Source organism: Nonomuraea rosea (genome assembly GCF_039539705.1).
GTDB classification, from domain to species: domain Bacteria; phylum Actinomycetota; class Actinomycetes; order Streptosporangiales; family Streptosporangiaceae; genus Nonomuraea; species Nonomuraea rosea.
Window position 1 is genome coordinate 53235 of sequence record NZ_BAABDQ010000033.1, and the last position, 56761, is coordinate 109995.

A 56761-nucleotide genomic window follows, 5' to 3' on the forward strand; every position below is an offset into this window, starting at 1 on the left:
TGCGCATGGGCCATCCGCAGTGCCGATCGTGTCGACCGATTCTCGAATCCCCTGCCGAGCTCGACGGCTATGGTCGCAGGAGCCTACGGTGATGCCATGGGACTGCGTATCGGAGCCTTGGTCGTCGATTCCCACGATCCCGGACGGCTGGCCAGGTTCTGGGCGGAGGCGTTGGGTTGGGTGATCAGCCGCGACGAAGATCCTGAGTGGGTCGTCGAGCCGGCCGAAGGCAGTCGCGAAGATTGCGTGGTGGCCGACCTGTTGTTCATCAAGGTGCCTGAGCCCAAGGCGGGAAAGAATCGCCTGCATTTCGACCTGCGACCCGAGCACCAGTCCGCAGAGGTCGCCCGCCTGGAAGGGCTGGGAGCTACCCGCGTCGACGTCGGCCAAGGCGACGAGCAGGCCTGGGTCGTGATGGCCGACCCGGAAGGCAACGAGTTCTGCGTACAAGATGCTCATTCGCCGCAGGTCCGAGCAGAGTGGCTACGGCGGTACGGGGCCTACGAGCCGGTTTTTCCTGGTCATGCGAAGCCGGGCGATCGCGTCGCCGCTCAACCAGGGCGAAGCCCGTTTCAGCGGCAGCGCCGTTCTGTTCAGTCGTCGGTGTTCGACGGATTAAGGGTCGACGACCTGTGTTCGTAGCTTGCCGCGTGCACGAAGGGCTTGGTTGACGGGCAGTATTTCGTCGAAGTATTGGTCGCGTACACCCAAGGGCCGTAGTAGCGGGTCATGGACGTCGCGTTACCGGATATCTTGCAGCTGACGACGACCCGATGCTGCCAGCCGGTGAGGCACCGTGCCCAACCCTTGTCAGGCTTGGTGGTGCGGTCATATCCCGTCGTGCAAATCGGGGCCGCGTTGGCAGCGCCAGAACTGATCAGAAACGTACCCGCCGCTGACAGGCCGAGCGTGGTGACAAGGGCGAGCGTCGCTGAAAGCCTACGCATGTGTTCTCCGTCCAGAAGCATTCGACTTCGATTTGCTTCGAGTCATCATCAGAACACATCTCGGTATATCGCGAGTATGGCGCATTCTCTCGTGAAGAACTGTCGCCGTCTCAAGTCGTTGCTTTCGGCCCCCGGCATGGAGGCGGGTTGCGCGCTTCCGGGTTGAAGGGATATCTGATCCCGCTCCTAGACTGCGACGCATGGACGAGTTGCGGGGAAAGACGGCGATGTGGCGCTTCGACGAGGAGAAGGTCGTCATCCAGTACGACACCAGGTGGCGCACCCATGCGCTGCTGAAGGTCCTCACCCGTTGTGAGGTTCCCCTGGCTGCCGTCGCGGCGGTGGAGTTCGCCTCCGCGGGGAAGAAGGGCTGGCAGCTCCGGCTCCGGTTGCGCGAGCACGCCGACCCCTACGCCGCCGTTGGATCGCTGCTGGCCGAGAAGGGGCAGCCGTTCCTGCTGACCGGCGGGCCCGATACGGAGCTCGTCGCCGAGTACCACGCCGACCAGCTCCGTCTCGCCGCCGACGCCGGCCGGCTCGGCGACGGCCGGCGCCCGCCGGGGGAGTACGCCCTCGGACTCGTCCCGCCCGTGCCGCTGCACATCCGGACGTCAGAGGGGTCGGCGAGGTTCGACGGGCAGACGCTCCGGCTGGAGTGGTCCGGCGACGCGAGCTCCCGCAAGAGCAAGAAGCGCCGGATGGAGTACGCGCTGAGCGACATCCGCCGCATCGAGTGGTTCCCGCAGAAGTCGATGGACGAGGGCTACCTGCGCATCGTGACGGGGGAGGAGGACGCCGAGACGAAGCCGGCCAAGCCGGGCAAGGACTTCGCCTGCCTGCTCACCGAGGACAGCGCCAAGCAGGACGCCTGGACGCTGGTCATGGCCGCGACCGTCACGGCGCACCTGTGGGCAGGAGCAGCCGGGCGGGGCGAGAGCGCACAGCTCACCGCCGACCCCCGCAGCGTCTACGACCGCATCCGCGAACTCAGGCGACTGCACGAGGAGGGCCTGCTCACGGACGAGGAGTTCACCTCGAAGAAGGCAGATCTCCTCGATCGCCTCTGACCTGGGGTATGCCCGTCCTCTTCGGCGGCACCATGATCGGCCGCCATCGTCGATCGGCTCACCTACGCCGGGTCATCAGGGTCGTCGCCTGATCCGCCCTCATCGTTCGTTCGCGCGAGGTTCGGCGGCGGGAGCCCGACCCTCTAGCATGCGGAAGGATGAAATCGGGATCATCGGCCTGACTGAGGAGCGGCGGGATGTTTGAGAAGTTGACCGACCGGGCGCGGCGCGTTGTCGTCCTGTCCCAGGACGAGGCCAGAATGCTCAACCACGACTACATCGGTCCCGAGCACATCCTGCTCGGTTTGATCCGTGAAGATGAGGCCGTGGCCGCCACGGTTCTGAAGAACCTGGGCCTGAGCCTTGAAGGCGTGCGCCGGCAGGTCGAGGAGAGTCAGGGCCGAGGCCAGTCGGCCGCGTCGGGGCACCTCCCGTTCACCCCGTCGGCCAGCGAGGTCCTCCAGGCGTCGAACCAGGAGTCCGCGCAGCGCGGCCTCGACTACATCGGCACCGAGCACCTCCTGCTCGGGCTCACCCGCGACGGTACGAGTGTCGCGGCCCAGGTGCTGGTCAAGCTCGGAGCCGACCTCGACCGCGTCCGGCGGGCCACGGACGAGCTCGTCCAGCAGTACACGGCCAAATAGGCGCTCGGGAGTGTCAGGGCCCGAGGTCCGGGTCCCACCATCAGGCGATCGAGGGTGGCCGGGGACGGGAATCGGCGGGGGAGTCCGCCCAGCGGACCTGCAGCGGCTGGCCGTTGACGTGGGTAGCGCGGGGAGGTCAGGCCCCGGTCGAGATTGCCGCGTACGACGCCTGCTCAGCTCGGACAGGGCCACAAGATAGGGATCGCTGCTCCACGGCACATCCCCTGGAGCCCCAGCATCCGGACCAACCGCCCCGCGAGCTCGGCGAGCTCGGCCGGGCGTACGCACCAGGAGACCTCACGCCCGGCCGAGGTGCTCGTGCAATCGGCGGGCCGCGCGCACGAGCCCGCTCGACGCGTCACGCGCGGCGATGCCGGCGACCTCAGGGATCGCGCCGCGCGCCCCGGCCCAGCCGGCCACCTCGGTGGCGAACTCCAGCGCCCGGGTGTGGGTGGCGTTGCCCCGTTCGCCCGGCCGCGGCAGGAAGACCGGTAACAGGCCGCTCATGATCTGCCAGACCTCCTGGTGGGCGCCCTGCCGTGCGCACTCGTCCAGCGCCCGCAGCACAAGGCCGGGCTTGACGTCGAGCAGACGCAAGCACTGCCCCAGCTGCCGTCCGCACTCCGCGGCGGGCAGAGCCTTCGTGGCGATCGCCCGCAGCAGCAGCTCCCGGCAGTGCCCGCCGGTCCAGCCGCGCTCATTGAGCAGCACGCCCAGCAGCAGCGCCATCCCCTCGCCCGCGGGCCCGTCCTGGTGACAGAGCCGGGTCATGTGCGGGTGCAGGCGGCTCGGCCCCTGCCAGTCGCCGTACAGGTGCGGGATGAGGTGCATGGCCACGACCTCCCGGTCGGAGGGGAGCACGAGCCACCACGACGAGTCGTAGGAGCCGTGGTGGCCCGGCCGGTGGCGGGGCGGGTCGGACAACAGCGCGTCCACGAACGCGATCCCGGCCGGCTCCATCCGGATGCGCGGGCGCGGGTGGCCGCCGGGCGAGGCAGGCCATTCGACGCTCGTCACGGGCTCGGGACGTTCTTTCAGCCAGCGCACCAGCGTGGCGCCCGCCTCGGAGGTCAGCCGTCCGGCGCGGGCCACCACGTCGGGATCCGCCTCGCGCGGCAGCCGCAGCAGCGCCTGCCCCAGGTCGGCGGGCAGGGGCCGGACACCGTCCCGCTCGTAGCCCGCCAGCCTGACGACCAGCTCGGCGGGGTCGATGTGGCCGGAGGTGAGGGTGGGCGTGGCCAGCAGGTACGGCGGCAGCGTCCCCTCCTTCAGCGCGCCGTGGATCTCGGCGCAACGCCACAGCATGGTCCTGTCCAGCGGTGGGATCAGCGCCGGGCCGGGCAGCCGGTTCGCGGGTTCGAGGGCGGCCGGCTCTGATCGCGGGTCGGTGGCCTCGCGTAACAGCGCCTCGGTCCACTGTTCGAGGTGCGGCCACTCGCGCAGCCGGTAGAGATCCGTCATGTCCGCCGGAGGCCGCCTCGCGCCGGGGTGGCGGACGAAGCCGTCGAGCCAGCCTTCGAAGGCGAACTCGTGGTGCAACTGGCGGAAGGTGGCGGCGAGGTTGTCCATCGCCGGGCGGACCGGATGACGGCCGGGCGCCTGGAACGCCGGCAGCGTACCCGGCACGAAGGCGTCGGCCGGCGCGGCGTGCGTCTCGACCTGGCCGTAAGCCGGGGCCAGGCGGGCCGCCAGGTCCGGGGGCAGGACGGTCGCCGCCTCGCGCACCGTCTCCGCGCCCACGGGCGAGAACCGCCGCGCGTGCTTGCCGGCCCAGCGCACCGAGCGCTCCCTGACCTCGTACGACTCGCACAGGAATGCCGAGGCGAGCGCGGGCGCCAGGTGGTCGAGGTCGTCGCCGGCGTGGCGGGCGGCCCGGTCGAGCAGGGTCAGTCCGGCACGTACGAGCTTGCTCTCGGGACGGTACAGCAGCGCCGCCACCGCCTCGTTGACCTCATCGCCGCTCAACGCGACGCCGGGGCCGCGCAGCCTCCGCAGGGCCAGCTCGGCGACCGGCCCGGGGGCGGCGGGCAGCAGCCGCAGGTAGTCACGGACGCGCTCCGGACTGGGAGCCGGATCGAGCAGGTCGTGCAGGCGTACGAAGAAGCGCAGGTCGGTGGCGCTGCCGCCGCGCAGGAACCGGCGGAGGCACCCTTCCACCAGCAGCTCGTGGTCCACCGGCGCCGACTCGGTGAGCGCGCGCAGCCAGGACCGGCCGGACGGTGCGTCGATCCGGTCGTCGCGCAGCGCCCGGCCCACGCCCTCGGCCTCGAACAGCCGCGGGAGCAGGTGCCGGGCCAGCGGGTCGTGGGCGAGGTCGGGTGGCGTGGACGCCCAGGCGACGACGAGCGGCTCGTGGCCGGGCGGCTCGGCGCCGGTGCGGCGCAGCAGCTCCAGCGTCAGGGCGACGGTGCCGTTCTCGAGCTGCGTGGGGCGCAGCCGTGCGCTCAGGTGCGCGGCGAGGTCGGCCTGCCACTGCGCCGGCCGCGTGGCGATGACCCGCAGCAGCGGATCGACCGGCATGATCTGGCGCCACTCGGAGAAGTCACGCCGGAGAAGCCAGTCGGCGACCGCGGCCGCGCCACCCAGCGTGCCCGCGCCGGCAACGCGGAGGGGCCCGATCCAATCGTTCTGCATCCCCCAGTCGATGTGGTGCCGGTGGTCGTAGTAGGGCCCCTCCCACCACGACCTCTGCGCCGTCTTCTCGGACATGCCGTGGGCCATCCGTTCCTGGACGAACTCCCGCATGGCCTCCTGCTCCTCGGTTTCCGCCTGCTGCCGCGCCTCGTGGAATCGCGTGTGCGCGGCCTCCCGCGCCTCACGGATGTACGGGCGCAGCCGGCGGGCGACCTCGCGGCGCTCCTCCGCGCCGAGCCGCAGCACCTCGTCGGCCACCAGGGAAGCGTCGGCGGCGCCGACCGCCCGCTGGATGTTCTCCCAGCCGCTCACGCGCGCGCCTCCCCGTCATCGAGGCGGTGTGCGGAGATCTTCCCGGGGGATGGGCAGGCGCGGTCATGCGCCCGCACGGCAGTCGTCATGGGCCGAACAGTAGGGATCACCACCGACAAACGCGTAGATCAGCAGCTGTCTTCGACAGCCTGGACAAGCACGTGGTGTGCGCTTGCCGGCCGAGGTGGAGGCGAGCGGCGAGATTGTCGGTGGGGTGCCCTACTGTCGCGGCATGATCAATGCCTGGGAAGCGGTTCGTGCGGCCGTCGACGCCGGGGACGCCGCGGCGATCGCCGCGCTGACCAGCGGGTTCGACGACGGCCGGCGGCGCGAGGTGGCGCGCGAGCTGCCCCGGTATCTCCCGGTGGCGCGCCAAGCCGGTGAACGCAGGGACATCGAGCGCAATGAGGACCACCAGGCCCGGTGGCAGACGCTGGTCGCCCACGCGGAGCACACGGGCCGGAGCGTATGGGAGCTGCCCGAGGCGACCGCGATGTGGGGCCACGGACAGGTGGGCAGCCGCTGGATCGAGGCCATGCGGGTGGCGGGAGCCGGCGTCATCGCCGGTGCCGCGGCCGTCGCCGGCTGGCTCAACAAGCGCGATCTCGAACGCGTGCGCGCTCCCGCCGACATCGACGACATCCCGCTGATCCTCCAGGTCGTCGCGGCGAGGCCGGTCGCCTGGCAGGAGGATCTCGCCGTACGCCTGGCGCTGAGCCTGCGCGGTGCGCGTCCACAGCCGGGCGACAGGCGGGCCCAGCTGGCACTCGCGTTGCTGCGCGAGACCGGGGCCGAGCCTCCCGGGCACGACCCGCTCACCCTGGCCTGGGTCGCCGCCGCGTCCGCCGCCGCCGCCGGCGAGCTGGCCGCGGATCCGTTGCTCGACGCGATGGCACCGAGGATCTTCGAGGCCGAGGGTGCAGGCCGGCTGCTGCGGCAGGATCGGTGGCTGGCTCGCGCGCTGAGCACGCTGGCCGCCGACGGCCGGATCAAGCGCGCGGCGCTGCTCGACGGCTGCCGCACCCGGTTCCTGCGCGGTGGCCAGGCCGCCGACCTGCGCTTCTTCGTGGCCCTCCACGATCTGCTCGACCCGGCGGCCGAGGAGCTCGCGCCGCATGCGCGCGACTACGCGGCCATGCTCTCCCTCTCCGCGGCCAATGTGGCGGATCTGGCGTTACGGCAGCTCCGCCGGGCGGGGGTCACGCCTCCGGCGGAGGCCGTCGAGAGCCTGCTGTTCCGCACCGAGGGCAGGCTCGTACGCGCTGGGCTGAGCCTGCTCGATCGCGTGCTCAAGGAGCCGGCCGAAGACGTAGACGCCTACGCGCCCGCGTTGACCGCCGCGCTGATGTGCGAGTCGGCCGAGGCCCGGGAGCGGGCGGTGAAACTGGCCGTCAAGCACGCCGGGCGGTTCGGCCCGGAGGCGACCGGGACGATCAGGGACACGGTGGCGATGCTGCCTCCTGGGCCGGGTGCGGCGCTGGCCGGGGTCTTCGGCGGTGCGGCGGCGGTCGAGCCGGCGCGGCCCCGCTTCCATCCCGGGCCGCTGCCCTCCGTGCCCGAGCCTGAGCTGATGCCGCCGCTGATCACGAACGCCAAGGCGCTGGCTCGCCTTGGGCTGTCCGAGTACGGCTGGTTGGGGTCCGAGCGGTGGCTGGACGGGTTCGTCCGGCTGGCGGCAGGCGAGCAGCGGGACGAGCTGATCGCCGAGCTGGCTCCGCTCGCCGCGCGCGGCGGCGATCAGCTGTACCAATGGGTGCCGTGGTGGCAGACCTCCGAATGGGCACAGGCCATGGCCAGGGAACTGGCCGAGCCGGGCGCCGAGCGCAGAGCCATGCCGGACGGGCGGGCCGACCCGGCGCGGCGCGTACCCGAGACGGCGCACGGCGCCGTGTGGCGGCTCATGCCGCTGGCCCGCTTCGCCGAGGTCTACGAGGCGCAGCTCGACGGCCGGATCCCGCCCTGCCTGCTGGCCACGCCCACACGCGCCAACGGGCTCCTGGACCCGGAAGCGCTGATCGAGCGGCTGGAGGGCTACGAGCGCGACGGCGTGAACGCGCTGCCGCTGGACCTGCGGCAGGCGCTGTTGCGGATGAGGCGCACCGTGACCGGCGAAGTGGTAAGCCGGGCGGCGCGGCTGACCGGGCCGGCCGGGCGTCAGGTGCACAAGTGGCTCACCGACCGGCCCGCCGACCCCGAGGTGGTGCTGCGGTGGACGACGCACGAGGGCGACCCGCGCATCCCCGCCGAGTTCGCCTTCGGGCCGGAATACGCGGAGGTGCTCGGGGATCTGCTCGTGCCGCGCTGGCACGACGAGCCCTGTGAGCAGCTGCTGGCCGTGTTCGCCGGGCACCGGGAGCTGGCGGCGGCGCGAGCGGTCTACGCGCTGAAGTCGTCCTGGCCGCTGAGCAAGCCCAAGGCATGTGACCTCGACCGCCTGGCGTCCGCCGACGGCCCCGGCGGTCCTGGGCTGGCGCTGCTGCTGGCCCACTACCTGCTGGAGGGCACTGACGGCGTACGGCCGCTGCTGCGCCTGGCCGCCTCCGGCGACCTGCCCGGCGCCGAGCTGGGCAGGCAACTGGCCGTGCTGCTGGAACGCGGGGAGAGCCGTCCGGCCGACGCCATCGCCGCGCTCGGGGAGGCCGCCAGGCTGGGGGCGCATCGGGAGGTGTGGCAGGTGATGACCGGGCTGCTGCCCGCCTACCTGCCGGGGCCGGGCCAGGGGGCGACGAGCGTGCACACGCGGCTGATGAGATGCGCGGCCGAGGTCGCCGAATGGGCCGATGCCCGCGGCCGGCTCGCGGTGGTCGCCGAGCTGGCCGGCCGGCGGCGCACCAGCGAGCTGGTCCGCCAGGCCCGCCGCGTGCACGCCCTGCTCGCCCGAGGCTCGCCCGAGGCTCGCCCGAGGCTCGCCCGAGGCTCGCCCGAGGCTCGCCCGAGGCTCGCCCGAGGCTCGCCCGAGGCTCGCCCGAGGCTCGCCCGAGGCTCGCCCGAGGCTCGCCCGAGCTGAGACCGCCGTCGAGATGACCTCCCGTAAGGGCGCTGCGGAGACCGGTTCCCGGTAGGCGTCAGCAAAAGGAGCAGAACCCTCGTGGGGGCAGATGCCACGTCTACGGTGAAAGGGCAAGGGCCCAGGAAGTGATCTCTAGGACTTGTGGGGGATGGTTCCGCGATGGTCTCAACAGTGGTGGCGTACGGCTTCGTGATCGCGATCGTGGGCGTTCTCGTGTGGATGTTGTGGTCGATGCTTGTCGGCCGCCCCTCTGTCCGGAGAGGCTCCGGCAACCCCGGCATCCCGTACAACAGCCATACGGGGATGCCTGGCGACAACGGCTGCTACGGCGGAAGCGACGGGGGCGGCGGCGGTGACGGGGGCGGCGGTGGCGGCAACTGACGACCGGTCGGTCCGCGGGCACGGGGGCCGCGGACCGTCCGCTTCGGTCATCCCGGTTCGGGGAAGTTGACGGGTAGGCCGAGCGGAGGGTCGTTGGCCAGGTCGAACGCGGCGGCGAGAATGGTGAGGACCTGAATCATGGCCTGGGGCGCCAGCTCGTACTCGCCGCGCCGCCGTTGTGTGATCAGCCTGGCGCTCTGTAGCGCGCGCAGGTGGTGATAGAGCTGGCCGCTGGTGGTGGTCTGCTCGCCGTCTCCGCCGAGGGACTCCTGGAGGTCGGTGGTGGTGCACCGGCCCTGTCGTACGAGGGTGGCGAGCAGGGCCAGCCGGGGCTGGCTGCCCAGGGACTCCAGGATGTCGGCCACCGGCGTCCAATCGGCCGACAGCAACTCGGCGAGAGAGACCTGCCTGTCCCAGAGACTCTCACCCGCGGTCAGCCGTGCGGCTCCGGCGTAGCCCACCGTCCCGAGTTTGTCGTCCTTCTTCGCTTTGTGAAGCATGCCCGTGGCGGCCGCGGTGAGGGACGGCGGCTCCGCGGGCCGGGGCGGGCCGGCGGTGTCGACCCGGCTCTCCAGGCGGGCGATCCGGCGTTCGAGTTCGGCGAGTCTGTCCTCGCTCATCGCGCTCTCCTATGTAATTCCATAATTACGAAGTAGCGTAGATGGCTGGGGCCGGCGTCGCAATACGGAAGCGCCGATCAGGCCTGGGCAGTGCCAATCACTAGGCTCTCCCTTGAGCGCCCGAACGAGTTATTGAGGAACGAAGTGACCTTCACCCAAGCCGAACTCGACTACCTGGCCACCCAGAAGATCGGGCGGCTGGCCACCGTATCGCCCGACGGTCAGGTGCAGAACAACCCGGCCAATTTCTTCGTCGACGCCGCCACCGGCACGATCGTCATCGGCGGGGGCGCGCTGGGCCGGACGAAGAAGTTCCGGAACGTCCAGCAGGGCAGCACGGTCGCGTTCGTCGTGGACGACCTGGCGACGGTCGACCCATGGGCGCCCCGCGGCATCGAGATCCGGGGCAAGGCGGCGGCGCTGACCGACCAGGAGCCGCCCCTGCCCGGCTTGTCGCGAGAGATCATCAGGATCACTCCCACCAAGATCATCTCGTGGGGGCTGGACGGGCCGCGAGTGAGCCGTACGGTCTGAAGGCGCGCACATCCTGGGCGCAGTGCACATGCTGCTCGAGAAGCTGCCTGGAGCTCCCCGCCGACCGTCTGCTCATCACCTTCCACACCGGGGGCATCCGGTCTGCCGGTGCGGTGAACCTGCTGGTGGAGTACGGCTTCGACGCGGTCAGCATGAGCCGCGCCCTCGTCGGCCGGCGCGCCGCCGCAAGCCCGCTCACCCCCCGATGAAAGTTTCATGACGCATTGACAACGGGGAAAGCGCTTTCCTACGGTGTCGGATGTCCGCCAATACGGACGTGTCCACTGATGTGAGCGGTGCGCACTCGCCTTCCCTGACGAGCCCGATGCCGCGACCCGGCGGCAGCGACCGCGCGCGAAGAACGCACCCGGCATTCGACGACGAAGGTGAGACGAGCATGAGACGAGCAGTCGCGTTGCGACTTCAGGCGGCGCTGGCCGCGGTGGCCGCCACGGCCGCGGTCGGTGTGGCCTTACCGGCGCTCCAGGCGTCGGCGGCGGCCGGCAGCGCCACCGGCTACGCGACCGGCAACGGCGGGACCACCGGCGGCGCGGGCGGGCAGACCGTGCGGGCCACCACCGGGACCGCGATCCATGCGGCCCTGTGCGGCCGGGCCAGCAGCAGCACCCCGATCACCATCGAGGTCGAGGGGACCATCAATCACGGCAACACCACCAAGGTGTCGGGCGCGAGCTGCAACACCGCCGCCGGTGTGATCGAGCTCAAGCAGATCAGCAACGTCACCATCATCGGGGTCGGCAACGGTGCCGTCTTCGACCAGCTGGGCATCCACATCCGCGAGGCCGGCAACATCATCATCCAGAACGTGACCGTCCGTAACGTCAAGAAGTCGGGCTCGCCCACGTCCAACGGCGGCGACGCCATCGGCATGGAGAGCGGCGTCCGCAACGTCTGGGTCGATCACGCCACCCTGGAGGCCTCGGGCGGGGAGGCGGAGGGCTTCGACGGCCTCTTCGACATGAAGGACGACACCCAGTACGTGACCCTGTCCTACAGCACCCTGCGTAACTCCGGCCGCGGCGGGCTCATCGGGTCCAGCGAGAGCGATCGCTCGAACGGCTTCGTCACCTTCCACCACAATCTGTACGAGAACATCGACTCCCGCACGCCCCTGCTGCGCGGCGGCATCGCCCACCTCTACAACAACCACTACCTGAACCTGCACGAGTCCGGCATCAACTCCCGGGCCGGTGGCCGCGCCAAGGTGGACAACAACTACTTCGAGGACTCCAAGGACGTTCTCGGCACCTTCTACACCAGCGAGGCCGGCTTCTGGCAGGTCGGCGGCAACATCTTCGACAACGTGACCTGGTCCGCCCCCGGCAGCGACAACGCACCCGCCGGGCCCAACCCGCAGTCCAACACCACCGTCAGCATCCCGTACCCCTACAGCCTGGACGGGGCGAGCTGCGTGCCGGCCATCGTCCGCCAGACGGCGGGCGCCAACAAGGGGCTGCAGGTGTCGAACGGCAGCTGCACGCCCCAGACGCCGACGGCCACTCCGACGGTGACCCCGACCCCGACGGTGACGCCGACCGTCAGCCCCACCCCGTCGCCCGGCGGGCCCAACCTCAGCATCGGGGCCGGCTCCGACGGCTCCAGCAAGGCCGACGGGACGAGCTACGGCAACGTGCGGGACGGCAACGTGAGCACCTACTGGTCGCCGGCCGGTTCGACCGGTGACATCTCGATCAAGTGGGGCTCCGCCACGACGGTCTCCAGGGTCGTCATCCGCGAGGCGGCCGGCTCCGCGGGCGGCGTCGGAGCCTGGCAGCTCCTCAACGGCGGCACCGGCGCCGTGCTGAAGTCCGGCAGCGGGGCGGGCGACATCACCTTCGCCTCGACCGCACTGAGCAAGATCACCTTCAGGATCACCGGCTCGACCGGCGTTCCGAAGGTCGCCGAGTTCGAGACCTACGCCGGATAGCCGCAAAGGGCGGCGGGCTGGTGGCGGTCACCAGTCCGCTTCCCGCGGCTGGCTGCGATCTTCGGTGGCGACCAGGACGTCGAGCAGCAGCTCCTGCAGCTCGACCCGGGTCGCCGCGTGGGCCGGGTCGTCCCACAGGTTGTCCAGCTCGTCCGGGTCGGTCTCCAGGTCGTACAGCTCGCCGGTGCGCGCTCGCGTCGTGGACGGCGCGCCATGGTAGACCACGATCTTCCAGCGGTCGTGCCTGAGCATCGTGGTGTGCACGGGCTCCTCGTACGGGTGGCCGCTGTTGCGGTATTCGCACAGCGCCCAGTCCCTGACCGGCGCGTCCTGCTCGCCGCGGGCCAGCGGCAGGAGGCTCAGCCCCTGCCCGCGGGGGAGCGGCGGTGCGCCCGCGGCCGCGAGGAACGTCGTGGCCAGGTCGATCCACTGGACCAGCTCGGCCCGCCGCTGGCCGGCGGGCAGCCCGGCCGGCCAGCGCATGACGAGCGGGACCCGGACGGCGCAGTCGTACATCATCGGGCCCTTCAGCATGAGCTGGTGGTCACCGAGCATCTCGCCGTGGTCGCTGGTGAAGACGACCAGCGTGTCCTCGGCCAGGCCCGCCTCGTCGAGCGCGGCGAGAATCCGGCCGACCTCGTCGTCGACGAAACTCACCATCGCGTAGTAGCTGACCCTGACGTCGTGGAGCTCGGCCTCGGTGTACTCCGTGTAGCCGCGGGCGTGGCCGGCGTAGGAGCGGTGCGAGGCCTCGGTCAGCACGGGCGGCTTGCCGGCGAGCTCCTGGTCCCGGGTGATCGGAGGCCGCAGGGGCTTGCCGCGGTAGCGATCGACGTACTCCTCCGGCGCGCCGAACCCGTGGTGCGGGTCGAAGAAGTTCGCCACGAAGAAGAATGGCTTGTCCGCTTCGCGCGAGTGGCGCACGTAGTCGATGGTCTCGTTGCCGATCCACCGGCTGTAGTGGAACTCCGTCGGAAGGGTGTCGAAGGTGCCGAGCTCGTACAGGTCCGGCCGTACGGCCTGCAGCCACCGGTGGTAGGCGTTCTCGGACGAGCCGGGATAAGGGTCGTGCGCCCAGCGGAACACGCGGAAGCCGTCGTCGAGCCGGGGTTCGAGCCGGCCGCCGAAGCACGCCCCGCCGACGTGGAACTTTCCGGCCAGGCCGCAGTCGTAGCCGTGGTCGGCCAGGGTGCGCGAGAACAACTGCTCGTGGGCGGGCAGCCCGACGCCGTTCGCCCAGGCGCCGTGCGCGTGGACGTAGCGGCCGGACATCAGGCTGGCGCGGGAGGGGCCGCAGACCGGCGCCTGCACGTAGCAGTTGTCGAACAGCACACCCTGCTCCGCCAGCCGGTCGAGGTTGGGCGTGTCGATCTCGTCGTTGCCGTAGGCGCCCATCGCGTTGAAGCGTTGCTGGTCGGTGCAGATGAGCAGGATGTTCGGTCGGTTCATTTCTCTCAATCGTGGTTGGGCGCGTCAGGACTTCACGGCCCCGGCGATGCCTTCGACGAAGTAGCGCTGGAGCACGAGGAAGACGATGAGCAGCGGAAGCAGGGAGATGGTGCCCGCGGCGGCGAGGCCGGACCAGTCGGTGGAGTTGGTGCCGCGGAAGGCGAGCATGCCCACCGAGAGCGTGCGCAGGTCCGGGCGGCTGAAGGTGAACACCAGCGGCAGGAAGAAGTTGTTCCAGGCCGCCAGGAAGGTCATGACGCCCACCGTCGCGGTGACCGGCCCGGCGAGCGGCAGCATGACCCGGAAGAACGTCCGCAGGAAGCCCGCGCCGTCCATGATCGCCGCTTCTTCGAGCTCGCGCGGGATGCGGCTGAAGTAGCCGGCGTAGAGCAGGACGGCGGCGACATGGCCGCTGCCCGCGAGGGCGAGGACGATGCCGGTGCGCGAGTTGAGCAGCCCGACGAGGTCGCTGAGCTCGATCACCGGGATGACGGTGAGCCCGTGCGGCGCGAACAGCGTCGCGACGAGCACCGCGACCACGGTGCGCTTGCCGATGAAGCTCCGGCGGGCGATGACGTAGCCGGCCAGGGCGCAGCGCAGGACGACCAGCGCCACCGTGCCCAGGGTGACGACCACGCTGTTCACGGTGTACAGCCCGAAGTTGGCGTCCCGCCAGGCGCGCACGTAGTTCTCGAAGTGCAGCGACTCGGGGATCAGCCCGAGCCCTCCGGAGAAGACCCCCAGGGAGTCCTTCAGCGAAGCCGAGAAGATCCACAGCAGCGGATAGATCCACACCAGGCAGATGACGGCGAGCACGATCACCTGGGCCCAGATCCCGAGACGGCGGCGACGGGCGGCGGCGCTCATGAGCTGCTCCTGGCACGGTTGGCGTAGCGGATCCCGATGGCCTGGAGCCCGGCGAGAACGAGCGTGAGGAGCCCGAACAGCACGCCGAGCGCCGCGCCGTAGCCGAGCCGGGGCGTGGAGCTGGCGAAGGCCTGCTGGTAGATGTAGACCTCCGTGGCGAGAGTGGAGAAGAACGGCCCGCCGTTGGTCATCGTCAGGACCAGGTCGAAGATCTGCATGGTCTCGATGGCCGTGAGGAGCAGAATGATGATCAGGAACGGCTTGAGCATCGGCAGCGTCACGTGGCGCAGCGCCGCCCAGCTGCCCGCGCCGTCCGTCTTGGCGGCCTCGTACACCGTGGCCGGGATCGTCTGGAGCGCGGCGAGCCAGTAGACGAGGGTGATGCCGAGCCACTTCCACATGTGGACGCCCATCACGGTCCACAGGGCGGACGACGGATCGCCCAGGAAGTCGACCGGCTGGTCGACGATCCCGAGATCGAGCAGCAGCTCGTTCACCGGGCCGCCGGCCGGGTCGAAGATGAACCCCATGACCACGCCGATGATCGCGGTCGTGGTCACAGCCGGCACGAACAGCGCGGTCCTGAACAGCTTGGCGAGCGGCAGCCTCGGGTTGTTCAGGACGAGCGCGATCAGCAGGCTCAGCCCGACCCGCAGCGGCACGGTCACCGCGATGACCGTCAGCGTGATCCCGAGCGACTTCCAGAACAGCGGGTCGCCGAACGCCTCGGTGTAGTTGGCCAGGCCGATGAACGCCCGATCGGAGCCGAGCCCGTTCCAGTCGAGCATCGAGTAGTACAGGCTGGAGATGATCGGCCAGACCGTGTACGCACCGAACAACAGCAGCGTGGGCAGCAGGAAGGCGTATGCCCACCGCTCCGACCAGATCCTGGTGGCGACCCCGCGGCGACGGGCAGGGAGCGCCGGGCCGCCCTCTCGCGACACTCTGCTCGTCACTGCTGGTACATCTCCGCCGTGTAGTCCTCGCCCGGCTGCCAGTTCGCGAACTTCCAGTCGTCCAGGCTCACCTTCACGCCCTTCCCGGACACGACCCGCGTGGCGCGCTCCCGCTCGGCGGTGAGCTTTCCGGTGAACTCGCGCAGCGCCTTCCGGACGTCGGTGATCTCACCGCTGAGGATGCCCTGGGTGATCTCGCCGAGCGTGGGTCTCGGCTCCTTCATCTCGCTCAGCACCTGCGCGATGGCGGGGTTGCGGGCGACGGGGCTGGGCGCGAGCCGTACGGTCGTGCCGAACAGCTCGACCGCGCGCTTGTACGTCGGGTGCACGTTCGCCGTCGCCACGGCCTCCAGGTCGAGGGGCACCTGGTCCATGAACGTGGCGAGCTCCTTGGAGTAGCCGGGGCCGGTGAACCGGGCGAGCAGCTGGGAGGCCTGCTCCACGTGCTTGGACTGGCTGGACACGAACAGCTGGCCCGAGGCGGGGGCGCCGTAGAGGACCGGCTTGCCGTCCGGCGACGGGACGGGACCGACGCCGACCTTGTCGACGAACCGCTTGAACTGCCCGTTGACGACGCCGATGTTCCACGACCCGTCGAAGAACATGCCCGCCACCCCGGTCGCCCACCTGGCTCGCGCGGTCCTGGCGTCCAGCGAGGTCGACGAGGGGAACACGACCTTGTCGCGGACCAGGGATAGCAGGAACTCCAGCGCCTGCACGAACGGGTCGCCCTCGAAGGCGTACTCGCCGGTCCGCGGGTTCACCAGGCCCATCGTGTTCAGGCCGCCCGCCGCCATGGCGAATTGGGCGCCGGCCGACATCGCCAGCTCGATCACGTGGACCTGCATCCGCTCCTGGAATTGCAGGCCCTGGATCCAGCCGTACGCCCGCCCGCCGCCGTCCTTGGTGATCCGCGCGGCGAGAGAGCGGAACTCGTCCCAGGTCGCCGGGCCCTTGTCCGGATCGCCACCGCCCTTCTCGACCAGCTCGCGGTTGAACCAGTTGAGCGTGGAGTACTGCCGGGGGCTGAAGAGGGGGAAGGTGTAGAGCTTGCCGTCGAAGACGTGCAGCCCTTCGAGCAGGCTGTCGGCGGGGAGCTTCGCGCGGATCGCGTCCTGTCCCGCCAGCGGCGCGAGCCAGCCGTCCGCGACCAGGGCCGCCTCGGACAAGCCGAGCCCGGCGACCGAGTGCACGTCGGCGATCTGGTTGCTCTTGAACGCGAGCTGGAGCGCCTGGCCCATCTCGTTCGGGTTGTACACCTCGTGCTCCACCCGGACGCCCGGGTTGGCCTTGCCGAACTCGGCGAAGATGCGCTCGTTCAGCGGTTTCAGCGGCTGGAAGTGATCCCACCAGCGGATCACGTCGCCGCCGGCCGCGGTGGCGGCCTCCTGCTTCGAGGTGCGGGCGCACCCGGCGACGCCGAAGGCGCCCGCGAGAGCGGCGCCGGACAGCCCGAGGAATTGCCGACGGCCGAACGTCGTCATGGAGGTCCTCTCCCTCCCGCCGGGATGATGCGCGGGGACTGAGACGGGGGATGGTCAAGACTCCGGACCTGGGACAAGAGCGGCCAAATCCGAAGGCGAACGTTCGCCTATGCTGGGCTACCCCACGTGACTCCGTCAACCCCTGGGAGTGACGGCGGTGAGGAGCTGTTTTCCCTCTGGTAACGTGGCGGAAGCGCGCTGTATGGTAGTGAAGCGTCGCCGCCCATGCGAACGTTCGCCCTCCGGAGGTAACACCGTGGCCAGTGTCTCGCTCAGGGACGTCGCCGCGCGCGCCAATGTGAGCTTCCAGACGGTGAGCAAAGTGCTCAACGGCAAGGGCGCCGTCACCCCGGCCACCCGCCAGCGCATCATCGAGGCGGCGGAAGAGATCGGCTACATCCCCAACGCGCTGGCCCGCAGCCTGCAGTCACGCAGCTCCCTGACCCTTGGCGTGATCACCGTCGACTTCAGCAACTCGACGCCGGCGCTGACCCTCGTCGGCATCGAGCGCGAAGCGCGGCAGCACGGCCTCAGCGTGATCCTCAGCAGCCTTGAGCCGGACGGCTCGGACTGCGCGCGCTATCTGCGCGTGCTGATGGAGCGCCGGGTCGACGGGATCATCATGAACGCCCCGGTGGCCGAGGAGGACGAGGAGGTCGGGCGGTTGCTGCGGGCCGGGCCGCCCTCCGTCAGCCTGCACGACATCGCCGGCGGCGGCGTCCCGGCCGTCACCACCGAGTCCGAGGGCACCGCGGCGCTCCCGATCCGCCACCTGCTCGCGCTCGGCCATCGCCGGATCGCCATGGTGACCGGCCTGCAGCAGCGTCACAGCGCGCAGCAGCGCACCGCCGCCTACCGCGAGGTGCTGGCCGAACACGGCCTGCCCTACGACCCCCTCCTCGTCGAGGACGGCGCATGGGAGGTCGAGGGCGGGTACGCCGCCGCCCACCGCCTGCTCGACCGGGCCCCCGGCATCACCGCGATCTACGTGCAGAACGACCTCATGGCGGTCGGCGTGCTCAACGCGCTGCACGAGCGGGGCCGCCGGGTCCCCGATGACTGCTCGGTCGTCGGCTGCGACGACCACCCGGTCGTCGCCAGGACCATCCCGCCGCTGACGACCGTCCGCATCCCGTTCTTCGACGCGGGAGCGGCCGCCGTCCGGCTCCTCCTCGATCGCATCGCGTCCAGGAGCACGTCGCCGGAGGGCGTCCTTCTCCCCGTGACCATGGTCTACCGCGCCTCCACCGCCGCCGCCCCGATCTGAGGCGGATGACGCTCCCGCGGCTACTTCAGGTCGGCGAGCAGGTCGTCGAGCGCCTTGCCGAGCGCCGCGGAGTTGGCCGGGCCGAACCAGGTGGTGCGGATGCGTTCGTTGCTTCCGTTCGGGGTCTCGTGGTCGGCGGCGAGCTGGTGCAGGGAGCGGGTCCCGTCACTCAGGGAGCGGCCGATGCCCTGGAAGAGCCCGCGGACGTAGCGGTCGGCGACGGCGGAGTCGATGCCCTGGCCGGCGGCCCACGACGCGAGCGTGGCGAGATACCAGTATTGGGTGGTCAGCGTCCCCGTCAGCGCGGAGAAGACGTTGAAGGCCGCCTCGTCCGCGACCGGCTGCGTCCCGCCCAGCCGCTCGAACAGCGCGTCCGCCACCGGGTGGGACGGAAACGTCACGGTGATGCAGGAGCGTTCGCGTACGGAGGGCAGGGGGATCGCCCGCACCACGGCGGCGTCGGTGGCGAGCATCCGGCGCAGCTCGTCGTTGCCGACGCCGGCCATCAGGCTGATCACCGTCTTGCCGCCGTCCACCCGCAGGCCGGCCAGCGCCTCGTGCCGGTCGGGCACGCGGACGGCGATGATCACCACGTCGGAGCGGTCCACCACCTCCTGGTTGCCGGCGCAGACCTGGACGCCCTCGTAGCGCGCGGACAGCTCGGCGGCCGCCCGGGCCCCGCGAGGGGAGAGGAACACCTCCGGCGACTCGCCGCCCCCGTCGCACAGGCCCGCCACGATGGCCCGGCCGATCTCGCCCACTCCGATGATGCCGATGCGCTGCACTATGTCGTCCTCCATGTCGCGTGGTGGTCGTGACCTATGCTGGCTCAGATCGTCGCCGCCACAGCAGTGTGACCGCCAGAAGGGCCATCAGGCACGGCCCAGCCCAGCATCGGCGGCAGGCCGGTGTCGCCGGAGGTGTCGTCTCACGCGGTGAGCGAGGCTCGGAGGAACGCGAGGATCTCCGCCCGCGCGGCCCCGGCCTGCGGCGCCACACCCGGCATGCTGAGGAACGCGTGCCCCGCCCCGTGGTATTCGGTGAGCCGCGCGGGCGTCCCGGCCGCGCGCAGGCGTTCGGCGTAGCGGCGGCCGTGATCGGCCACCGGGTCGTGGGTCGGCACCACGACGAGCGCGGGGGCCAGCCCGTTCAGGTTCCCGGCATGCAGCGGCGAGAGCGGGCGGGGGTCGGTCCCCGGCGGAAGGGCGAGCCGCCGGAACAGCTGCAGCTGCGGTACGGCGAGGGTCGGGGTGCGGGCGTGCTCGGTGACCGAGGCGTGTTCGAGCATCGTCTCGGTCATGTCGACGGCGGGGTTGACCAGCACCTGCGCCTGAAGGTGCAGGCCGGCGTCCCTGGCCCGGATCGCCGCCAGGGCGCTGATCAGCCCGCCGCAGCTCTCGCCGAAGACGGCGGCCCGCGCCGGGTCGACGCCCCACTGCGCGGCATGCCGCACCACGTGCCGGAGCGTGTCCCAGCCGTCGGCGACGGCGGCCGGCAGCGGATTGTCCTGGTCGAGCAGGCGGTGCTCGACCGAGACGACGAGCGCGGGCAGCTGGGCGGCCAGGTGACTGTTGACCCAGTCGCTCTGCACCGCCGTGCCCACGAACGCTCCGCCATGCACATGAACCACGAGGGGCAGTGCGGTCCCGCTCGACGGCCGGTACACCCGGACCGGGAGCTCGCGGCCGGGCAGCGCCACCGTCTCCCAGTGAATGGCGGCGCCCGGATCCGGCTCCCCGGTGATCGCCCGCGCCGCGGCGGACGCCCGGAGGCGGTTCTCCGCGTCGCGGTAGGCGACCAGCTCCGCGGCCGTCATCGCCAGCCAGTCCGGCTCCGGCGGCCGCTCCATCGCGGTGGTCTCGCTCATGTCTTCTCCTTGCGCAGAGTTTCGCGACCTGAGGTATCGATACCCAAGGTAGCGGAAACCGGTATCGTGTGGATATGACATCGACCACACCCGCCAGATCGCCCGGTCGTCCGCGCGCCGGCGTCAACGCCGTGGTCTTCGCCGCCACGCTGAGCACGGTCCACGAGCTCGGCTACGCGCGCGCCACCGTCGAGCGCATCGCCGCCGCCGCCGGCGTCGCGAAGTCGACGGTCTATCGGCGCTGGCCGTCGAAGGGCGAGCTGATCGTGGACTGCCTCCTGGACGCGTTCGGCCCGGCGCCGCTGGAAGGCTCCGGGCGGGCCGAGCTCATGTCCGCGGCCATCCGCTGGATCGCGGCGAAGATCGGCGAGCGCGGGGTGGGCGACGCGTTCGCCGGCGTGTTCAGCGACGCCGTCAGCGACCCGGCGCTGCGAAAGATCCTGTCCACGCGGTTGCAGGACCCGTACCGGCTCGCGCTCCAGGACGCGTTCGGCGAGCCGGAGCACCGGGTGCTGTTCTTCATCGACGTCGTCGTCGGAGTCCTGCTCCACCGGATGGGCATGACCGGCGAGCCGATGGCCGACGCCGACGTGGACGCCCTGGTCGAGATGGTCCTGCGGCACTTCGCCGACGGCTCCCGCCCGGCTTAGCCGACGCCCCAGTCCCAGCTGGTGATCGTGGTGCGCATCAGGCGGGCGGCGGGCGACAGGTGGCTGCCGGCGCCCCAGTGCAGGGTGACCTCGCGACGGCAGTCGGGGTTGTCGACGGCGACCCAGGTGATCGGGGTACGCGTGGCGCTGCGGCGGGCGAAGCCGGGGACCAGACCGATGCCGAGCCCCGCGTGGATCAGCTCCGGGATGGCGGCCTGCTCGTCGCTCTCGCAGACGATCTTCGGTGCGCGGCCCTGCGCGGCGAAGAGCCGGTCGAGCAGCCGGCGCAGCCAGTGTCCCCTGCGAGCGGTGATGAAGGCCTGCTCGGCGAGGTCGTCCATGCTCACGGACGCGCGGCCCGCGAGCGGATGATCGAGAGGCATGCCCACCCCCACCACATCGCCGAACAGCCGCGCCGACTCCAGGCCCTCGGCGTGGATCGGCTGCGAGGCGACACACAGATCGATGTCCTGAGCCCGCAAACGGCGGGCCATGTCCTCGGCCAGCGACCAGTGGAGCTCGATCTCGATGGCGGGATGGGCCTGCTTGAAGGCCGCCAGCGGCCCGGTGAGGGTGAGGAAGGTCTCCGACGCCAGTCGCACGGTGCCCAGGCCCGCGCTGGTGGCCTCGGCGACGGCGCGTTGTCCGGCGTCGAGCTCGCCGAGGGCGCGTTCGACGTGATCGCGGAAGAGCCTGCCCGTGTCGTTCAGGCGGAGCCGGCCGCTCCGGTCGAACAGCGGCGTGCCCAGCTCACTCTCCAGCCGGGCGATGGAACGGCTCAGCGACGGCTGGGCGACGCGCAGCTCTTCCGCCGCCCGGCTGAGGTGCTCCAGCCGGGCCACCACCAGGAACTGCTTGAGCGTGTTCAGATCCATCATGACGTCCAATGCATAACAGCATAGCAATATTGATCTTAGACAAGATAACTCAACAGCCATAGTGTCTGGGTCGTTCTTCGAATTCAGGAAGGAGCGATCCCTATGGTCACCGTGGCCGCGTCCCGGACGACACCCATGGGATGGACGCTGCGGGCCGTCGTCAGCGCGCACGCGGTGGCGATCGCCGGGCAGCCGGTGTTCGCCGGGGTGTATCTGACCGGCGACTACGACGGCCTGAGCCTGCACACGGCCGGCGCGAACGTCGTCACCTCCATCGGATACCTGCAGCTGATCGTCGCGATCGCGGTCTGGGTCCGGCTGCGTCAGGTCTGGCCCTTCGCCGCCACGGCGGCGGTGGTGGCGGCCGAGACGGTGCAGTATTTCGCCGGGCTGGACGGGGCGCTGTGGCTGCACCTCCCGCTGGGGGTGATGACCGTCGTCGCCGTCGTGCTGCAGTTCATCGACGTATGGCGGCGGCCTCTCGTACGCAAGGGGGCCGAGCATGCCTAGCAGCCGGGGCGTGACCAGGCGGCGGGCGCTGGGCATCGGCGGGTCGCTCGGGCTGATGGCCGTCACCGGGCTGACGAGCGCGGCCGCGCTGGCCCGCCGCCCGGCGGCCACCGGCGCCGAGTTGCGCAGCGCCGTGCCGTTGCCGCCGCCGTTCCAGGTGCCGCTGCCGATCCCCGCCGTGCTGAAGCCGGCCGGGACCTCCGGCGGCGCCGACCGTTACGCGATCACCCAGCGCGAAGCGAGCGCGGAGATCCTGCCCGGTGTCACGACGCCGCTGTGGACGTACGACGGGACCTTCCCCGGGCCGACGATCGAGTCGCGCCGCGGCCGGCCGGTCATCGTGTCGCACCGCAACGAGCTGCCCGTCCCGACGGTCGTGCACCTGCACGGCGGCCGGACCCCGGCGGCCTCCGACGGCTACCCGACCGACCTGGTCCTGCCTCCGGGCTGGCAGGACCACTCCATGCACACGGGGCACGGCATGCACGACCCGAGGGCCGTGGTGACCGAGCTGACGCGGGACTACACCTTCCCGCTGGACCAGCGGCCGGCGCTGCTGTGGTACCACGACCACCGGATGGACTTCACCGCCCCCGCGATCTGGCGCGGCCTGGCCGGGCTGCACCTCGTGCGCGACGACGCCGAGGAGGCTCTCGGCCTGCCCGCCGGGCCGCGCGAGCTGCCTCTCATGATCGCCGACCGGGCGTTCGCCGCCGACGGCGGTTTCGCCTACCCCGCCCTCGACCCCACCCTGCGCGTACGCCCCGGCGTCCGCGAGCCGTACCTCGCCGGGGTCCTCGGCGACGTCATCCTGGTCAACGGCGCGCCGTGGCCGGTGCACGAGGCCGACGCGGCCCGCTACCGGCTGCGCATCCTCAACGCCTCCAACGCCCGCCACTACGAGCTCGAAGCGGTCACCGACGACGGGCGCCGCCTCGACCTCGTCCAGATCGGCGCCGACCAAGGACTACTCGCCGCCCCGGTCACGCACAAGCTGCTGCCGATCGCGCCCGCGGAGCGCTACGACGTGGTCGTCGACTTCTCCGGCGTCCCGATCGGCGGCCTCGTCAGGGTGGTCAACCGGGCCGGCTCCGGACGTACCCGCGACGTGCTGGCCTTCCGGGTCGTGCGCAAGGCCGCCGACGACAGCCGCGTCCCCGGCACCCTGTCTGCCGACCTGCCGGCCTGGCGGCGGTCCGAAGCCGTCAGGGTGCGTGACTTCTCCTTCCGCGCCGGGCGGATGCGCGGCGATCACGGCTGGGTGATCGGCGGATTGCCCTTCGACCCCGCCCGCGCCGACGTCACCACCCGGCTCGGCGACGTCGAGGTCTGGCGGCTCATCGCCGACGTCCACCATCCCGTTCACCTGCACCTGGCCGGATTCCGGGTGCTCTCGCGCCGCGGCGGGCCGCCGCTGGCCCACGACGCGGGGCTCAAGGACACCGTCTCGCTACGGCCCGGCGAGGCTGTGGAGATCATCACCCGGTTCGACGGCTATCGCGGCCGATACCTCTTCCACTGCCACAACGCCGAACACGAGGACATGGGGATGATGGCCAACCTTGAGATCATCTAGGGGTTCGAGACGCCCAGGCCGAAGTCCGCCGCACGATGGGCCACCCATTGGGCATAGGTGAAAGGCGCTCGCCCGGTCACTTCCTCGACCGCCGGCAGCACCGGGTCGGTCTTCCCCACCCTCGCCGCCAGCCCGTCCATGAGCTCGGCGATCACGGGCGCGGGCATTCCGTGGCCGAGCATCTGCTCCTGGAACAGCTCCCGGGGCACCTCCTCGAACCGCAGCGGCCGCCCGATCGTCTCCGCGATGATCCGTACGCGCTCGATCTGGGTCAGCGACTGCGGCCCGGTCAGGACGTACGACTCGCCGGCCCGCTCGTCGAGCAGGGCGCGGGCGGAGACCGCGGCGATGTCGCGCGGATCGACCGGAGCCAGCGCGGCGCCGCCGTACACCCCGCGCACGACCCCGCTCGCGATCTGCGGCGCCCAGGTCAGGTCGTTGGTCATGAACGCGCCGGGCCGCACGAAGGTCCACGGCAACCCGGACGATTCGACGGCCCGTTCCAGCCGCAGATGTTGTTCGCCGACCCACCCGGGCGTGTCGAACGTGACGGTCTGGGAGGACAGCAGCACGACATGCCGCAGCCCGGCTTCGCGGGCCGCGCCGAGGAAGTCGTCCACGCCGCTGAAGACCGGGAACAGGAACGCCCGCTCGACACCGGACAGCGCCTCCGGCAGGGTCTCCGCCCGTGTCAGGTCGCCGGGCACGACCTCGACGCCGCCGGGAAAGGAACGGCCGCCGGGGTCGCGGGTCAGGACGCGTACCTTCTCACCCGCGTCGAGCAGCCGGCGGACGACATGGGCGCCGACGTTACCGGTGCCGCCGGTTACCAGAATCACAGTGATGATCTCCTACTCTTGGTCGAAATCGGGCCTGCGAGCCTGGTTCGTCTCACGGACGACCTCGAAGGCGTCCGCCACCGGGCCCAGGTGCCGCAGCTTGTCGGGGTTGATCACGGCGCGGATGGTCTGGATCTGCCCGTCCAGGATGTCGAGCGTCAGCGTGTTGACGACCTTGCCGTCCCGGTCGCGGAAGATCGCGCCCGGCTGGCCGTTCACCTCGTGCGGCTCCACGACGCCACCGATCCGGATGAACGGCGCGAGGAACGCGGCCAGCATCCGGGCCGTGTTCTCCGCGCCGAAGACGCCCTTGCCCCACAGCGGAGCCTTGCCCCCGCTGTCGCCGACCATCTTCACGTCGGCGGCCAGCAGCGTGCGCAGCCCGGCGACGTCCCCTTCGCGGAAGGCGTCGAAGAAGCGCCCGGCGAGCTCCTCCCGCTCCCGGCGGTCGGCGTCGAACCGCGCACGTCCCGCGTCCATGTGGCGGCGGGCCCGCACCGCGAGCTGGCGGCAGGCCGCCTCCGACCGTCCCACCGCCGAGGCGACCTCGCCGAAGCCGAACCCGAACACCTCCCGCAGCACGAAGACCGCGCGTTCGAGCGGGCTGAGCCGCTCCAGCAGCAGCAGGGCCGCCATCAACACCGAGTCGGCCAGCTCCGCCGACCGCTCCGGGTCCTCATAGGGGTCGGTGAGCAGCGGCTCGGGGAACCACTGCCCGGCGTACTCCTCGCGCCGCACCCGCGCCGAGCGCAGCACGTCGATCGCGATGCGGGACACCATGGCCGACAGGAACGCCTTGGCCGAGGCGGGCCGGGTCGGGCAGGCCTCGTAGCGCAGCCAGGTCTCCTGGACCGCGTCCTCGGCCTCGCTCACACTGCCCAGGATCCGGTACGCGATGGAGAACAACAGTGGCCGCAGCTCTTCGAACTCCCCGGCCGGCCGCACATCGGCCACGAACTCCCGCATGCCCCCACCCTTCCGACGTCGATGTCTTTCGCTACGTGAGACGAGACAGCCCTGCCGATCTGTGACATCGCCGGCCAAGACGGCCGCGATGTCACAGAATCGCCGGGCTGTCTCGTCCCGGGGAGAGACAGGCTGCTCAGCCTTCTGACGAACGACTCGGACGAACCAAGGAAGGACAGCGGTCATGCGTATCGCAGTCTTCGGAGCCAACGGTCCCACCGGCCGTCTGCTCACCGGCCAGGCCCTCGCCGCCGGACACCAGGTCGCCGCGATCACCCGGCAGCCGGCCGCGTTCCCCCTGCGCCATGATCGGCTTGAGGTGGTCGGCGCCGATGTGCTCGATCCGGCGGCCGTGGACGCCGCCGTGGCGGAGCGGGACGCGGTGCTGTCGACGCTCGGGGTGCCCGCCGGGAAGGAACCGATCACCACCTATTCGCAGGGCGTGGCCAACATCGTCGCCGCGATGACACGGCATCGGGTGCGCCGGCTCGCCGTGGTGAGCTCGAGCGGGGTCGATCCGCACCCGTACTCCGACGGCGGGTTCCTGTTCAACCGGGTCGTGCTGCCCTACGTGACGCGGGTGCTGGGGAAGACGATGTACGACGACATGCGGCGGATGGAGGAGGTGGTCCGCGCCAGCGACCTCGACTGGACGATCCTGCGCCCGAGCGGGCTCTACCACCTGCCGTCGGTCACCGACTACACCGTCGTCGAGGGCCACGCCGACGGCAGGTTCACCTCACGTAACGACCTGGCCGCGAGCATGCTGGCACTCCTGGACGACGACCGTTACGTCCGCACCGCCGTCGGCGTCATCACCACCGCCGGCAACCCCACCCTGCTCCAATGGATCCGCCGCGAAGCACTCGCCAAGAGCTGAGCCGGCGGGCTCAGTAGTCCGCGACCTCGCGTACGGCGCCCTTGTCGGCGGACTGGGCCGAGGCGGCGTAGGCGCGCAGCGCCGTGGAAAGGGGCCGGACGCGGTCACGGGGCCGGTAGCCGCCGCCCTGCTCCGGCCCGGCGCGCCGGGCCGCGAGCTCCGCCTCGCCGACCTGGAGATGGAGCAGCCGGGCCGCGATGTCGACGGTGATGGTGTCGCCGTCCTCGACCAGGGCCAACGGGCCGCCGGCGGCCGCCTCGGGCGAGACGTGGCCGACTGACAGGCCGGAGCTGCCGCCGGAGAACCGGCCGTCGGTGACCACCGCACACGAGCCGGCTACACGCCGCTGCCCTCGGCCGCCGAACCGGTCGACCAGGTGGCGCCCGGTCACGTGCAGCGGCTGCTGGACGCGCTCGACGGCTTCCCGGCCTACGCCATCGCCCCCGACTGGACGATCACCGGCTGGAACACCGCCTACGCCGCTCTCTACCCGAACGTGGCCACCGTCGCCCCTTCCGAGCGCAACCTGCTGTGGCTGGTGTTCACCGACCCCTACGTCCGCGACCTGCTGCCCGACTGGGAGACCACCAGCCGCGGCTTCCTCGCCGAATTCCGCGCCGAGGCCGGGCCCCGGCTCGGCGACCTGGCCCGTTCCCCGATCATCCAGCGCCTCCTCCGGACGAGCGAGCCGTTCCGCACCGCCTGGCAGGACCACCACATCGAGGGCTTCGCCTCCCGGCTGCGCGTCTTCCACCACCCCGGCCAAGGCGTCCTGCGCTACGAACACCACCGCCTGGCCCCCGCCGACCACCCTGACCTGCATGTGGTGATCTACACCCCTGCCGGGCTCCCACCTGGGTGAAACACGCGTTGGGACGGACGGTTACACGGTCTTACGGATAGTGGTGCTGACACGTATGGTGTCAGGAACCGACCGAAACGATCGTCAAGGACCACTGCCATGGCCCAGACCAGTCCCCCCAGTCCTCCCGTAGCCGACGGCAACGACCCGCCCGCCCTGAAGCAGGTGATGGGCCCTGGTCTGCTGCTGCTGTTCATCATCGGTGACATCCTCGGAACCGGAATCTACGCGCTGACCGGCCAGGTCGCCGGTGAGGTGGGTGGCGCCGCGTGGCTGCCCTTCGCCGTCGCCTTCATCGTCGCGTTGATCACGGCGTGCTCCTACCTGGAGCTGGTCACCAAATATCCGCAGGCCGCGGGCGCCGCCCTCTACGTCCACAAGGCCTTCGGCAAACACATCCTGACCTTCCTGGTGTGCTTCGCCGTGATGTGCTCGGGCATCACGTCGGCCTCGGCGGCGTCGCGGGCGTTCGCCGCGAACCTCGCCACCGGGTTCGGCCTCGACGTCGGCAACGGCGTCATCCTGATGATCGCGCTCGGCTTCATGCTCCTCGTCCTGGCCGTCAACCTGCGCGGCGTGGGCGAGAGCGTCAAGATCAACGTCGTGCTCACGGCGGTCGAGCTCTCGGGCCTGCTGCTCGTCATCGTGATCAGCGCGTACTTCATCGCCGGCGGGAACGCGGACTTCTCCCGCGTCGTCGCGTTCGAGACCCCGTCCGACAAGAGCGTGTTCCTGGCGGTCAGCGCGGCGACGTCGCTGGCCTTCTTCGCCATGGTCGGGTTCGAGGACTCGGTCAACATGGCGGAAGAGACCAAGGATCCGGCGCGGATCTTCCCCCGCATGATGTTCACCGGGCTCGGGATCACGGGGGTGATCTACGTCCTCGTGTCCATCTGCGCCGTCGCCGTGGTCCCCGTCGGGGTGCTCGCCGCCAGCGAGACTCCGCTGTCCACGGTGGTGCAGACGGCGGCGCCCGGGTTCCCGATCGCGGACCTGCTGCCGTTCATCTCGATGTTCGCGGTCGCGAACTCCGCGCTGATCAACATGCTCATGGCCAGCCGGCTGCTCTACGGGATGGGCAAGCAGGGTGTGCTGCCGCCGTTCCTGTCGCGGGTGCACGCCACCCGGCGCACGCCGCACGCGGCGATCGTGTTCACCACCCTGCTCGCCGGCTGCCTCATCACCTACGTCTCACTCGACCCCGAGAGCCCGGTCGTGTCGCTGCTGGGCGGGACGACGTCGCTGCTCCTGCTCGCGGTCTTCGCCCTCGTCAACCTGTCGGTGCTCGTTCTGCGCAAGGACAAGACGGTGGTACGGCACTTCCACGCCGGCCGCGTCCTGCCCGTGCTGGGGACGATCACGTGCCTGTACCTGGTGCTGCCCTGGTCCTCGGGACGTCCGGCGGGCCAGTACGAGATCGCCGGGGTGCTGCTGGCGATCGGCCTGGTCCTGTGGGGGGTCACCTGGTTCACCCACCAGCGCGGCCGCTCCTGACCCCGCGGTCGAGGCGGCTCACACTTCAGCGCGCTGCGTCGTCGGACTACTGAAACGCCGGCAGCCGCGGCCAGATGAGCTGGTCGCGGGCCGAATTCAGTAGCGGAGGAAGCGATGACTTCGAACGATTCCGAGGTGCGGGCGCTCTTGGACGGCCGGGTCGATGCCTGCCAGACCAAGGACATCGATCGGCTCATGTCCCATTACTCGTCCGACATCGTCTACTACGACGTCGTTCCCCCTCTCCAGTTCACGGGAGCCGAAGAAGTCCGCCGCAATTTCGTGCGGTGGTTCGATGAGTACGACGGGCCCATCGGCCTGGAAACGCACGATCTGTCCCTGGCGGTCAGTGGAGACGTCGCGTTCGCGCACATGCTTCACCGGGACAGCGGAAGGCAGAAGAACGGGCTCCAGAGGACGATCTGGGTGCGATCGAGCGTTTGCTGCCGGCGGCTGAACGGCACGTGGTCGATCACGCACGAGCACATCTCGGTGCCGTTCAACCCGGAAAACCTTCAGGCCTGGTTCCCGCCGGAGAAGTGAGCCTTCCGCACGTGGGTGGTGTCGGCGCCGAGGAGGGAGCCGTCGGCGCCGGCCGGCGCGATCTCCGGCACGCGGGTGCCGTGCAGGTCGACCAGGGTGGAGTGGGCCTCGCCGGGGGCGAAGGCGTGGCGTTCGCCCCACTGCCGCAAGGTGAGGATGACGGCGAAGAGGTCGCGGCCGGCGTCGGTGAGGACGTATTCCTGACGGCGGCCCGATGACGCGGTGCGCTGGGCGAGGAGCCCGTGAGCGGTGAGCTTGCGGAGGCGGTCGGTGAGGATGTTGCGGGCGATGCCGGTGCGCCGCTGGAACTCGGTGAACGATCGCGCCCCGTCCATCGCGTCACGGACGACGAGCAGGCTCCACTTGTCGCCGACGAGGTCGAGCGTGCGGGCGACCGGGCACTCGGGGTCGGTCCAGGCGGGGTCCGGGGCGAGCACGATCGTGAACACCTCCCAATGAGTTGCAGATTGAAACCATTATGCCGTACGGTCAAATTGGTTGCAATCTGCTACTTATTGGGATGGAGTGCGATGGACGTGTGGCGCCGATTGCTGCTCGCGGTGGTGTGCGGTGTCGCTGTGGCGAGCATCTATGCCGCGCAGCCGGTTCTGGAGCCGATGGGACGCGATCTCGGCGTGCCGGCGGAGCTCACCGGGTGGATCGTCGCGATCGGCCAGTTCGGCTATCTGGCAGGGCTGGTGCTGCTGGTTCCGCTGGGCGACGTGGCCGACCGGCGCCGGCTCATCGCCGCGCACCTGGTGCTCACCGCGGCGGGCCTGATCCTGACGGCCTCGGCGCCGGCCGCATGGGTGGCGTTCGCGGGGCTCGCGGTGGCCGGGGTGTTCGCGGTCGTGGTGCAGACCACGGTCGCCTACGCCGCGTCGGTCTCGCCGCCTGCCGAACGCGGACGGAACATCGGGGTCGTGACCTCGGGCGTCGTGGCCGGCATCCTGGGCGCGCGGGTCGTCGCCGGCGCGCTCGCCGAGGTGTGGGGCTGGCGCGGCGTCTACGCCGTGCTCGCGGTGCTGTCGCTCGGGCTCGCGGCCCTCGTCCTCGTCGTGCTGCCGTCAGAGCAACGCCCTGACCGGCCCGCGGGGTACGGGCGGGCCGTCGTCTCACTCGCCGGACTGTTCAGGCAGCGTGCCTTCCTGACGCGCGGGCTCATCGCGTTCTTCTTGTTCGCCTCGTTCGGAAGCCTGTGGAGCGGGCTGTCCCTGCCGCTGGCGGGCATGCCGTGGCAGCTGAGCGAGAGCCAGATCGGGCTGTTCGGCATCGCCGGGCTCGCCGGCGCACTCGGCGCGGCCCGCGCGGGGCGGTGGGCGGACGCGGGACGGGCGATCCCGGTCACCGGTCTCGCGCTCGCCCTGCTCATCCTCTCGTGGGCGGCGATCGCGCAGCTGCCGTGGTCACTGTGGGTCCTCCTCGCCGGAATCGTGGTGCTCGACTTCGCCGTCCAGGCCGTACACGTGAGCAACCAGCACCTGCTCACCGCCGCGCATCCGGACCGCACCAGCGGCGTCATCGGCGGCTACATGGTCTTCTACTCGCTCGGCTCCGCCCTCGGCGCGGCCGCGACCACCGCCGTCTTCGCCGCCTGCGGCTGGGCGGGCTCCAGTCTCCTCGGGGCCGGATTCGCGGCCTGCGCGCTGGCCGTCTGGGCGACCGGCAGGCGGCTGCCCCATGGTGTGGCGGAGCGGCCGGCCGATCGGGAACGGTCGGCGGCGGGCGGCCGGGCCGGGTGAGGTCCGGCGCGGGTCAAGGCCGGCAGATGCGTCGGACGAGATCTTCCCAGCCGTCCTCGGTCCGTTCCTGGGCGTGGGGGTTGTTGCCGGCGAGGTCGGCCGATGACATGTAGAGCATGAGAGGGGCTTCCAGGGCCGCGGTGAGCTGGACGGCCAGGACGTCGAGGTCGGCGGCGCCGAGAGGGATCTGCCCGAGCAGCATGCGGATGTGCATCCGGGAGAGGTTTCCCTCCGTCCCCGCCGGCACGGGCTGGCGGCCGTCGATGGCGGCGCGGACGATCTCGCGGTGCTCGATCAGGAATCCGGCTCGGGCCCGCCCGTACGCGATCAGGCGCTCCAGCGGCGGGGCGCCCGGTCCCAGCGGTGGCGGCCCGGACAGCAGCTGCTCCTGAAAGGCGGAGTCGTCGTCCTCGATCAGCGCCTGGAAGATCCCCGCCCGGGTGCCGAACCGGCGGTAGACCGTCCCCTTGCCCAGGCCCGCGCGCTCGGCCAGCCCGTCCATGGTCAGTTTGTCGATGCCCTGCTCGGCGAGCAGCTCGCGAGCCGTGGTCAGCAGCTGCCGCCGGTTGCGCACGGCGTCGGCGCGCTCGGCGCGTGGCGCTCCCAGGAGGGGCAGGACGGGTCGATCCACAAGATTCACCCTACAGCCGGAAATACAAACGGGGTAGAGTCCGCTTATGCTTGCGTACGGCGACATCGCCGGCGCGCCCCCGGGACGGTCCCGAGGTGCCGTCTATTTGACCTGGAGAAACACTGTGAGCCTGTTCCGTCTGGACGCCAGCATCCTGCCCGCCGCCTCGGCCGGCGCCGAGCTTGCCGACCTCGTGGAAGCCGAATGGATCGCCGCTCACCCCGGCGAGCCGGTCGTCCGCCGCCACCTGGGCACCGACCATGTGCCCGCCGACGCGTGGACGCTCGCCACCCTCGCCGGTTTCACCCCCGACAACCAGCGCACCCCGGCCCAGCGTGAGGCCATGGCCCTGGCCGCGAGCCTGAGGGCGGAGCTGACCGACGCCGACGCCGTCCTGCTGGCCGTCCCGCTCTACAACTACGGCGTCTCCCAGCACTTCAAGGCCTGGGTGGACCTCGTCATCTCCGCCGCCGCCGACCCCGCCCAGGCCCTGCTGAAGGACAAGCCCACCGTGCTGGTCACCGTCCGCGGCGGCGGCTACGGGCCCGGCACGCCCCGCGAGGGCTGGGACCACTCGACCCCCTACCTGCGGCGCATCATCGCCGACCTGTGGGGGGCCGACCTCACGGTCGTGGAGCGCGAGCTCACCCTCGTCGGCGTCAACCCCGCCCTGGACCACCTCAAGGACGTCGCCGCCCAGCACCACGCCAAGGCCCGCGACGCCGCCCACCACACCGGCCGCGCCCTGGCCGGTAGCTAACCCCCACCCGCCCTCGGGGGACGGCCCCCCGAGGGCGACTCGCCGGCTAGGAGAACCAGTTGGCGCCGAGCTCCTGGATGGTCTTGCTGCCCTTGGGCACCAGCAGTGCCTCGCTCAGCACCTGGTTGACGCTCTTGGGGTCGTTGATCATGGCGAACAGGAAGAACGAGCCGCCGTCCGCCGTACGGAAGCCGAAGATCGAACCGTGGCCGGCGAACGTGACGTACATCCCCTTGTTCACCGCGGGGAACGCCTTGCGGCTGTAGCTGTCCTTGGCCAGGCGGTAGCCGGAGGCGCCCTCCTTCTTCTCGTTGTTCCAGAAGTTCTGGTACTCCTCGGCCACGGGGCGCGCCATGGCGTTGTCCATGTCGGTGATGTAGCCGCCGGCGTCGAGTCGCGGCTCGGGCAGCTGCCGGCCCCAGTGGATCGGGGTCGCGACGGCCAGCTTGAAGGTCTGCCCGGGGGAGCGGAAGAACGCCAGCACATGCGGGCGGGCGTACCCCTTGGTGTCCTTGTAGGTCGCCTTCGCGATGAACCAGTCGCCGATCGACGGCTGCCGCTCCGGCCTGGGCAGGTAGACCGCCGGGGTACCCGTCGGGTTGATCGGCTTGTGCCCCGGCTTCCAGCCGAAGGTCTCGTGGTTGCCTTCGAGCACGCCCTCGTGCAGCGCCCCCTCGATGAACAGCGCGTCGAGCCGGGCGTCCTGCGTCCACCACTTGCGCTTCTTGAGCGTCGCGTTGTACGTGACCAGCCATTCCCGCATGGCCTGCCTGGCCAGGGGGATGGTGAGCGCCGCCCTGGTCGCGGAGGGGGTGGGGGAGGCGCTCGTGGAAGGGGCCGGTGTGGTGGCCGGCGGCGGCGTGACCGGGGCCGGCGCAGGCGCGGCGGCGGGCCAGGCGGGCAGCCCGGGGACCATGCCGCAGCCGGACAGGCTCACGATCAGAGCCGCGATCAGCAGCACTCCCCGCACTCGCGCCGACCCCCTGATACCGAGCATGGACATGACCGAAAGAGAACATATCGGACGTCCGAGTGGGGCTCTGCGGCCGGCCGCGTCCACGTCGCGGACAGGTTGCCGAGGCCGCGCTTTCGTGGGGTAGATTCTCTCGTCGTGCTCAAGACGCGCCTCGACCTTGACCGGATCCGTGCGGCTCGCCGCGCGATCGACCCGGTGTTTCTGGACACTCCGCTGTTCCGGAGCGACGCCTTGGGAAGCGCGCTCGGCTGCACGATGAGCATCAAGCTGGAGACGGCGAACCCGGTCCGCAGCTTCAAGGCGCGGGGCACCGAGCTCGTCGCGGGCGGGCTGAGTGACCAGGGCCGGACGGCCGTGGTGTGCGCCAGCGCCGGCAACCTCGGCTGGGCGCTCGGCTGGTCGGGCCGTCGCCGTGGCCTCGACGTGACGGTCGTGGCCTCGCACCGGGCGCCCGCCGCCAAGCTCGATCGGATTCGCGCCCTGGGCGTGGCGCTGGAGCTGGTCGACGGCGACTTCGACCTGGCCAGGGAGGTGGCGGCCGGGATCGCGCAGCGGCGCGGCATCCGCCTGGTCGAGGACAGCCTGGACATCGAAACCTGCGAGGGCGCGGCGACCATCGGGCTCGAACTGGCGCCGCCGGCGGCCTCCTTCGACGCCGTCCTGATCGCCCTGGGCGGTGGCGCCATGGCCACCGGCGTGGGCTACGTCATGAAGGAGCTGGCGCCCGGAGTCGAGGTGATCTGCGTGCAGCCGCATGGCGCACCCGCGATGACCCGCTCCTGGCGCGAGCGCCGGGTGATCACCACCGACTCCACCGACACCATCGCCGACGGCGTCGCCGGCCGGCGCCCCATCCCCGCCGTCCTGGACGATCTCCTCCAGGTGGCCGACGACGCCGTCCTGGTCCAGGAGGCGTCCATCGTCGCGGCCATGCGGATGCTCCTGGAGCACGCGGGCCTGGTCGTCGAGCCCTCGGCGGCCCTCGGTATCGCCGCCGTGCTGGAAGACCCCGACCGCTTCGCCGGCCGTCACCTGGTCACCGTCATCTGCGGCAGCAACGTCGATCTGGACGCCTATCACCGCTGGATCCGTCCCTGACGGCCGCGGATCGCGGAAGCAACCTTTCCGCGATTCCGCCTAACGTGCTCGTATGACTCACATCCACCCCTTCCGCATCGACATCCCGCAGGCCGACTTAGCGGATCTGCGGTCACGGCTCGCCGCCACCCGCTGGCCGGGCGCGTACACGGCCGATGACTGGAGCCGCGGCGTCCCCCTCGGCTACCTCAAGCGGCTCGCCGCGTACTGGGCCGGCGAGTTCGACTGGCGGGCGCAGGAGGCGGCGCTCAACGAGCTCCCGCAGTTCACCACCGACATCGACGGCCAGCGCATCCACTTCTTCCACGTACGCTCGCCCGAGCCCGGCGCCCTGCCGCTGATCCTCACGCACGGCTGGCCCAGCTCGCCCGTCGAGTTCACCAAGGTGATCGGCCCGCTGACCGATCCCCGGGCCCACGGCGGCGACCCGGCCGACGCCTTCCACGTCGTCGTGCCGTCGCTGCCCGGCTACGGCTTCTCGACCCCGATCAGCGAGGCGGGCTTCAACCTGTTCGGCGTCGCGCGCTACTGGGCCGAGCTGATGAGCAGGCTCGGGTACGACAGGTTCGCGGCCCAGGGCACCGACGTGGGCTCCGGAGTGGCGGGGATGTTGCCGTTCACCGCTCCGGGGCGCGTGGTCGGCGTGCACCTCAGCGGCACCGGCGCCGCGCCGCCGTTCGCCCCGGCGCTGGAGCTCGACGGGCTGTCACCGGCCGACCGGGCGCGGGCCGAGCGGTTCAACAGGTTCCGCGAGGACGGGACCGGCTACCTGGCGATTCAGTCGACCCGCCCCCAGACCCTGGCATATTCGCTCAACGACTCCCCGGCCGGGCAGCTCGCCTGGATCACGGAGAAGTTCCGCGAAGGCACGGACCCGGCCGCCGAGCTGCCCGAGGACGCCGTGGACAAGGACCAGATGCTCACGAACATCAGCCTGTACTGGTTCACCGGCTCGGGCGCCTCCACCGCCCACGCGGTCTACGAGGGCATGCGGGCCTGGAAGGAGCTGGTCGCGCAGCAGCCGGGCGGGACCGAGAGCTGGGCGGGCCAGGGGCCGCCGACCGGCGTCGCCGTCTTCGCCGCCGACACGACGATCCGCGGCCTCATGGATCCGCAGGGGGCCATCAAGCACTGGTCCGAGTACGACCGAGGCGGGCACTTCGCCGCCATGGAGGCCCCGGACCTGCTCAGCCAGGACATCAGGACCTTCTTCCGTACGCTCCGCTGAGCTGGGCGATCGCTAGCGGGGGAGTCTGGCCTTGACGGCGGCGGACACCACCGCGGTCCGCTCGGCGGGGGTCAGCTGCCAGCCGGCCGCGGTACGGGCCACCGCGGACACGAAGCGGCCCTGGCCGGCGAAGGGCGCGTGGGCCCAGACCGCGTCCAGGAACGTCACCGAGTCGGCCCGCGCGGAGTTCGGCACGCCGGAGTCCACCTTCCCGAAGACGACCGTCGGCTCGACGCGGTGGAAGTAGGCGTGATAGCGCTCGGTGTCGCCGACGTAGAACGGCACGAGCGGCAGGCCATGCGTGGTGAAGGTCATCGCCGCGGTGGAGGTCATGGCCCGCGCGAGATCACCGGACAGGGTGAGGTCCTTGTAGAAGGAGAACTCGCGGAAGGTGGTCTCGGCGCTCTTGGCGACCATCGGCACGGGGCCGTACGCGATGCTCTGGGTGGTGGGGATGTCCAGCGCCTTCTCCACCCGCAGCGAGAACGGCATCGAGATCCGGATCGTGTCGCCGCGCCGCCACGTCCGGTCGAGCGTGACGTACTCGCCGGGTTCGGCGTCGACTCGCCGGCCGGTCCCGTTGATCCTGACCGTGAAGCCCTTCTCCACCCAGTAGGGCACGCGCAGCTTCACGGTCAGGCGGCCCGTCCCCTCCACGGTGAGCGTGGTCACCCCGGCGGGGTCGGCCGGATAGTTCGTGACCTGCTTGATCGTGAAGCCCTTCGCCGGCCAGCGCAGCTCCGAGGCCAGGTAGAGGTTCACGTAGAGCGTCGAGTCGTCGGCCGAGCGGAAGTAGATCGAGTCCTGGAACTTGGTGTGACTCTCCAGCCCGGTGCCGCCGCAGCAGGTGCCGAGGTTGCCGTAACTCCGGGAGGCGCCCGGCCGCATGGGGATGAAGTAGGTCAGCAGCGGATCCGTGGTGCTGTCGACGTTCCGGCGCGAGGCGAGGATCTGGCCGTAGAGGGCCCGCTCGTAGTACTGCATGTACTTCGGGTCCGCGGTGTGGAAGAACAGGGCCCTGCTCAGCTTGAGCAGGTTGTAGACGGGACAGGTTTCGGCGTTGTTGACGCCCAGGGTGCCGGCGATGACGTCGCGGGCGCCGAACAGCTCGCCGTTGTCGGCCGGCCCTGCCGTGCCGCCGTCGGTGAAGGTGCGATGGGGTACGACCATGTCCCAGAAGTTCACGGCGGCGTCGAAGTAGCGGCGTTCCTGGTTGCGCTCGAAAACGGACAGGTAGCCGATGAACTGCGGGATGTGCTGGTTGGCGTGCTTCCTGTTCAGCGTGTCCTCGTTGCCGGCGGTGGCCGTGAGGAGCGCGGTGTTGTCGAAGCACGTGGCCGTGGCCAGGTATTCGTCCTTGCCGCTGAGGGCGTGGAGGTCGGCCAGCACGGCGTTCATGCCGTTGTACTCGCCCGCGATGTAGATGGCCCACATGCGGTCGAGCTGTTCCCGGGGGAGGTGGCCCAGCCTGCTGTGCACCCAGTCGCCCATCTTCAGCGCGATGGCGAGGGCTTGATCGTTGCCCGCGTACTGGTACGCGTCGAGCAGCCCTCGCATGATCATGTGGCAGGTGTAGTACGGCGCCCAGATCGTGGGATAGGTGGCGAACTGCTCCAGCAGGATGAACTGCGTCTCGGGATAGGCGGCCAGGAAGCCGGGATGGCTCGGGCCGGGATGCCCGGTGGGTTCGGCGACCAGCCGGGCGTCCTTCCCGTTGCCGGAGGAGTCGCCCGCGCTCTCGCCGCCCTCCTCGTCGAAGCGGTACCACGCGACGTCGCCGCCGCCGAGCCCGCCGTCCGCGCTGGTCGTCAGGGCGGCGATCTCCGCCTGGGCCAGCGCGCGGCCGTAGATCTGGAACTCGTCCACGGAGGCCTTCAGGTACGCGTCGCCGTACTGCGACCTGCCGATCCAGTTGTTGCCGGTGGGGCCGAGGCTGGACGGCTTGAGGGTCATGGCGGTGTTCGTGCCGGCAGGGGTGCCGTTGACGTACAGGGTCCCGGTTCCTCCCGACAGGGTGACCGCCACGTGCGTCCACTGGCCGGCGGGTAACGGGCCGTCGCCGTCGATGCGCTGCTCGCCGCCGCCACCGCTGGTGGTGATGGCGAACCTCGGCGTGGAGCCGGCGCTCACCGCCAGGAACATCGTGCGGCTCGTACCGGTGCCGAAATCGAAGATCCGGGACCAGGTGGTGATCGCGGCCGGGTTCAGCCACAGGGCGATGGTGAAGTCGTCGAGGCCGCTGACGAGGCCGGCGGGCATGGACACGTACTGGGGACCGTCGAGTTTCGCCGCCTTCCCGAACCTGCCCGCCACCCTGGCGACCGGGACCGGGGGAGGCGCGGGCTGCCCCACCGTGGCGGCCAGCGCGTCCTGGCACTCGCCGAGCGCCTTGACCATGTAGTCGGTCTTGTCCTTGTAGAACGTGTCGCCGGAGCCCGCGTAGGCCAGGGCGAGCGCGCTGAGGAAGTGCCCGCTGTAGTGGCCGCGCAGATTGCCGGTGGCGTCGTCCCAGCTGCCCGGCGGCTGGGCGCCCAGCGTGTCGAGCCCGGCGTTGGCGCGGAAGTTGGCCAGCATCCGGTCGGCGGGATAGGCCCTCAGGAAGGTCAGAATCCGATCGCGGTTGACGCTGAACAGGCTCTCGCCCAAGGTGACCTGGCTGTTGGCGAACGGCTGCACGATCCAGGCGCCGGGCACCGGCGGGTCCTGCTGCGGCGGCGGCGCGTGTGTCGCCCGGGCGGTGCCGGGCGGGATCAGGGCGAGCGCGGAGGGGGTGGCGGCCGCGAGCACTGCCAGCCGTAACGCCTCGCGCCTGGGCATCATGTTCGACATCTCACTGTCCTGTCGTGCTCGGGAGGCGCCGGATGGTAGCGCTAACATTTCGCCGCGGAGCACTCCGGCGAAGCCAATTCCGGAGTGTCGACGATCTGGATGCACCCGTCAAGGCTCAGCGCGTCAGAGAGGCCCCCAGCCGGCGGATGATCTCAGCCTCGCCGGGGTCGGGCTCGTCGCCGGCCGGCGCGTGTTCGGTGATGGCCGCTCCGACGATGCCGTCGATCCGGGCGACGAGGTCGATCAGCCGCTGCGGCTGCACGCCGTCCGGCTCCGGGTAGCAGGTCGAGCCGAACGCGGCCGGCTCCAGAACGTCGAGGTCGATGTGCACGTACACGGGGCCGCGCAGCCCGTCGAGCACCCGCTCCACGTCGTCCACGCCGTACCTGCGCAGGCCGGTCTTCGCGAGGTATTCGTGCTCGGACGCGTCGCCCGCCCGCTCGCCGGCGATGATCACCTGTCGTGGCGCCAGCGGCCGCTCCAGCGCGAGGCCGGCCGGCCCGTCCCCGAGCAGCGCGCGCACCACCATCCCGTGGAAGGCGCCCGACGGCAGGGTCTGCGGGCTGTAGACGTCCGGGTGCGCATCGATCCACAGCACCGTCAAAGCGTCCCCGAAACGGGCGTGAGCGGCGCCGATGGGCGCGATGTCGACCGCGCAGTCGCCGCCCACGGTGATCACCCGGTCGTCGATGCCGGCCAGCGCCTCCCGCGTCAGCCGCTGGTTCTCCACGAGCGCGTCGAACGCGCGGATCCCGGCCACCTTCTCCCCACCGGTCTCCAGCACCGGCACGGTCACCACCGCGTCGGCGGGAACGAGCTCGGCGGCACGGCGGGCACCGGCCGTCAGCCGCGGTGCCTGGCCCGAGGCCGAGCCTTGCCATTGTGGTACGGACAGCACAGTCGTCATGCGGCGACCATACGAGGCGACCGGCCCAAAGATCCACATCATTTCGACCTGGCGGTCATGGCCCCGCGTGACCGGCCTCCCCTGGCTCACCGCCGCGGCGGCGCGTGCGGCCATCGGCGCCGGCCGGCCCCGCGGGTGCGATCGCCGCAGGTCATAGGGGGTGCGAGCCGTCGGCCCGGCCCTGCCGATGGTAGGATGGCGGTGCGTTAGCCAATCGAAAAGCTGGATAAAACGTCGCACGACCGGAGCCTGGCTCCCCGGAGAAACCGCCCGGGGCCATCCGGCCGGGGAGCGACGTTTCATGACGCCCGTTGCCGCTCACACCGCACCCGCGGTCAAGGCCCCCCGGAGCGCACCACCAGCGAGCGCGCCCGAGATCACCAGGCCCGCCCTCGGCGGGACCTACGGAGGGTTGCGACATGTCCATAGATGACGTGACAGTGGAGTTCGGCTGCACGGTCAACGGCGAGGAGATCCGGCTGGCGCTGGATCCGCGAGAGTCGCTGCTCGACGTGTTGCGTGAGCGGCTCACCCTGCTCGGCTCGAAAAAGGGCTGTGACCAGGGCCATTGCGGCGCATGCACCGTGCACGTGGACGGCCGGCGCGTGCTGTCCTGCCTGACGCCCGCGGTGCAGGTCGCCGGGCAGGCCGTCACCACCATCGAGGGCGTCGCGGGTGCGGGCGGCGACCTGCATCCGTTGCAGCAGGCGTTCATCGATCATGACGCCTTGCAGTGCGGCTACTGCACGCCCGGCCAGATCATGTCCGGCATCGCCTGCATCGCCGAGGGCCACACGGGAACCGACGACGAGATCCGCGAATACCTCAGCGGCAACATCTGCCGCTGCGGCGCGTACGCCGGCATCGTCGCGGCGGTGCGGCAGACCGCGGACGCGACGCGGAACGGGGCGTGAGGTCATGCGCGCCTTCACCTACGTCGCGCCGGAAACCGTGGACGCCGCCGTGGACGCGCTGCGCACGGCGCGGCCCGGCACCAAGATCCTGGCCGGCGGCACCACACTGTTCGACCTGATGAAACTGCACATCGAGACGCCGCCCGCGGTCATCGACGTGCACCGGATCGCCGAGCTGGACACCATCGGCATCGGCGAGCACGAGCTGGTCCTCGGGGCCGGCGCGCGCATGGCCGACGTGGCCGACCACCCGGCGATCAAGGACGGCTACCCGGGCCTGTCCGAGTCGCTGTGGCGTGCCGCGTCGCAGCAGCTGCGCAACATGGCGACCCTCGCCGGGAACCTCTTGCAGCGCACCCGCTGCCCCTACTTCCGCGGCGGCCTGGAGTTCCCGTGCAACAAGCGCGTACCGGGCAGCGGCTGCGCGGCCATCGGCGGTCACGACCGCGGCCACGCCCTGCTCGGCGGCAGCGACTCGTGCATCGCCACCTACCCCGGTGACTTCCCCGTCGCGCTGATCGCGTTCGACGCCGTCGTGGACGTCGTCGGGCCCGGCGGGGAACGCAGCGTGCCGCTCGCCGAGCTCCATGTCGAGCCCGGGGACGACCCGGCCCGCGAGCACGTGCTCGCCCCGGACGAGCTCATCGTCCGCATCCGCGTGCCCGCGACCGCGGCCGGGCGCGGATCCACGTACCTGAAGATCCGCGACCGCGAGTCCTACGCGTTCGCACTCGCCGCGGCCGCCGTCGGGCTGACCTTCGACGGCGACGGCGTGATCGACGAGTGCCGGATCGCGCTCGGCGGCGTCGCCACCCGCCCGTGGCGGGCCGCCGAGGCCGAACAGAGCCTGCTCGGTCAGCGGCTCACCCCGCAGACCGCCCGCCACGCCGGGGAGGTCGCCTACGCGGCGGCCCGCCCAGGCAGGTACAACGGCTTCCGCGTGGAGCTCGGCATCCGCACGGTCGCCGACGCGCTGCGCATCGCAGGAGAGCGAGCCACCGGATGACCGTCCAGAACACTCCCGCCCCGGGCGCGCCGCCGCTGGACACCCGCCGCGTCGACGCCTACGAGAAGGTCACCGGCAAGGCCCGCTACAGCGCGGACCGCGTACCGGAGGGCGTCGCGTACGCCACCTTCGCCACCGCGCGGATCGGCAAGGGCCGCATCGTGCGGATCGACACCTCGGCCGCCGCGGCCGTGCCCGGGGTGGTGCTGGTGGAGACCAGGTTCGGCCCGGACGAGCTCCGCGACGTCGGCTTCGTCATGGCCGGCGGGCACGCGGTGCAGAGCCTGCAGCCGCTGCGCGGCGACCACGTCGCCTACCGGGGCCAGCCGATCGCCCTGATCGTCGCCGACGACCTGGTCGCCGCGACCGAGGCGGCGCAGCTGATCACGGCCGAGTACCAGCCGGAGCCGTTCACGGTGCGGATCGACGCCGAGGGCGCGGAGACCGTGGTCCAGGAGGAGGCGATCCCGGTGCCCGCGCTGGCCGACATCAAGGTCGGCGACGCGGACGCGGCCTTCGAGGCCAGCCCGGTGCGGGTCGCCGGCACCTACGAGCACCCCGCGCAGCACCCGGTGCCGATGGAACCGTTCGCGAGCGTCGTACGCTGGGACGGCGGCAGGCTCATCGTCAACGACAGCACCCAGAACGCGGACGCGGTGCGGTTCGGCCTGGCCGTCCAGCTCGGCCTGGACCCGGCCGACGTCGAGGTCACCTCGCCCTACATCGGCGGCGGGTTCGGCAACAAGAACTCCCTGTACGGGCACCTCGGGCCGATCGCCGTCGCGTCCCGCCGGCTCGGCAGGCCGGTCAAGATGGCGCAGCCCAGACCGCAGACCTTCCACACCGGCAGCTTCCGTCCGGACACGCGGCACACCGTACGGCTCGGCGCGGACGAGAGCGGCCAGCTGCTCGCCGCGATCCACGAGGTCGACCAGCAGACCTCGCGGCACGACCTGTTCCCGTGCGAGATCACCGCGGTCTCCTCCCGGCTCTACGCGGTGCCCGCGTTCCGCGGCCGGCAGCGCCTGGTGCGGACCGACGTACAGACTCCTGGTTTCATGCGGGCTCCGTGGGAGAGCCCGTCCATGTTCGCGTTCGAGTCCGCGATGGACGAGCTCGCCTACGCGACCGGCCGCGACCCCGTGGAGCTGCGGCTGGCGAACGACGCCACGGCCGACCCGGTCACCGGCCTGCCGTTCTCCGGCCGGCACCTGGCCGAGTGCCTGCGCCGCGGCGCGGCCCGATTCGGCTGGGACGGACGCGATCCGGAGCCGGGGTCCATGACCGCGGACGACGGCTCGATCCTCGGCTGGGGCGTGGCGGCCGGCTGCTACCCGGGCGGCATGGTGCCCGCCGTCGCGCACCTCTCGGCAGCGGCGGACGGCACCGTCACCGTGGCCGTCGGCGGGCACGAGATGGGCCAGGGCATCCGCTCGGCCATCGCGCTGCTCGTCGCGCAGGACCTCGGCGTGCCGGTGGACCGGGTGATCGTGCGGGTCGGCGACACCCGCCTGGCGCCGCAGCATCTCACCGCGGGCTCCTGGGGCACCGCGACCGCGCTGCCCGCCGTGCGGGCCGCCGTCGGCGAGCTGCGCAAGGCCCTGGACGTCACCGGCGACATGGACATCCCGGCCGCGGTACGCGCCAAGGGCGGGCCGGTGGTGACGGCCGAGGCCACCACGCTCGCGCCCGGCCAGACCCCGGAGATCCTCAAGCAGCTCGACGGCGGTCTCCTCGCCTACGCCGGACCGGTCTACCCCGAGTTCGTGACGTTCAGCTGGATCGCGCACTTCGTCGAGGTCCGCGTCGAGCCCACCACGCGGCGCGTCCGCGTGCCACGCGTGGTCAGCGTGGCCGACTGCGGCCGGGTGGCCAGCCCGGTCACCGCGGCCAGCCAGGTCCGGGGCGCCGTCGTGTGGGGGATCAGCGCCGCGCTGCGCGAGGAGAGCGTGGTGGACGACCGCTTCGGCGGGTTCCTGAACAACACGCTGGAGGAGTATCCGGTGCCGGTCAACGCCGACATCCACCAGGTCGAGGTCGAGTTCATCGACGAACCCGACCTGCTGTTCAACCCGCTCGGCGTGAAGGGCGTCGGCGAGGTCGGCATGGTCGGGGTGGCGGCGGCGGTCGCCAACGCCGTGCACCATGCGACCGGGCGGCGCATGCACCGGCTGCCGATCCGGCTGGAACATGTCCTCTGAACGGCCGGCGACGTCCACGGCCGCGCCATCCGCCTGCGCCGGCCTCGCCGGTCACCCCACCCGGACAGCCTCCTTGAGGAAGACGATGCCGTCGATCATGTCGAGCTTGGTCGGGTCCAGGGGGAAATAGGCGAAATCGGCGGAGACGCGCGGGGCCGGCTCCGGGACGGCCTCGGGCAGGCGGCGGGCGTCGATGAGAGAGTGCTCCCACGGGAGCGTGGACAGGACCCCCTCAAGGGTGTCCGGGGGCGGGACGTCGTCGCCGGCCGTGCCGAAGGCGGAGACCAGGAAGGCGTACCGGTCGCCCAGGTGCGCCTCGGTGATCGCCCCCACGCTCGACCACTCCAGTGTCTGGTCGCCGAACTGCATGTGGCTCTTGCTCCGCTGCAGGTGGAGGTTGTGGGCGAAGACCAGGGCCGGGCCGTGCTCGGCGACGGCGCGCAGGTTGGTGGCCATCATCGCGTCCCGCAGGGCCGACAGCCGCGATATCCGCGCCGGGGAGGTGTCGGCCATCCAGCGGTGGTAGCGGAGCAGGCCGACGGCGGTGCGCGCGTACAGGGCCGCCAGCTCCCTGTCCTTCGCGCTCAGCTGCGGCAGCTGCGTGTCGAGCAGCGCCACCAGGTCGTCGGCGAGCAGCCGCAGCCGCTGGGCGTCGGCGGACTGCCCGATCGACTGGGAGGGGTCCATGACCGTGGCCTCGTTCGTCCACCGGTCGTCCGGGCCGAGCAGCGCGTCGAGGGTCTCCGTGGTGCAGGGGAGCGGGCCGTCGAGGAGGGCGCAGAGGGCGGTGAGCGCCTGGCGCGGGCTCTCCGCCCAGTACTCCATCGGGCCGTCGATCCCGAAGAACCGCAGCTTCTCGCCATGCTCCTCGTTGTACGCGCGCATCCAGCGCACGAGCTCGCGGTTGGCCGGGACCGTGCCGAAGTTGTGGCTGAAGCCGTGTTCCATGACGTCGTCGAGCGTGCCCGCGCCGGTCGCGATGTGGTCGTCCACCACGAGGCCCCTGAGGCAGTCGCTCTCGATGGCGAACGACCGGTAGCCCTCGTGCTCGACGAGGTGCCGGAAGAGCTCGTTGCGCACCTCGCCCAGCTCCGCCACGAAGTGCCTGGCCTCGCCCAGGCCGAGCAGCAGGGGCTGGGCGGGAAGAGACCGGAGGAACGCCGAGACGCCCGCACCGTCGAAGGGACGGGCTATGTCCTTGATATCCATACCTTCAACGGTATCGTTGAACTTTCGGTGTAGACTTTTTCGCGAAGAAGCTCGCTTCGACGCGGTCAACCTTCAATCGGTGGTGCAGCACCCCGAAGCCCCGGCGATCCCAGCAGCGGCCGGAGCAGGGCGGCGGTTCGGGCCTCGGTCACCGACGGGCCGGCGGAGCGGGCGAGGTCGGTCACGACGTTCAGCGCCGCATGCGTGCGGAAGCGGATCTCGGACGGCTCCTCCCCCGGACGCGACTCGGCGATCAGGCCGATCCAGGTGTCGACGTGTCGCCGCTGCGCGGCCCGCAGCCGCCGGAGGTCGGCCGGGGCCAGGTTGCCGCTCTCCGAGAGGTAGACCGCGGCCAGGTCGGCCTGGTCGAACGTGGTCGTGACGTAGGCCTCGATCAGCAGGTCCAGCGCCTGCGCCGGGGTGCTCGCGGCGGCCAGCGCCGCGGCCGTGGTGTGCTCCAGGCGGCTGGTGGCACGGTAGTAGGCGGCGGCCAGCAGCTCGGCCTTGCTCGCGAAATGCGTGTACACGCTGGAGGCGTTGATCCCGGCGGCCCGGCCGATGTCGGAGATGCTCACCTGGTGGTAGCCGCGCTCGTGGAACAGCCGGATCGCCTCGGCGAGCAGCCGCTCGCGGCGGGGGAGCAGGGCGAAGGAGTCCGGCCGGCGCCGTGCGGGCCGCCGCGGCGGTGGCGCGGGCAGGTCCGCGGCGATCACGGTGGCGACGCAGCCGAGGATGGTGCGCTCGGCCTTGGCCCTGGTCAGGCTCGCGCGGTGGGTGGAAGGGCTCGCGATCACGCTCAGCGCGGCGGTCACCAGGAGCGCGGCATCCTGCCGGGTCAGCTCGGGCCGGAGGTCCAGCAGCAGCCCGCGGAGGGTGCGCACGGCGCCGTCGAACGGTGCCGTCAACGCCGTGCGTTGCCCGGCGTCGAGATAGCGGCCCTCCCACTGGTAGAGCCGCGCCACGGTGCGCCTGTCGAGGCTGAAGCGCACCAGTGCCCGCAGAGAGGTACGCAGGTCGGCACCGGAGTGGACGCACTCCGCGAAACGGAGGCCCAGCTCCTGGACGGCCGCCGCGAGGATGGCCTGCTTGGTCGGGAAGTGCCGGTAGAGCGCCGGGCCGGTGATGCCGACCTCCTGGGCGATGTCCTCGATGCCGACATTGGGGAAGCCGCGGGCGCAGAACAGCTCGGCGGCGACGAGGGCGATCGCCTCCTTGCGATCCTTCGACCGCAGGCGCTGACTTGTCGGCATGATCCGAGTGTAGCGGCAATCGGGTAAATCAAGATTCTACCATCCTCTTGAACTGGAGAAACATCGAAATAAGTAAGTGACGATTCGGATGTATTGACAGTAGAACGATGTTCGGGTTCTGATGGATGCGCTCGGGGCCCGGTGGAAGGAGCGATGGATGATCACTGAGGAGGACGTGCGCGCCGCGGTGGGGGTGCTCACGGTGCCGGCGCTGCTGCGGCGCAACGCCGGCGAGTACGGTCACCTGCCCGCCCTGACCGGAGCCGACGAGCGTACCTGGACCTGGCGCGAGCTGTGCGACCAGGTGCTGTCCGTGGCGGGCGGGCTGCGGGCGCTGGGACTGCGACGCGGCGAGCGGATGCTCATCGGCATGTCGAGCCGCCCTGAGCATTGGGTCGCCGACCTCGCCGCGGTCGAGCTGGGCGCGATCCCGTGCACGACCTACGCGACGTTGAGCCCCGAGCAGATCCGGCAGGTCGCCGTGCACAGCGCGGCGACCGTGGTGGTGCTGGAAGGCGCCGCCGAGCTGGCCCGCTGGGCGCCCGCGCTGGCCGAGATGCCCGCGCTGAAGGGCGTCGTCGTGGTCGAGGACGTGGACGGTGGGCACACGCGCTACGCCGACCTGCTGGCGGCGGAGCCTGCTCCGCCGGACGCCGAGGCGGGCCAGGACGACCCGGTGACGATGATCTACACCTCGGGCACGACCGGCGATCCGAAGGGCGTGGTGCTGTCGCACCACAACGTGCTCTACCAGTGCGCGCTCCAGGAGCTCGTCCAGCCCGCGCCCGCGCATCCCAGGACGGTCGCGTACCTGCCGCTCGCGCACATCGCCGAGCGGGTGCTCGGCATCTACCTGCCGCTCTACACCGCCGGGCACGTGACGGTCTGCCCCGACGCCACGCGGCTGCTCGCCACGTTGACCGAGGTGCGGCCGCAGGCGTTCTTCGGCGTGCCACGGGTGTGGGAGAAGTTCGCGGCCGGATTGCAGCAGCTGCTGGCCGGTGATCGCCGTGCCGCGGTCGGCCGGGCGCGGGAGCTGGCCGCCGAGGCGTACCGGATCCGCGCCGCCGGCGACGCGCTGCCCGGCGAGCTCGCCGAGGCGCTGGAGCACGCGGACCGGGAGGTGCTGCGCCCGCTGCGCGAGCGGATCGGGCTCGCCGAAGCGGCCCGGCTGGGCAGCGGTGCCGCCCCCATCCCGGCCCAGGTGCTGGAGTTCTTCGGCAGCCTCGGCATGACGATCATGGAGGTCTGGGGCCTCAGCGAGACCACGGGCGCGGCCACCAGCACGTTCCCCGACAACTACCGGGCCGGCACGGTCGGCCTGCCCATGCCGGGGATGGAGGTCCGGCTCGCCGCGGACGGCGAGATCGAGGTGCGCGGACCGCTGGTGTTCCTGGGCTACCTCCGGCCGGACGGGGGGATCCAGGCGGCGGTGGACGCGGACGGCTGGCTGCCGACCGGCGACCTCGGCGCGTTCGACGCGGACGGGCCGCTGCGGATCATCGACCGCAAGAAGGAGATGATCATCACTTCGAGCGGCAAGAACATCGCGCCGAGCGCCGTCGAGTCGCTGCTGCGGGCGCATCCGCTGATCGGCTACGCGGTCGTGGTGGGGGACCGCCGCCCGTACCTGACGGCGTTGCTGATGCTCGACGCGGAGGCCGCGCCCGCCTGGGCCGCGGCCCGCGGTCTGGCCGCGACCGAGCTGAAGGAGCTGGCGGCCGAGCCACCCGTGCTGGACGAACTGGCCGCCGCCGTGCGGCGGGCGAACGAGGCGCTGTCGCGACCGGAGCAGGTGAAGGTGTTCCGCGTGCTCGACCACGCGTGGAGCCCGGCGAGCGGGGAGCTCACCCCGTCGCTGAAGCTGCGGCGGCGCGTCATCGAGCAGCGCTACGCCGGCATGATCGAGGAGCTGTACGCGGAAGGCTCGGGTTCGTGACCTTGACCGATGAGCGGCGCGACTTCGTGGCCGCGATCGAGGACTTCTGCCGGCGCGAGGCGGGGACCCGCGAGCAGTGGCTCAAGCTGACCGACGGCGGCAGCGAGCCGCACAACGCCGAGCTGTACCGGAAGATGGCCGAGCTCGGCCGGCTCGGGGTCGCCGTGCCCGAAGCGTACGGCGGCGCCGGTCAGAGCATGGTCGACCTGCTCCTGTTCCTGGGTCTCGGGCCGGCAGTCGATCTCCACGAGCGCGGCGCTGACGGCCTTGTACTCGGCGTGGAACGCGATGCCCTGCGCGGTGCCCGCCGGCATCGCCCGGCGCCAGCGCCCGGCCTCGGCCACCTTCGCCAGCACCGCCCGGGAGCGGTCGTCGCCGAGGAAGTCGTGCCGGAACCGGCAGGGGTCCTTGCCCATCCGCGCGGCGAGCTGGTCGACGATGAGCTCCCGGGCGCAGGTGACGTCGGGGGAGTAGACGTTGCGCGTGCTGCCGGTGTTGAAGCCCTTGTCCGTCTCGCTGAGCAGCCGGCTGCTCGCGCCGAAGTCGTAGGACATCGTCTGGCTGAGATGGAAGAACGTCTGGGAGAAGCCGATGTCGCCCACCGGAAGCCGCGCGGCCAGGGCGGTGATGATCTCGCCGAGCCCGTGGCCGAGGCCGGTCGCGACGCTGGTGTGCCGCTGCGTGTAGCTCAGCACGGTGGTGCCGAGGTAGGCGGTGTGACCCGCACCCGTTCGAGCGGCACGGCCATTTCCTCGGCGATCAGCATGGCGGTCGAGGTGGTGATGCCCTGTCCCACCTCGGCCCGCGGCAACGCGAACGACGCCGTGCCGTCCTGGCCGACCTGGACCGAGATCAGGCCCGTGGTCGGCAGCGCCGCGGCGGTCATCAGGTCGTTGAGGTCGAGCAGTTGGGTGAGCGTTCCGGTGGCGGGCGCCGGCGCCGGGGTGAGCTCCTACGAGCAGTTCTGCCGGATGGGCATCCGGCGCTCCACGATGGAGGACGTGGCCCGCCGGGCCAAGGTCTCACGGATCATCGTCTACCGGCGCTTCGCCACGAAGGACGTGCTGGTCGAGCACGTCGTACGCCGGGAGTTCCGCCGCTCTTTCGACCGGTTCCTCACCGACATCGAACGAGCCGGCACCGCCGCCGACCGGGTGATCCTGGGCTTCGTGAGCTCGTTGCGGTCCATCCGCGGCAACCCGCTGATCGGCGGCCTGATCGCGGTGGAGCCCGACCCGCTCGTGCCCTTCATGATCAAGGACGGGGGCCGGACCCTCGCCACCGTGCGGCAGTTCGTCGCCGGCCAGCTCCGCCGCGAGCAGCGCGCGGGCAACGTGTCGAGCGCCCTGGACGCCGATCTCGTGGCCGAGCTGATGGTCCGGATCTCCGCCTCCTTCCTGGCGATCCCCAGTCTCGTCGTCGACCTCGACGACGACGAGCAGCTGGCGGCGATGGCCCGGCGGTTCCTCGTGCCCATGCTGAAGCCGGCCGCCCCTGAGTGATGGCCGCGTCACCCTTTCCTTGGGGACCCGTGAGGCATATAAGTAAGTATCTAGTTCGTTCGTTAAGCGATGCCAGGAAGGTGAGACGTCTATGCTCACCGCCGATCACGGCACGGCGAACCCGGTCAGCCGCCGCTCCGCGAGCCCGCCTCTGGCGCTCGCGACGGTCTGCCTCTCCGGCACTCTGGAGGACAAGCTCACGGCCGCCGCCGCGGCCGGTTTCCACGGTGTCGAGATCTGCGAGGGCGATCTCGTCGTGTCGAGCTGGTCGCCGGGCCGGATCCGGCGGGAATGCGCCGACCTCGGCCTGGCCATCCACCTCTACCAGCCGTTCCATGACTTCGAGGCAGTGCCGCCCGGCATCTTCGAGGCCAACGTGCGCCGGGCCGAGCGCAAGCTCGACGTGCTGGAGCAGCTCGGCGCGACGACCTTGGCGGTCTGCTCGTCGACCTCGATGAACGCGATCGACGACGACGACCTCGCCGCCGAGCAGCTCAGCACGCTGGCCGGCCTGGCCGCGCGGCGTGGCCTGCGCATCGCCTACGAGGGCCTGGCCTGGGGACGGTTCGTGAACACCGTCGGACACGCCTGGCGGATCGTCCGGCGCGCCGGCCATCCCGCGCTCGGCCTGTGCCTGGACAGCTTCCACGTGTTCTCCCGCGGCGACGACCCCGCCGAGATCCGAGCCGTGCCCGGCGCGAAGGTGTTCCACCTGCAACTCGCCGACGCGCCGCGGCTGACCATGGACGCGCTGGAGTGGAGCGAGCACCACCGGCTGTTCCCCGGGCAGGGCGTTTTCGATCTGACCGGCTTCGTCGGGCATGTCCTGGCCACCGGCTACGACGGCCCGCTCTCGATCGAGGTGTTCAACGACGTCTCCCGCCAGGCCGATCCCCGGCAGATCGCCGTCGACGCGATGCGCTCGCTGCTGTCGTTGCGGGAGACGGTCGGCGCCTTCGGCCCGATGGCGATCCGTGAGCGGGTCCAGTTACCCGATCTGCCCCCGGCCCCGCCGCTCGACGGCCACGTGTTCACCGAGCTCGCCGTGGACGAGGCCTCCGGCCCGGCCGTGGCGCGGGCGCTCACCGCCCTCGGGTTCGCTCACACCGGGCAGCATCACTCCAAACCGGTGCAGCTGTGGGTGCAGAACAAGGCCCGCATCCTGCTGAACTTCGCACCGCAACGGACGGTGCCGGCCGGCACCGCGGCCATCTGCGCGCTGGCCGTGGAGAGCGCCGACCCGGTCGGCTCAGCCCGGCGGGCCGAGCAGCTGCTGGCGCCCGTGCTGCCACGCGCCCGGCAGTCGGCGGAGGCCGACCTCAGCTCCGTGGCGGCACCCGACGGAACGGCCGTCTTCTTCTGCCGTACGGGAGGGGACGACAACTGGCTCGGCGACTTCGCCCCCACCGGCCGCGCGGCCCACGCCGACGGCCCGCTGACCGGAACGGATCACGTCTCGCTCACCGAGTCGGTCGACGACTTCGACCAGGCCGCGCTCTTCTACCGCGCGGTGCTCGGCCTGCAGGCCACCCGGACCACCACGCTGCCCGCGCCGTTCGGGCTGATCAACAGCCGGGACGCGACCGATCGGGAGCATCACGTCCGGATCTGCCTCAACGCCGCGCCGTTGCGGCGGGGCGACTGGTCACCGGCGGTGCCGAGCCCCCAGCACATCGCCTTCACCACCGACGACGCGATCGCCGCCGCGAAAGCCATGCGGGCGCTCGGCGCTCCGCTGCTGCGGATCCCCGACAACTACTACGACGATCTCGACGCCCGCCTGGCGCTGCCGCAGCACCTCCTCGCGGCGATGCGGCAGCACTCCGTCCTCTACGACCGCGATCAAGACGGCGAATACCTGCACTTCTACACCGAGATGCTCGGCGCGCGGATCTTCTTCGAGGTGGTGCAGCGCGTCGGCGCCTACTCCGGCTACGGCGCCCCGAACAGCGCGGCGGTCCGCATGGCCGCGCACCGCAGACGCCGGCTCACCACGCTGAGAGAGCCGTCCGCCCTGGCCGGCGGCGGCCACCCGCACGCCTACTCGCTGGCGCATCTGACGGCGCTGAGCCTGTCTCCGCCCGAGCTGGTGAGCGCCGCCGCCGACGCCGGCTACCGGTACGTGGGCCTGCGCATGACCCGGGTCACCCCGCACGAGCCGCACCACCCCCTCGCCACCGACCCCGCCCTGATGCGGGCGACCAAGGTCCGCCTGGCGGCCACGGGAATCGAGGTGCTCGACATCGAGCTGGCCCGGATGGCGCCCGACGACGATCCCGCGGTCTTCCTGCGCTTCCTGGAGGCCGGAGCCGAGCTCGGGGCCCGCCATGTCATCACCCAGCTCCCGGATCCCGAGTTCACCCGCAAGGCCGACCGGTTCGCGCGACTGTGCGAGCTGGCCAGGCCGCTCGGCCTCACCATCGATCTCGAGTTCCCGTCATGGACCCAGACGCCCGATCTCACCGAAGCCGTCCGCGTCCTGCGGGACGCCCGCCAGCCCAACGCGGGAATCCTCATCGACCTGATCCACTTCGCGCGCTCGGGCTCCAGCGTGGCCGAGCTTCGTGACCTGCCACGCGAGTGGTTCCGTTTCGCCCACGTATGCGATGCGCCCGCCGAGGCGCCGGCCACGCAGGAGGAGATCATTCACGCGGCGCGCTTCGAGCGCCTGTTCCCCGGCGAGGGCGGCATCGACGTGCACGGCATCCTCGGCGCCCTGCCGGCCGGGATCCCGTACGCGCTGGAGATCCCGCGGGCCACGCTCGTGGCCCAGGTAGGCGCCAAGGAGCACGCCCGCCTCGCGATCACCGCGGCGCGCCGCCACCTCGACGCGGTCGTCCGGCGAGCGGGCCCCACCGAAGCGGCATAGCCGGATCAGGGGGCGTCGCACAGCCGGGCGATGGCGCCCGCCACCTCTTCGGCCGCCAGGAAGCACCGATGGAGGGAGCCGCCGGTGCCTCCCGCGTCCCCGGCCAGGTGCACGCCGAGCCGCGGCCGCCGGGCCGTGCAGGCCGCGAGCAGATCGGTGCGCGGGGCGACGCCATGGGAGATCAGCACCGGCCCGGACACGGGCCGCCATTCCTCGTGGCCGCCGGAGCGCAGGAGCACACGACCGGACTCGATGGCCGAGATCGTGGACTCCAGGTGGAGGCGCACCTTCGGGTTCCCGGTGAGCCGCGGCACCATGAGGATCTTGGCGCGGCGTCCGACGGAGGGCGCGAGGCTCGGCTGCGCGCCGACGAGCAGCACCTCCGCCCCGCCGGTGGCGAGATGGTCGGCCACGGCGACGCCCTCGCGATCGGCGCCCCAGACGACGCAGGACCGCGGGACGTCCTCGTCGCGGGCGAGCCAGTCCCGTACGTCGAAGACATGCGGCAGACCCGCGCCCGGGACGTCCGGCAGGCGGCCGGCGCCGCCGGTGGCCAGCACGATGGCGTCCGCGTCGAGCCGGGCCAGCACCTCCCCGGTGACATGGACGCCGGTGCGGACGGTGACGCCGAGCCGGTCCAGTTCGGCGGTCCACCAGTCCAGGATGCGGTGATACTCCGGGAGCGCCTGGAGGCGGCCCGCGAGGGCGAACTGGCCGCCGACGTGCCCCGCGGCTTCCAGCACCCGCACCCGCTGACCGTGCTCGGCCAGCTGCCGTGCCGCTTCGAGACCGGCGGGGCCCGCGCCGATCACCACCACCGACGCCTTCGCCGCGGGGGCGGCCGGCTCGCCGAGGTACTCGCGCCCTGCCCGGGGGTTGACCGAGCAGGGGATCGGCTCGCCGGTGCCGAGCCGGTCGATGCACAGGTTGCAGGCGATGCACGGCCGGTAGCGCCCGCCGGTGAGAGCGTGGCGCGGGAAGCCGGGGTCGGCGTGCAGCGTACGGGCCAGCGAGACGAAGTCGGCCTGGCCCCCGGCCACGATCGCCTCGGCGCTCTCCGGGGTGCTGATCCGGCCCGCGACCCCGACCGGCAGCCCCAGCGCGCGGTAGCGCTGGGCGTACGGGGCCAGCAGGCCGCGCTCCCATTCGCCCGGCTGGATGATCCATTGCCCGGCCTCGTAGGAGCCGGCCGAGACGTCGAGGAAGCTCAGCAGGTCCAGGCGGGTGCGCGAGATCAGCTCGAAGGTGCGCTCCGCGCTCAGCCCGCCCTCGATTCCCTCGTGCGCGGAGATCCGCAACCCGACGGCCACACCGGGACCGGCCTGCTTCCCTACCGCCTCGATGACCAGGCCGAGGAAGCGCAGGGGATCGGCGAACTCGTCGGTGCGCAGGTTGCGAGCGGGGGAGAGGAACTGGTGCACGAGGTAGCCATGAGCGCCATGGATCGAGATCACGTCCACGCCCGCCTCCCGGCACCGCCTGGCGCCTTCCGCGTAGGCCGCGACCAGCTCATGGACCTCCTCGGTGGCCAGCTCCCGTGGCAGCTCGCCGCCGGCCGGCAGGCACGGGACGGGGGAGGGGGCGACCGGCCGGAACCCGTTGACCGCGCCCTGGGCCGTGCGCCCCCCGTGGTTCAGCTCGACGCCGAACAGCGCGCCCCCGGCGTGCACGGCGGCGGCCAGCCGGGCGATCCCGGGGATGCGCTCGTCCACGTCTACGCCCAGCTGGCGCAGCCGCCCCTTGCCGTCCGCGCGCACGTAGGCGGCCTCGGCGAACACCAGGGCCGCGCCGCCGCGTGCCCGCCGGGCCACGTACTCGGCGTATCGGTCGGTCACGGTGCCGTCGATCTCGCAGTAGTTGCGTTCCATCGGCGCGGAGACGAACCGGTTGCGCAGGCGGGCGGGACCCAGGGTCAGGGGCCGGCCCGTGGCCGGCTCCTGGTCTGCGTGGTGACGGCACTGTGACACGTCTTACCTGCCTGCTCCGGAGCGCTCGGCGTCGCGGATCGTCCTGTCGGCGTCGCGGCGGGTGATGAAGCCGTCCCGCAGGTTCTGCTCGGTGACCTGGCGTACCTTGGCCACGTAGTCGCGGCGGCCGGGATACAACGTCTCCAGGGTGGTCTCGTCGAAGGGGATCCAGGTCCCGCCCTGGCGGCAGGCGCTGGTGGTGGCGTCGGTCAGGCCGATGTTCCAGCCGGTGTTGCGCTCCGTCGGGGCGTCCACCGCCGCCAGCCGGATGCCGCCGCGCGCGATCTGGTAGGCGTCCCTGGTCAGGGTGGCGGGGCTGGTGGTCGCGTCGGTGATCTCCAGCTTGGGGGCGGCAGGCGGTCGCCGGTCGTCCCGCGCCCAGCGCACGGCATGGTCGAACATCGCGTTCAGCACGTACTCGTAGGGGAGGTTGCTGCGTGCCGGGGCCACGCACGGCGCGGCAGGCCCGGCCAGCAGGCCCGACACGCCGGCATCGCGCAGCCGGATCGGGTTGTTGACCAGGTAGGCGTGCCGGTCGGAATGCGAGGCTCCGGCGATCTCCCAGTACGCGTAGCGGTCGCTGTCCGGCTGGCGGCGGGCGGCCTGGTTGGCGAGCACGTCGTACTCGCTGGCGGTCTTGAAGACCTTGGTGCTCAGGTCGGCGCGGATCTGCACGCCACCGTCCACGACGGTGATCACGTCGTAGACGGGCGCGAGCGGGTGCACGGAGTTCGCGTAGACGGCCAGGCGGGAGGCCGACTGGGACTGGCCGGTCGCGATCAGCGTCCTGACCTTCAGGTTCCCGAGCGGGCGCGCTCCCTGCGGGGCGGTCAGGGCCTTGGCGGCCTGGCTGAAGACGTCGTAGGCGAGGCCGTCGTCGGTGACGGCGCCGCCGGCGGTCAGGTCGAGGGTCCCGTAACGGGCCGGGTTCCACGCCTTCAGGCCGGTGGGGGTGTGGACGCCGTTGCGCTGGGCGCTCACGCCCACCCAGGCGTAGCCCTCGTCGAGCAGGTGCCGGAACGAGCGCGACCACATGACCTCGTAGTCGAAGTTGTTGGTCACGTTGTACCACTCGACGACGGCCGTGCCGTTGAACTTCTTCGCCGAGACCGGGCGGCGGACCACGATGCGGGTCCTGTACGGGTGACCGCTGTCGATGACCGTGCCGGTGGCCTGGTCGGGAGTGGTGTAGCGGCTGGCCGTGCCCTCGATGAAGTACTCCTCCTCCACGTAGCCCGCGCTTCTGAGGTTCTGGTCCGTGGCGAAGAACGGGTGGTCGCGAGGCGCGTCGCTCGCGGCGATGGGGCCGATCACCGTCGGAGCGGCGGTCCCGTCCGAGGCGGCGATCGCGGGCAGCGGCTGGGGGGCCATCATCGCCACGGTTAACAGGCAGGCCAGAAGGGGGCGCATGCGGGCTCCGTCCTGATAGTACGAACTAGATAGTTCATAAAACTCCGCCAGCGGCGGAGGGAAGTCAAGAGGAGCGATCATTTACCTCAGCCAGGCGCGGATCTCGTCCATGAGCGGGACGGGCGCGTCGTAGTGGACCAGGTGACCGGCGGCGTCGATCAGCGAGAGCTCGGCGCCGGGGATCAGGCGCTGCAGCCGCCGGGCGACGTCGGCGGGGATCCACGCGTCGCAGGCACCCCACAGGATGCGTACGGGGATGCCGACGCGGCCCAATCGTTGCTCGTTCTCCTCAAGGAAACGCTCGTCATAGTGGGCGATCTGCCGGTAGAAGGCGGGCTGGCCTTCTTCGCCCGTCCACGGCCGCACCAGGGCGTCGAGATCGTCGTCGCGCAGGCCGCGGTGGCTCGCGCCCTGGATGTAGGCCCGCACGATGGCGGTGTGGATGTAGGCCGGCAGCTCGGCCAGGACGCCGGGATGGTCCTGAACGAACGTGAAGAAGGGCGAGCCGCTGGGCGGGATGGCCACGACGTCGACGAGCATCAGCGAGGCGTACTCGACGCCCAGGGTCAGGTGCGTGCGCAGGGACACGGCGCCGCCGAAGTCGTGGGCGATCACGTGCGGGCGGTCCAGCCCCCAGTGCGCGAGCAGCGCCGCGAGCGCGTCGGCCTGCGCGCCGAAGTCCACCGCATGCCCGGCGTGCTTGGAGGAGCGGCCGTATCCCGGCATGTCCCACAGGTAGACGGTGAAGTCGCGGCTCAAGGCCGCCGCGAACGGCTGCCACAACACCGACGAGAACGGCGTGCCATGACAGAACACCACGGCGGGACCGGCGCCCGCCCGTCCCCAGGCGATCTGCCGTCCGCTCCACTCGAATCGCTCTGTCAGCTCCATGACCAGCCATGTTAGCGACCTCTTCTAAAAAAATATTGATTGGTGATAGATTTCCCTGGCCTTCGGACGAAAGGAATGACGATGACCGTGATGGAGCAGGCCGCCCAGGCCATGCGGACCCTGGCCCTCGACGAGGAGCTCAAGGACCGGGTCGCCGCGGACCCCGAGCTGCGCGAGCTGGCCTGGCGGGTGGCCGGACGATACGTCGGCGGCCAGACGATCGGCGAGGTGCTCGGCCGGACCGCCC

48 protein-coding genes and 2 pseudogenes (1 of these 50 running past the window's edge) are annotated in these 56761 nt (G+C 71.3%); 27 read left to right on the top strand and 23 right to left on the bottom strand.

Annotated features, from left to right (window positions below; translation table 11 throughout):
- The first annotated feature begins 96 nt into the window (after positions 1-96).
- The 3 genes and pseudogenes from ABEA43_RS48255 to ABEA43_RS48265 form a co-directional block, all read left to right on the top strand.
- Positions 97-642, top strand: a complete 546-nt coding sequence (locus ABEA43_RS48255; protein WP_345572837.1) for a VOC family protein — start codon at positions 97-99, stop codon at positions 640-642.
- Positions 643-1147: 505 nt separating this feature from the next.
- Positions 1148-2014, top strand: a complete 867-nt coding sequence (locus tag ABEA43_RS48260; RefSeq protein ID WP_345572838.1) for a DUF4429 domain-containing protein — start codon at positions 1148-1150, stop codon at positions 2012-2014.
- Between the two features lie 197 nt (positions 2015-2211).
- Positions 2212-2655, top strand: a pseudogene (locus ABEA43_RS48265) (Clp protease N-terminal domain-containing protein); the annotation flags it as partial.
- 300 nt (positions 2656-2955) lie between these two features.
- Here ABEA43_RS48265 and ABEA43_RS48270 read toward each other — a convergent pair.
- On the bottom strand, positions 2956-5604 hold the full coding sequence (locus tag ABEA43_RS48270) for a DUF7824 domain-containing protein (protein WP_345572839.1): 2649 nt from the start codon (positions 5602-5604) through the stop codon (positions 2956-2958).
- 232 nt (positions 5605-5836) lie between these two features.
- On the opposite strand from ABEA43_RS48270, the gene ABEA43_RS48275 reads away from it, so the two are divergent.
- Positions 5837-8611 (top strand): DUF7824 domain-containing protein, encoded by a 2775-nt coding sequence (locus ABEA43_RS48275; RefSeq protein WP_345572840.1) that lies wholly within the window; start codon positions 5837-5839, stop codon positions 8609-8611.
- Between the two features lie 162 nt (positions 8612-8773).
- On the top strand, positions 8774-8995 hold the full coding sequence (locus tag ABEA43_RS48280) for a hypothetical protein (RefSeq protein ID WP_345572841.1): 222 nt from the start codon (positions 8774-8776) through the stop codon (positions 8993-8995).
- Between the two features lie 47 nt (positions 8996-9042).
- On the opposite strand, the gene ABEA43_RS48285 is transcribed toward ABEA43_RS48280, so the two are convergent.
- On the bottom strand, positions 9043-9615 hold the full coding sequence (locus tag ABEA43_RS48285; RefSeq protein WP_345572842.1) for an ArsR/SmtB family transcription factor: 573 nt from the start codon (positions 9613-9615) through the stop codon (positions 9043-9045).
- A gap of 144 nt (positions 9616-9759) precedes the next feature.
- On the opposite strand from ABEA43_RS48285, the gene ABEA43_RS48290 reads away from it, so the two are divergent.
- Both ABEA43_RS48290 and ABEA43_RS48295 read left to right on the top strand, forming a co-directional pair.
- Positions 9760-10149: a PPOX class F420-dependent oxidoreductase gene (locus tag ABEA43_RS48290; protein WP_345572843.1), complete on the top strand. Its 390-nt coding sequence runs from the start codon at positions 9760-9762 to the stop codon at positions 10147-10149.
- Positions 10150-10546: 397 nt separating this feature from the next.
- Entirely contained in the window at positions 10547-12097 is a 1551-nt protein-coding gene (locus ABEA43_RS48295; RefSeq protein ID WP_345572844.1) for a pectate lyase family protein, read from the top strand.
- 27 nt (positions 12098-12124) lie between these two features.
- Here the strand turns inward: ABEA43_RS48295 and ABEA43_RS48300 are convergent, their stop codons facing one another.
- From ABEA43_RS48300 to ABEA43_RS48315, 4 genes are read right to left on the bottom strand one after another with little or no spacing between them, the layout of a single operon-like run.
- On the bottom strand, positions 12125-13546 hold the full coding sequence (locus tag ABEA43_RS48300) for a sulfatase family protein (protein ID WP_345572845.1): 1422 nt from the start codon (positions 13544-13546) through the stop codon (positions 12125-12127).
- A 24-nt stretch (positions 13547-13570) separates the two neighbouring features.
- Positions 13571-14413 carry a carbohydrate ABC transporter permease gene (locus tag ABEA43_RS48305; RefSeq protein ID WP_345572846.1) on the bottom strand — a complete coding sequence of 281 codons (843 nt, stop codon included), beginning with the start codon at positions 14411-14413 and terminating at the stop codon, positions 13571-13573.
- Positions 14410-15369: a carbohydrate ABC transporter permease gene (locus ABEA43_RS48310; protein ID WP_345572847.1), complete on the bottom strand. Its 960-nt coding sequence runs from the start codon at positions 15367-15369 to the stop codon at positions 14410-14412. The genes ABEA43_RS48305 and ABEA43_RS48310 overlap by 4 nt, the downstream gene beginning before the upstream one ends.
- On the bottom strand, positions 15366-16853 hold the full coding sequence (locus ABEA43_RS48315; RefSeq protein ID WP_345572848.1) for an ABC transporter substrate-binding protein: 1488 nt from the start codon (positions 16851-16853) through the stop codon (positions 15366-15368). The genes ABEA43_RS48310 and ABEA43_RS48315 overlap by 4 nt, the downstream gene beginning before the upstream one ends.
- 256 nt (positions 16854-17109) lie before the next feature.
- Between ABEA43_RS48315 and ABEA43_RS48320 the strand changes: the two genes are divergently transcribed.
- Positions 17110-18120 carry a LacI family DNA-binding transcriptional regulator gene (locus ABEA43_RS48320; RefSeq protein WP_345572849.1) on the top strand — a complete coding sequence of 337 codons (1011 nt, stop codon included), beginning with the start codon at positions 17110-17112 and terminating at the stop codon, positions 18118-18120.
- Positions 18121-18140: 20 nt separating this feature from the next.
- Here the strand turns inward: ABEA43_RS48320 and ABEA43_RS48325 are convergent, their stop codons facing one another.
- Both ABEA43_RS48325 and ABEA43_RS48330 read right to left on the bottom strand, forming a co-directional pair.
- A complete protein-coding gene (locus tag ABEA43_RS48325) occupies positions 18141-18920 on the bottom strand; it encodes an NAD(P)-binding domain-containing protein (RefSeq protein WP_345572850.1) in 780 nt (259 codons plus the stop codon).
- Positions 18921-19048: 128 nt separating this feature from the next.
- Entirely contained in the window at positions 19049-19987 is a 939-nt protein-coding gene (locus tag ABEA43_RS48330) for an alpha/beta hydrolase (protein ID WP_345572851.1), read from the bottom strand.
- Between the two features lie 74 nt (positions 19988-20061).
- On the opposite strand from ABEA43_RS48330, the gene ABEA43_RS48335 reads away from it, so the two are divergent.
- Entirely contained in the window at positions 20062-20637 is a 576-nt protein-coding gene (locus ABEA43_RS48335) for a TetR/AcrR family transcriptional regulator (protein WP_345572852.1), read from the top strand.
- Here ABEA43_RS48335 and ABEA43_RS48340 read toward each other — a convergent pair.
- Positions 20634-21515, bottom strand: a complete 882-nt coding sequence (locus ABEA43_RS48340; protein WP_345572853.1) for a LysR family transcriptional regulator — start codon at positions 21513-21515, stop codon at positions 20634-20636. The two genes, ABEA43_RS48335 and ABEA43_RS48340, sit on opposite strands and share 4 nt — an antisense overlap.
- A 102-nt stretch (positions 21516-21617) precedes the next feature.
- Here ABEA43_RS48340 and ABEA43_RS48345 point away from each other — a divergent pair, with 102 nt between their 5' ends.
- Complete coding sequence (locus ABEA43_RS48345; protein ID WP_345572854.1) at positions 21618-22025, top strand: hypothetical protein; 408 nt, start codon at positions 21618-21620, stop codon at positions 22023-22025.
- Entirely contained in the window at positions 22018-23601 is a 1584-nt protein-coding gene (locus ABEA43_RS48350; RefSeq protein WP_345572855.1) for a multicopper oxidase family protein, read from the top strand. The genes ABEA43_RS48345 and ABEA43_RS48350 overlap by 8 nt, the downstream gene beginning before the upstream one ends.
- Here the strand turns inward: ABEA43_RS48350 and ABEA43_RS48355 are convergent.
- A complete protein-coding gene (locus ABEA43_RS48355) occupies positions 23598-24440 on the bottom strand; it encodes an NmrA family NAD(P)-binding protein (RefSeq protein ID WP_345572856.1) in 843 nt (280 codons plus the stop codon). The genes ABEA43_RS48350 and ABEA43_RS48355 overlap by 4 nt on opposite strands.
- Before the next feature lie 12 nt (positions 24441-24452).
- Complete coding sequence (locus ABEA43_RS48360) at positions 24453-25406, bottom strand: RNA polymerase sigma-70 factor (RefSeq protein ID WP_345572857.1); 954 nt, start codon at positions 25404-25406, stop codon at positions 24453-24455.
- Between the two features lie 184 nt (positions 25407-25590).
- Between ABEA43_RS48360 and ABEA43_RS48365 the strand changes: the two genes are divergently transcribed.
- Positions 25591-26286 carry an NAD(P)-dependent oxidoreductase gene (locus tag ABEA43_RS48365; RefSeq protein WP_345572858.1) on the top strand — a complete coding sequence of 232 codons (696 nt, stop codon included), beginning with the start codon at positions 25591-25593 and terminating at the stop codon, positions 26284-26286.
- A gap of 10 nt (positions 26287-26296) precedes the next feature.
- Here ABEA43_RS48365 and ABEA43_RS48370 read toward each other — a convergent pair whose 3' ends face one another.
- Complete coding sequence (locus ABEA43_RS48370; RefSeq protein WP_425570538.1) at positions 26297-26677, bottom strand: dihydroxy-acid dehydratase domain-containing protein; 381 nt, start codon at positions 26675-26677, stop codon at positions 26297-26299.
- On the opposite strand from ABEA43_RS48370, the gene ABEA43_RS48375 reads away from it, so the two are divergent.
- The 3 genes from ABEA43_RS48375 to ABEA43_RS48385 all read left to right on the top strand — a co-directional run bounded on the left by ABEA43_RS48375 (position 26678) and on the right by ABEA43_RS48385 (position 29185).
- A complete protein-coding gene (locus ABEA43_RS48375) occupies positions 26678-27148 on the top strand; it encodes an MmyB family transcriptional regulator (protein WP_345572859.1) in 471 nt (156 codons plus the stop codon).
- A gap of 99 nt (positions 27149-27247) precedes the next feature.
- Positions 27248-28642 (top strand): APC family permease, encoded by a 1395-nt coding sequence (locus ABEA43_RS48380; protein ID WP_345572860.1) that lies wholly within the window; start codon positions 27248-27250, stop codon positions 28640-28642.
- 135 nt (positions 28643-28777) lie between these two features.
- Positions 28778-29185, top strand: coding sequence for a YybH family protein (locus ABEA43_RS48385; protein ID WP_345572861.1), 408 nt, complete (start codon positions 28778-28780; stop codon positions 29183-29185).
- On the opposite strand, the gene ABEA43_RS48390 is transcribed toward ABEA43_RS48385, so the two are convergent.
- On the bottom strand, positions 29158-29634 hold the full coding sequence (locus ABEA43_RS48390; protein WP_345572862.1) for a winged helix-turn-helix transcriptional regulator: 477 nt from the start codon (positions 29632-29634) through the stop codon (positions 29158-29160). The genes ABEA43_RS48385 and ABEA43_RS48390 overlap by 28 nt on opposite strands.
- Positions 29635-29715: 81 nt before the next feature.
- On the opposite strand from ABEA43_RS48390, the gene ABEA43_RS48395 reads away from it, so the two are divergent.
- Positions 29716-30927: an MFS transporter gene (locus ABEA43_RS48395; protein ID WP_345572863.1), complete on the top strand. Its 1212-nt coding sequence runs from the start codon at positions 29716-29718 to the stop codon at positions 30925-30927.
- A 13-nt stretch (positions 30928-30940) separates the two neighbouring features.
- Here the strand turns inward: ABEA43_RS48395 and ABEA43_RS48400 are convergent, their stop codons facing one another.
- Positions 30941-31558 carry a TetR/AcrR family transcriptional regulator gene (locus ABEA43_RS48400; protein WP_345572864.1) on the bottom strand — a complete coding sequence of 206 codons (618 nt, stop codon included), beginning with the start codon at positions 31556-31558 and terminating at the stop codon, positions 30941-30943.
- Between the two features lie 124 nt (positions 31559-31682).
- On the opposite strand from ABEA43_RS48400, the gene ABEA43_RS48405 reads away from it, so the two are divergent.
- Entirely contained in the window at positions 31683-32318 is a 636-nt protein-coding gene (locus ABEA43_RS48405; protein ID WP_345572865.1) for an FMN-dependent NADH-azoreductase, read from the top strand.
- Between the two features lie 46 nt (positions 32319-32364).
- On the opposite strand, the gene ABEA43_RS48410 is transcribed toward ABEA43_RS48405, so the two are convergent.
- Complete coding sequence (locus ABEA43_RS48410) at positions 32365-33321, bottom strand: DUF8094 domain-containing protein (RefSeq protein WP_345572866.1); 957 nt, start codon at positions 33319-33321, stop codon at positions 32365-32367.
- A 108-nt stretch (positions 33322-33429) separates the two neighbouring features.
- On the opposite strand from ABEA43_RS48410, the gene ABEA43_RS48415 reads away from it, so the two are divergent.
- Together ABEA43_RS48415 and ABEA43_RS48420 are read left to right on the top strand one after the other, a co-directional pair.
- Entirely contained in the window at positions 33430-34392 is a 963-nt protein-coding gene (locus tag ABEA43_RS48415; RefSeq protein WP_345572867.1) for a threonine ammonia-lyase, read from the top strand.
- A 52-nt stretch (positions 34393-34444) separates the two neighbouring features.
- Positions 34445-35620 (top strand): epoxide hydrolase family protein, encoded by a 1176-nt coding sequence (locus tag ABEA43_RS48420; protein WP_345572868.1) that lies wholly within the window; start codon positions 34445-34447, stop codon positions 35618-35620.
- Between the two features lie 12 nt (positions 35621-35632).
- Here the strand turns inward: ABEA43_RS48420 and ABEA43_RS48425 are convergent, their stop codons facing one another.
- Together ABEA43_RS48425 and ABEA43_RS48430 are read right to left on the bottom strand one after the other, a co-directional pair.
- A complete protein-coding gene (locus ABEA43_RS48425; RefSeq protein WP_345572869.1) occupies positions 35633-38449 on the bottom strand; it encodes a beta-L-arabinofuranosidase domain-containing protein in 2817 nt (938 codons plus the stop codon).
- Positions 38450-38564: 115 nt separating this feature from the next.
- A complete protein-coding gene (locus ABEA43_RS48430) occupies positions 38565-39356 on the bottom strand; it encodes an arginase family protein (RefSeq protein WP_345572870.1) in 792 nt (263 codons plus the stop codon).
- 419 nt (positions 39357-39775) lie between these two features.
- On the opposite strand from ABEA43_RS48430, the gene ABEA43_RS48435 reads away from it, so the two are divergent.
- From ABEA43_RS48435 to ABEA43_RS48445, 3 genes are read left to right on the top strand one after another with little or no spacing between them, the layout of a single operon-like run.
- Entirely contained in the window at positions 39776-40270 is a 495-nt protein-coding gene (locus tag ABEA43_RS48435; RefSeq protein WP_345572871.1) for a (2Fe-2S)-binding protein, read from the top strand.
- 4 nt (positions 40271-40274) lie between these two features.
- The gene (locus ABEA43_RS48440; RefSeq protein WP_345572872.1) at positions 40275-41276 is read left to right on the top strand and encodes an FAD binding domain-containing protein; all 1002 of its coding nucleotides are present in this window, start codon (positions 40275-40277) and stop codon (positions 41274-41276) included.
- A complete protein-coding gene (locus ABEA43_RS48445) occupies positions 41273-43477 on the top strand; it encodes a xanthine dehydrogenase family protein molybdopterin-binding subunit (protein WP_345572873.1) in 2205 nt (734 codons plus the stop codon). Before ABEA43_RS48440 ends, ABEA43_RS48445 begins: the two co-directional genes overlap by 4 nt.
- Before the next feature lie 51 nt (positions 43478-43528).
- On the opposite strand, the gene ABEA43_RS48450 is transcribed toward ABEA43_RS48445, so the two are convergent.
- Complete coding sequence (locus tag ABEA43_RS48450; RefSeq protein ID WP_345572874.1) at positions 43529-44686, bottom strand: erythromycin esterase family protein; 1158 nt, start codon at positions 44684-44686, stop codon at positions 43529-43531.
- 65 nt (positions 44687-44751) lie between these two features.
- Positions 44752-45936 carry a TetR/AcrR family transcriptional regulator gene (locus ABEA43_RS48455; protein ID WP_345572875.1) on the bottom strand — a complete coding sequence of 395 codons (1185 nt, stop codon included), beginning with the start codon at positions 45934-45936 and terminating at the stop codon, positions 44752-44754.
- Between the two features lie 157 nt (positions 45937-46093).
- Between ABEA43_RS48455 and ABEA43_RS48460 the strand changes: the two genes are divergently transcribed.
- Together ABEA43_RS48460 and ABEA43_RS48465 are read left to right on the top strand one after the other, a co-directional pair.
- Complete coding sequence (locus ABEA43_RS48460; protein ID WP_345572876.1) at positions 46094-47875, top strand: AMP-dependent synthetase/ligase; 1782 nt, start codon at positions 46094-46096, stop codon at positions 47873-47875.
- Positions 47876-47901: 26 nt separating this feature from the next.
- A pseudogene (locus ABEA43_RS48465) lies at positions 47902-48033 on the top strand (acyl-CoA dehydrogenase family protein); the annotation flags it as partial.
- A 530-nt stretch (positions 48034-48563) separates the two neighbouring features.
- Here ABEA43_RS48465 and ABEA43_RS48470 read toward each other — a convergent pair.
- Complete coding sequence (locus tag ABEA43_RS48470) at positions 48564-48761, bottom strand: molybdopterin cofactor-binding domain-containing protein (RefSeq protein ID WP_345572923.1); 198 nt, start codon at positions 48759-48761, stop codon at positions 48564-48566.
- Here ABEA43_RS48470 and ABEA43_RS48475 point away from each other — a divergent pair.
- Positions 48736-49377, top strand: a complete 642-nt coding sequence (locus ABEA43_RS48475; protein WP_345572924.1) for a TetR/AcrR family transcriptional regulator — start codon at positions 48736-48738, stop codon at positions 49375-49377. The two genes, ABEA43_RS48470 and ABEA43_RS48475, sit on opposite strands and share 26 nt — an antisense overlap.
- A gap of 91 nt (positions 49378-49468) precedes the next feature.
- Positions 49469-52246 carry a TIM barrel protein gene (locus ABEA43_RS48480; RefSeq protein WP_345572877.1) on the top strand — a complete coding sequence of 926 codons (2778 nt, stop codon included), beginning with the start codon at positions 49469-49471 and terminating at the stop codon, positions 52244-52246.
- 5 nt (positions 52247-52251) lie between these two features.
- On the opposite strand, the gene ABEA43_RS48485 is transcribed toward ABEA43_RS48480, so the two are convergent.
- The 3 genes from ABEA43_RS48485 to ABEA43_RS48495 all read right to left on the bottom strand — a co-directional run bounded on the left by ABEA43_RS48485 (position 52252) and on the right by ABEA43_RS48495 (position 56514).
- Entirely contained in the window at positions 52252-54213 is a 1962-nt protein-coding gene (locus tag ABEA43_RS48485) for an oxidoreductase (protein ID WP_345572878.1), read from the bottom strand.
- Positions 54214-54216: 3 nt separating this feature from the next.
- On the bottom strand, positions 54217-55623 hold the full coding sequence (locus ABEA43_RS48490) for an alpha/beta hydrolase domain-containing protein (protein ID WP_345572879.1): 1407 nt from the start codon (positions 55621-55623) through the stop codon (positions 54217-54219).
- An 81-nt stretch (positions 55624-55704) separates the two neighbouring features.
- On the bottom strand, positions 55705-56514 hold the full coding sequence (locus tag ABEA43_RS48495; protein ID WP_345572880.1) for an alpha/beta fold hydrolase: 810 nt from the start codon (positions 56512-56514) through the stop codon (positions 55705-55707).
- Positions 56515-56595: 81 nt separating this feature from the next.
- Between ABEA43_RS48495 and ABEA43_RS48500 the strand changes: the two genes are divergently transcribed.
- A protein-coding gene (locus ABEA43_RS48500; protein ID WP_345572881.1) for a proline dehydrogenase family protein crosses the window boundary here: on the top strand, positions 56596-56761 show its 5' portion. Its footprint extends 770 nt past the window's final position; the window shows 166 of its 936 coding nt (coding positions 1-166); the start codon lies at positions 56596-56598; its stop codon lies off the right edge, out of view.

Bases quoted from the DNA above. Each gene is read 5' to 3' on its own strand.
- ABEA43_RS48255 (WP_345572837.1), top strand. From the start codon at position 97: ATGGGACTGCGTATCGGAGCCTTGGTCGTCGATTCCCACGATCCCGGA.
- ABEA43_RS48260 (WP_345572838.1), top strand. From the start codon at position 1,148: ATGGACGAGTTGCGGGGAAAGACGGCGATGTGGCGCTTCGACGAGGAG.
- ABEA43_RS48275 (WP_345572840.1), top strand. From the start codon at position 5,837: ATGATCAATGCCTGGGAAGCGGTTCGTGCGGCCGTCGACGCCGGGGAC.
- ABEA43_RS48280 (WP_345572841.1), top strand. From the start codon at position 8,774: ATGGTCTCAACAGTGGTGGCGTACGGCTTCGTGATCGCGATCGTGGGC.
- ABEA43_RS48285 (WP_345572842.1), bottom strand. From the start codon at position 9,615: ATGAGCGAGGACAGACTCGCCGAACTCGAACGCCGGATCGCCCGCCTG.
- ABEA43_RS48295 (WP_345572844.1), top strand. From the start codon at position 10,547: ATGAGACGAGCAGTCGCGTTGCGACTTCAGGCGGCGCTGGCCGCGGTG.
- ABEA43_RS48300 (WP_345572845.1), bottom strand. From the start codon at position 13,546: ATGAACCGACCGAACATCCTGCTCATCTGCACCGACCAGCAACGCTTC.
- ABEA43_RS48305 (WP_345572846.1), bottom strand. From the start codon at position 14,413: ATGAGCGCCGCCGCCCGTCGCCGCCGTCTCGGGATCTGGGCCCAGGTG.
- ABEA43_RS48315 (WP_345572848.1), bottom strand. From the start codon at position 16,853: ATGACGACGTTCGGCCGTCGGCAATTCCTCGGGCTGTCCGGCGCCGCT.
- ABEA43_RS48325 (WP_345572850.1), bottom strand. From the start codon at position 18,920: ATGGAGGACGACATAGTGCAGCGCATCGGCATCATCGGAGTGGGCGAG.
- ABEA43_RS48330 (WP_345572851.1), bottom strand. From the start codon at position 19,987: ATGAGCGAGACCACCGCGATGGAGCGGCCGCCGGAGCCGGACTGGCTG.
- ABEA43_RS48335 (WP_345572852.1), top strand. From the start codon at position 20,062: ATGACATCGACCACACCCGCCAGATCGCCCGGTCGTCCGCGCGCCGGC.
- ABEA43_RS48340 (WP_345572853.1), bottom strand. From the start codon at position 21,515: ATGATGGATCTGAACACGCTCAAGCAGTTCCTGGTGGTGGCCCGGCTG.
- ABEA43_RS48345 (WP_345572854.1), top strand. From the start codon at position 21,618: ATGGTCACCGTGGCCGCGTCCCGGACGACACCCATGGGATGGACGCTG.
- ABEA43_RS48350 (WP_345572855.1), top strand. From the start codon at position 22,018: ATGCCTAGCAGCCGGGGCGTGACCAGGCGGCGGGCGCTGGGCATCGGC.
- ABEA43_RS48360 (WP_345572857.1), bottom strand. From the start codon at position 25,406: ATGCGGGAGTTCGTGGCCGATGTGCGGCCGGCCGGGGAGTTCGAAGAG.
- ABEA43_RS48365 (WP_345572858.1), top strand. From the start codon at position 25,591: ATGCGTATCGCAGTCTTCGGAGCCAACGGTCCCACCGGCCGTCTGCTC.
- ABEA43_RS48380 (WP_345572860.1), top strand. From the start codon at position 27,248: ATGGCCCAGACCAGTCCCCCCAGTCCTCCCGTAGCCGACGGCAACGAC.
- ABEA43_RS48395 (WP_345572863.1), top strand. From the start codon at position 29,716: ATGGACGTGTGGCGCCGATTGCTGCTCGCGGTGGTGTGCGGTGTCGCT.
- ABEA43_RS48410 (WP_345572866.1), bottom strand. From the start codon at position 33,321: ATGTCCATGCTCGGTATCAGGGGGTCGGCGCGAGTGCGGGGAGTGCTG.
- ABEA43_RS48420 (WP_345572868.1), top strand. From the start codon at position 34,445: ATGACTCACATCCACCCCTTCCGCATCGACATCCCGCAGGCCGACTTA.
- ABEA43_RS48425 (WP_345572869.1), bottom strand. From the start codon at position 38,449: ATGTCGAACATGATGCCCAGGCGCGAGGCGTTACGGCTGGCAGTGCTC.
- ABEA43_RS48430 (WP_345572870.1), bottom strand. From the start codon at position 39,356: ATGACGACTGTGCTGTCCGTACCACAATGGCAAGGCTCGGCCTCGGGC.
- ABEA43_RS48435 (WP_345572871.1), top strand. From the start codon at position 39,776: ATGTCCATAGATGACGTGACAGTGGAGTTCGGCTGCACGGTCAACGGC.
- ABEA43_RS48440 (WP_345572872.1), top strand. From the start codon at position 40,275: ATGCGCGCCTTCACCTACGTCGCGCCGGAAACCGTGGACGCCGCCGTG.
- ABEA43_RS48445 (WP_345572873.1), top strand. From the start codon at position 41,273: ATGACCGTCCAGAACACTCCCGCCCCGGGCGCGCCGCCGCTGGACACC.
- ABEA43_RS48450 (WP_345572874.1), bottom strand. From the start codon at position 44,686: ATGGATATCAAGGACATAGCCCGTCCCTTCGACGGTGCGGGCGTCTCG.
- ABEA43_RS48455 (WP_345572875.1), bottom strand. From the start codon at position 45,936: ATGCCGACAAGTCAGCGCCTGCGGTCGAAGGATCGCAAGGAGGCGATC.
- ABEA43_RS48460 (WP_345572876.1), top strand. From the start codon at position 46,094: ATGATCACTGAGGAGGACGTGCGCGCCGCGGTGGGGGTGCTCACGGTG.
- ABEA43_RS48470 (WP_345572923.1), bottom strand. From the start codon at position 48,761: ATGACCGCCGCGGCGCTGCCGACCACGGGCCTGATCTCGGTCCAGGTC.
- ABEA43_RS48480 (WP_345572877.1), top strand. From the start codon at position 49,469: ATGCTCACCGCCGATCACGGCACGGCGAACCCGGTCAGCCGCCGCTCC.
- ABEA43_RS48490 (WP_345572879.1), bottom strand. From the start codon at position 55,623: ATGCGCCCCCTTCTGGCCTGCCTGTTAACCGTGGCGATGATGGCCCCC.
- ABEA43_RS48495 (WP_345572880.1), bottom strand. From the start codon at position 56,514: ATGGAGCTGACAGAGCGATTCGAGTGGAGCGGACGGCAGATCGCCTGG.